We start from the raw sequence: 57,463 nt of genomic DNA, 5'->3' as shown, positions 1-57,463 counted from the left end.
AGCGCTACTTCTCTGACGTTTACGGTGCCGATCAACTGACACCCGCACACCGTATTACCCACCAGCTGGCGCGCGATCCGCTGTTTTTCAACATCTATCAGGACACCGCCTATGAAGCGGGCGCGCACTGGGCGCTGCTCAGCGAATTTATGCGTTTTCGTTTTGATGAACTGATGTTCAGCTTTTCTGAGTCCGACTGCGGTAATCCGACACTGATGGCGCACCTGCGCGGACTGCGGGCAGAAACGCTGTTGCAGCGTAACTATGCTGAAGGGATCCGCGAATATGTGCGCTTTGCGCTGGGGCTGATGGTGAAGAAAGATTTTCCGCCACAGCTGATTGATGAGATGGCGGCACGTTATCAGGATGACGCCGCCATCCACCAGCAGCGGCAGCGTGCGGCGGACTTCGCCCTGCAGGCGTTTGACCTTAACGACGACCAGCTGATCTGCATGATCTACTCACCCTTCCTGGCACAGGGAGAACAGCTCGGACAGTGGCTGTCACAGCAGCAGATTGCGCTGGATGAAACAGCCATTCGCGACCTGCTTGAGCAGCGCAGTGAGGATCTCGCGCTGGCCCAGCAGTTAACGCAGCTCTCTGGCCTGACGCTGACGCAGATTCAGCACTGCTGGCAGAGTAAGACGGTCAGTTCGCTGCTGGACGGCAAAAGCCGCGATCCGCTGTCGCGCGTCCTGCGTTTTGATCCCCATAAAGCGGTGATTCAGGTCAATAACGGTGTGCTCAACGACATCGTGACAGAAATCATTTCCGGGCGTTAACCCGGTAAGGCAAGGCGATGAAAAAGATTTTCCTGCAAATTGGCGCCACCCGCGATGGCCAGAACCCCTACTGCGAGGTGGCAAAGCGCGAAGGCTATTTCACCGTACTGGCGGAAATGGGCGATTTTGTCGATTACCAGTCGTTAAGCCTGGCGCTGCCGTTTGATCTGATTATCCGCCTCGACCGTCCTGAGAATCCGTGGGAGGTCATGCAGGCCTATCTCCACGCCGGTTTACTGGCGCATCCGCTGGTGGTGTTGGCGGGCTTTGAAGCCTACAACGCCAGCGCCGGACGGCTGCGCGAGATGCTGGCCGGGCCTGACGCATCCGCCGCCTTTATTCCGCTGGATAAGTATGCGCAGCGCATGGCGCTGAAAAAAGCCTGGCCGCGCTTCCCGCAGCCGGAGTTCCGCTTTTTTGCCTCGCCGCTCAGCATTCTGGATGCGGAAAAGGCGCTGATCTATCCCTGTGTCGTGAAACCGGTGGATGGCGGCGGCGGGCTGGGCATCTGGCTGATTGAGCGCGCCGATCAGCTGCATAGCGTAGTAATGCGGCTGGTACAGACCATGAACTATGGCGGGCGCGGCTTCAGCGGCTTTATTGTGGAAAGCGCGCTGACAGGCACGGAGTTTTCGTTGCAGGGCGTGGTGCATCAGGGGCATCCCCTGGCGCTGACCTGCTGCCAGAAGGTCATTGAGCAGCACCGGGATAGCGAAGGCTGCGTCAGCTTTTATGAGTCGGGGCATGTGGCGATGGCGGCAGCAGCCCTGCCAGCGTCGTTCAGCGGTCTGATGACGTTCTGCTGCGAAACCTTTGGCTATCGTCAGGGTGCGTTTCACATCGATTTCATCGTGGTGAATGGCGTGCCACATTTTCTGGAGATGGGATTCCGGCTCTCCGGCATGGGGGTGGCGACGCTGGTGCAGGCGACGACGGGCATCAACTGGGCGGAAGTCACCTTCCGGCTGGAAGCGGGCGGCGCACTGCCTGCCTTTACCTTCACCCCACCCGGTGCGGTCGGCCAGCTGCGATTACGGCAACCGGCGCAGCTTCAGGCAGCCGAACGCTGGATCGATCAGCATCAGCAGGGTGCGCTGTTGCCACCACTCAGATTGCCGGCATTACAGGTTTCACCCCGATCTTCGCTCTATGCCGATCTGACCCGCCACGCGGGCATTCTGGCAACGTTCAGCCTGACGGCCTCCACGCGCGAACCCATTATGACTGCGTTTCAGCAGATCATTGCCGCGCAATCCGTCACCGCCGGGAGAGACAAAGTATGTGCAGGATGATTCTGGCGCATGGCCAGTTCGACAGCGAACAGATTTTAGAGGCGGCGCGTGCCATGAGTTGCGGTGAAGGCGCCGAACATGATGGCCCGATTAAATCACATCCCAACGGCTGGGGCTGTCTGTGGCTGGAAGAGGGCGAGATTCGGACCCTGCACGGCACCGGCCCGTTCGCCGACGCTCTGCCGGGCATTGATGTGGATCGCCTGCGCAGCCGCTTTCTGGCGGTGCATGTGCGTCACGCCACGCTGAGTAAAAATCAGGGAATCGAATTTTCGCATCCGCTTTGGCGCAACAGCGCCGGACATCACTGGTACATGATGCATAACGGCTTTCTGCCGACCATTTACCGTCAGCTGGGTCTGGCGGAATCCCGCTTCGATTCCGAAGAGTATCTGCATTACCTTGTGGATCAGACCACGCCCGCCGATTTCACCCGCGACTATCTGCGCGCAAAGATGGCGCAGATAGAACCCGGCGGCAGCGCAGGCAATGCCATTTTCGTCACCCGCGACAAAGCCTGGGCGTGGCAGTGGCATCCGCACGATACGCCTTTCCCTGACTACTTTACGATGCATTTTCGGCAACAGGACGGTTGCACGCTGATCGCCTCTGAACCCGTAACAATACCAGGCAGCGCCGGCAGCTGGCGGCGAATGAACAATCATGAACTCTATGAAATACCGTTTAGGGAGTGATAAACATGGCTATTTTCAATCAGTTCCGCGTGATTAATCCCAACATGTTTGTGGAATCGACCTGGCTGGATGACATCGTCACTGCACGGGTGCCGCTGCTGGTGCTGCGTAATTTCCTGACGCCAGAGATGCGGGAAACGGTGGTGGCTGATCTGCAGGGCTGCCGGGAAAAGATCCGTGTCTCTCACTATCCGAATGGCGCACTGACCACGCTGGGTCCTTATCTGGCGCGCCATACGGCGGCTCCCGAAAACTATTTTACCGAGCAGCGCGATATCCAGCCGGCGCTTCCGCCCTCGCTGAACCCGCTGCGCGAACAGATTTACGGCTGGGTGCAGCATGCACTGCGGCTGGAAAGTTTAAACATCGCTCACGAACCGGGTCGTGGCGACTACGCCGGTTCTATCGTGCGCTTTCATGCCAATGGCGTCGCGAACCCGCTGCATAACGACAATATCGTGCGCGACGCCGCAAAGACCTCGCTGGTGGTGACGCAGATCCTGCATCAGCTCAGCTGCGTGGTCTGCCTGCAGGAGTGCAACGCGGGTGGCGCGCTGCGTATCTACAACAAAAAGTGGACGCCGGAGGATGAGCAGTTCAAAACCGCCGGTGAGCTGGGCTACCGCCGTGGCGTGATTGAAAACAGCGAGATCTGCGAATTTTCACCACGCAGCGGTGATATCTATCTGTTTAATCCTGCTTTTTATCACGAGATCGACCGGGTTGAAGGTGATACCCGCATCACCATGGGGTTCTTTTTCGGGCTGACCGATAAAAAGATGAAACACGCTATCGCCTGGAGCTAAGCCAGGTTGTGCCAGAAGAGGAGAAGGGAATGACGACGTTTGAAAAAATTACAGCGCTGCTGGATCAGCATCAGGCCAGCTACCGCGTGGTGGAGCATGAAGCGGTCGGGCAGACCGATCAGATCAGCCAGATCCGCGGCAACGCGCTGGGTCAGGCGGCCAAAGCGATGGTACTGGAGGTCACTATGCCGGACGGTGCGCCATCGCGTCAGCTGCTGGCGATTGTGCCGGGTGACTGTCGGATCAATTTCAAAAGCGCGGCGCGCGCCATCGGCGGCAAAAAGTCCTCGTTCGCCGCGCCAGAGCTGGCGCAGGCACTGACCGGCTGTGTGATGGGTGCGGTGCCGCCGTTTAGTTTTGATGACCGGCTGGCGCTGCGGGTCGATACCCGGCTGCAGCAGGTCGGCACATTATGGTTTAACGCGGGCGAGCTGGAGAAGTCGATCGCGCTGGCTGCAGATGACTATTTTCGCATCGTGGGTGAAGGTTGTTGTGCTGATATCGCCTCCCCGATTGCGATCACCGCCTGACGGCAGCTCAAGGAGTTTCAGATGTCGGTAAAAGATATGCTGTTAGCGCTGTGCGTGGTGGTAGCGTGGGGCGTGAATTTTGTGGTGATTAAGCTCGGGTTGCAGGGCATGCCGCCTTTTTTGCTGGCCGGACTGCGTTTCGCGCTGGTCGCCTTTCCCGCTATTTTCTTTGTGCGTCGCCCGCCGATCCCGCTGCGCTGGCTGGTGGTTTACGGCATGACAATCAGTTTTGGTCAGTTTGCGTTTCTGTTTCTGGCGATCAAGCTCGGCATGCCCGCCGGTCTGGCGTCGCTGGTGCTGCAGGCGCAGGCGTTCTTTACCCTGTTGCTGGGTGCGTTGCTGCTGGCGGAGAAGCTGCGCTGGAATCATATCGTCGGGATTATCATCGCCACGCTGGGGATGTTCATGCTGGCGACGGCGGGGATGGAGGGGCAGACCAGCGCCGGGATTACGCTGACTACTATGATGCTGACCCTGTCGGCGGCGGTGTCATGGGGGCTGGGGAATATTACCAACAAGATTATTATGCGGAACCACAGTGTGCCGATTATGTCGCTGGTGGTCTGGAGTGCGCTGGTGCCGGTCATTCCCTTCTTTGCCTGTTCGCTGCTGTTTGAGGGGCAGGCCGCCATCGTCAACAGCCTGCTGCATATCGGCCTGCAGACCGTGCTGGCGCTGTTTTACCTTGCGTTTGTCGCCACCATTATCGGTTACGCTATCTGGGGGAATTTACTCAGCCGCTATGAAACCTGGCGCGTCGCGCCGCTGTCGCTGCTGGTACCGGTGGTCGGGATCATTACCGCCGCGCTGGTGCTGGATGAGCACCTCTCTGGTCAGCAGATGCTGGGTGCGGTGGTGATTATTCTGGGGCTGCTGGTGAATGTATTTGGTGGCGTGCTGGGTCAGCGTTTAGCGATGCGAACGCAGCCGTAATTTAAAAATCTTCGCTGACGCGGCCTTTGTAAGCGTTATAGCTCAGAGCGCAAAACAACGCTGGTGCTGCTCTCTTTTTCAGGCAGCTCATAAATTCAAAGCGATGAGCATACGCCTGTAGCAAAGTATCGCGCCGCCCGCACAAAAACACCGGGAGCGTTTTTGAACAACGCAAAGCGTTGGCCCGTTTACGGGCGCACCTCAGGGATGAGGTGCGTAATCGACCGCGCTGAGCCGCCATGGATGGCGCTTTTGCGAAAGGCGTATACTCCCTGAGCCTGTGTACCCACTGACATCAAAAACAAAAAACGCCGCTAACGCGGCGTTTGAGATTGTTGACAACGTCCAGCTCGGTAGCGGTAAGACCGAGCCTGCGAAGGGAACACGGTCAGATCGGAAAGACGCAAAATCGCCATCCATGGCATGCTCGGCCCGCGCCGTCCCTGCCGCGGGACGCTTTCCTCCTCTGACCGTATTCCCTGCGCCTTAAGCTTATTCATTGCTGCCAGACTCACCCTGATTTGGGTTTTTCAGCAGCCTGAAATGCCGCGTTAATGGCGTCTGTCAGGATTACTTCAGAATCTCAATACGGCGTGGTTTCGCCTCTTCCGGCACCAGTCGTTCAAGATCGATGCTCAGCAGACCATTTTCAAGACGGGCATCGCGCACCACAATGTGGTCGGCGAGCTGGAATTTACGCTCGAAGTTACGCTCGGCGATTCCCTGATACAGGTACTTACGCTCGGCCTGCTCTTCAGGATGGGCACCCCGCACGATCAGCACGTTATCGTGCGCCGTGATATCCAGTTCGCTCTGAGAAAAACCGGCCACTGCAATGGTAATGCGATAGTGATTTTCATCGACCAGTTCAACATTATAGGGAGGATAGCCGCCATTGCTCTGATTCTGATTAGATTCGAGCAGGTTAAACAGGCGATCAAAACCGATAGCAGAGCGATAAAGTGGGGTGAGATCAAAGTTACGCATATTAAGACTCCTGAAATTCAGCAAGTTTTGGCAACCTTCCACAACTGGACAGGCTGGATACGGCACCTCACTGTCCCTTGCGGCGACGGTAAGTGCGTCCGTAAACTAAAAATGGGTGTCACAAAACGATTTTCAAGAGGGCGAAGTGCAATTTTTTTCGCCAAATTGCGGAAATGACATACACTCAGGACTACTTTTGCCAGACGCAAACGGACTTCGCCCCAGAGTGTTGACGTTGTCTGGCAAGCCAACTCAGCCAGGCTAATGCCATGGCTGAAGGGATGATGATGATGAAATTGATGAAGACCTTACCTCTGGCAGGAATGGTGTGCTGCGCTATGGCAACAACAGGCTGTTCCAGCGTGATGTCTCATACCGGTGCGAGTCAGGGCTACTATCCAGGAACCCGTGCCAGCGCTGACATGCTGACGGATGGTGATACCAGTTGGGCGCTAAAGCCGCTGGCGTTAATCGATCTTCCTTTCTCTGCCGTTCTGGATACGCTGCTGCTGCCGTGGGACTACTACCGTAGCGACAAAGACAAATCGCTCGACTCCCCACGTGAACGTATTCTGCAGAGCGAAAAGCTGGCGCATACTAATGAAAGCCTGGCACAGGCGCAGCCTATGCCACCTATGCGATCACAGCCGCAACCGTAAAGAGCTGCCGCCAGCCATTCACCTCACGCATAAAAGCAATCTGTGACCCGTCCGGTGACCAGACTACCGCGTCACCTGACGGTGCTTCTTCCGTTCTGTGCGTCAGACGCTGACACGCGCCGCTCTCAACCTCACATCGCATCACGCTGTTATTGCAGATAAAGGCAATTGACTGGCCGTCAGGATGCCAGCTAAAGGCGGACTGAATGCTGTGGCTGAGTTCGGTGATCTGACGCGGTTCGCCGCCGTTGGGAGAGACCGTCCAGAGCTGGATCACCGCACCGGCATCCGCCATCAGAAACGCGATCTGGCTGCCATCAGGCGCAGTACGCAGCCAGTGGCGCGGTTGCAGCGCCACGCCACGACTGTGCGTCAGGCGACGCTGCTGCACACCAGCCGGTGGCGCAGGTAACTGCGCGCGGGTGCCCTCCAGCGGACTCTCTCCGGCGCGCGCGTAATCTTCCAGTTTGTCTGGCAGATCAACAATAAAGACTTCGGGACGCTTCTCACCCTGCGCCGTCAGCGTGTCGCCGATAAAAGCGATGGCCCAGCGCTGCCAGCGGCCGTCTGGTTTCTGATAGCCACGCTCACCGACCCAGCACTCCTCATAAGCACGATTGATCTGGTCACTGCCCGGCTGCGGTTCCGCATGCGTCCTGCTCACCAGCAGGCAAAAATACGTGCCGTCATACTCGCGCGGATGCTGTTTAACCGGCGTCACCGCGCGCAGCGGCACCGCGATACCGACGTTGCGCTGATCCAGACGGCTATCCCGCTCATGCATGACATGGTCATTGTAGGTAAAGCTGAGACGTGAACCGTCAGGGCTGAAGACATGCACATGCGAGCCGCCGCGCAGCGCGCCAGGGGTAAAGGGCGGTGTGATATCGCAGGCATCCAGATTTACCGCCGCGCCGTTCTCAACAATCACACCGCGCCGGTGATGGAAGTCATACTGCCAGCTGGCATCGGGATGTTCCGGGCCATGAATGCAGACGTAGCGCGGGGGCAGATCGGGGCTGACCGTCACGACGCCGACATGTGCCCCATCCCGGGCCTGATAGAGCACCTCAACGTCACCGGTCAGCACATTGACCCGCTCAATGGTCTGGCTGGTAAAGGAGGCACCTGATGGACGGACGTCAAACGCGAGCCACTGGCTGTCGGCCGTCCAGACATTAATATTGGTTAGCTGATGCTGACGGGCAGCAAAGGTGATCTGTTTTTCTGACATGATGAAACCCACGGAAAAAGCGTTGCCCGACAAATTACGCGATTCCGTTTTGCGGTGCAGCTTTTTTGGCGGGGTAAGGGAGCCGGGCCGCAGCGGCCCGGCAGAGAACAGGGCCGTTACAGCACTAACTCTTCAATGGCATGGGCGACGCCATCTTCCATATTGGTTCGGGTAATGAACTGCGCGATTTTCTTAACAGAATCAATGGCGTTACCCATCGCAACGCCGGTTCCGGCATAGTCAATCATCGCCAGGTCATTCTCCTGGTCGCCAATCGCCATCACTTCTTCCTGCTTCAGGCCGAGCTTCTCCGCCAGCATTCTGACGCCCTGGCCTTTGTTCACCCGACGATCGAGGATTTCGAGGTAATACGGCGCACTCTTCAGGATGGTGTAAGTCTGCTGAGCATGCTCGGGCAGGCGGGCAATTGCCGCGTCGAGCAGGGCGGGCCGATCAATCATCATCAGTTTCGGGAAGCGCATAGTGCGATCCATCTCTTCCACAGCGCGATAGCGCACCGGAATGCCGGTCAGGCTCGCTTCATGGATGGTGTATTCGCTGATGTCTTTGTTCGGCGTGTAGAGATGAGATTTGTCGAACGCCTGGAAGTGGACGCCAAGCTCACGCGCCAGATTCTCAATGTAAAGGTAATCATCAAAGGTCAGCGTCACTTCTGCCACACACTCACCATCTGCCGCCTGATGAACCAGCGCACCGTTGTTGCTGATCGCGTACTGGCCGGGCGCCTGCATATCCAGTTCCATCAGATAGCGCTGGATACCTACAAACGGCCGGCCCGTGGTCAGCACAATCGACACGCCCTGCTTACGGGCACGATCCAGGGCGGATTTTACTCCCGGTGTGATCTCATGTTGCGGATTGAGCAGGGTGCCATCCATGTCGATAGCGATCAATTTAATAGCCATAGAGTCCTCGTAGCGTCTGGGTTTTGTTCAATGCTAGCGCGATTCAGCGCACATTGACCAGTTTCCTGGCAGGCGGGAATGGCCAGCGAACCGCCAGAATCAGGCGGTGAAGAGATCGCGGTGGATTTTAATCACGGCTTTTCGGATTGTTGCGGGTTCGCCAGGCGCGCAGCAGGGACGATGGATATCGTGCGGGAAAAAGAGCGCGAACATGCCGGGCAGCAGCGTAATCACCGACTCGTTCGAAATCGTCTGATAAAACACTACATCGCGCTGTTCGGCGAAATCTTCGGTAATTTTCTGGTCGGCATGGGCGCGGGCCACACCAATATTCTCGGTGCCTGCCAGCAGATACTGAATATCGATGTAGTTAAAGTGGGACTCTGCACGACGCGCGCTGGCGGGTTCGGTCATCATCTCCTGCACCAGACAGAACATTTTGTTGTCAGGCAAAATCTCATATTTGCCGGTGTCCAGCTGGCTGAAATCGGTTCCCGCAATCCAGCTTATTGCCTGATCGATGACCGGATGAAAGGCGTGACGTTCTCTGTCCCAGTCGTGACGATCGCAAACAATCATGGTGTAACTCCCTGTAAAAATGCGTGCGCCGGAATAGCGCAAAGAGAGGCAAGAGTAAGGGAGCTGACCGGGTTAAAACGTGATCGGGGTCGCAGCATGCGGGCAGCAGAACCCGCCTCGCCGTTTTTTCGCCCATATGGCACAAAAAAAAGGCCATCACCGTAGTGATGGCCTGTTCTGTCCGCTATCTGTTAAATATCGATATTGGCCGCTTTCAGCGCATTCTCTTCGATGAAGGCGCGACGCGGTTCGACCGCATCGCCCATCAGGGTCGTGAACAGCTGGTCAGCACCAATCGCATCTTTAATCGTGACGCGCAGCATGCGACGGCTGTCTGGATCCATAGTGGTTTCCCACAGCTGATCCGGGTTCATTTCGCCCAGACCTTTATAGCGCTGGACCGACAGGCCACGACGCGACTCTTTCACCAGCCACTCAATCGCCTGCTCGAAGCTTGCCACCGGCTGACGACGCTCACCACGTTCAATGTAAGCATCTTCTTCCAGCAGACCACGCAGTTTGCCGCCCAGAGCACAGATTTTGCGGTACTCAGGTCCCTGAACAAACTCAGCTTCCAGCGGATAGTCGGTATCCACACCGTGGGTACGGACGCGCAGCACCGGCTCGAACAGGTTCAGTTCGCGGTTTTCACGTACCTGTGCCAGATAAGTACTGCCGTGCGCTTCACGCTCCGTCAGATAGCTCACCAGGCCGTTCAGCCAGGTAGTGACTTCTGCTTCGTTGCTCAGGTCGCCGAGCGTGTCGTGATAAATCATCGCACGCAGCATGGCCATCGGATAACGGCGTTCCATACGCTTGATCATCTTCTGGGTGCTGTTGAAGTCAGAGACCAGCGTCTCCAGCGGCTCACCGCCCAGCGCAGGCGCGCTGGCATTGGTGTGCAGCGTTGCACCATCAAGGGCGATAGCGATCTGGTATTGGTCCATCGCCTCGTCATCTTTGATGTACTGTTCCTGCTTGCCTTTCTTCACTTTATAGAGCGGCGGCTGGGCGATATAGACGTGGCCGCGCTCAATAATTTCAGGCATCTGACGATAGAAGAAGGTCAGCAGCAGGGTACGGATGTGTGAACCATCGACGTCGGCATCGGTCATGATGATGATGCTGTGATAGCGAAGCTTATCCGGGTTGTACTCATCGCGACCAATACCGCAACCCAGTGCGGTGATCAGTGTGGCCACTTCCTGCGAGGCGAGCATCTTGTCGAAACGCGCTTTTTCAACGTTAAGGATCTTACCTTTCAGCGGCAGAATCGCCTGGTTTTTACGGTTACGGCCCTGTTTGGCCGAGCCGCCTGCGGAGTCACCCTCCACCAGGTAAATTTCAGAGAGCGCCGGGTCACGTTCCTGGCAATCCGCCAGCTTACCTGGCAGACCGGCCAGATCCAGCGCGCCTTTACGGCGGGTCATTTCACGGGCGCGGCGTGCTGCTTCACGGGCACGCGCGGCATCGATAATTTTGCCCACGACGATTTTGGCATCTGACGGGTTTTCCAGCAGGTATTCAGCCAGCAGTTCGTTCATCTGCTGCTCAACAGCTGATTTCACCTCTGACGAGACCAGTTTGTCTTTGGTCTGTGAGGAGAATTTTGGATCCGGCACTTTCACTGAAACCACGGCGATCAGGCCTTCACGTGCATCATCACCGGTGGCACTGACTTTGGCTTTCTTGCTGTAACCCTCTTTATCCATGTAGGCATTCAGGGTACGCGTCATCGCCGCACGGAAACCGGCAAGGTGCGTACCACCATCGCGCTGCGGGATGTTGTTGGTAAAGCAGTAGATATTTTCCTGGAAGCCGTCGTTCCACTGCAGCGCCACTTCCACGCCAATGCCATCTTTCTCGGTAGAGAAATAGAACACGGTAGGGTGAATCGGGGTTTTGTTTTTGTTGAGGTACTCAACAAACGCCTTGATGCCGCCTTCGTAATGGAAGTGGTCGGTTTTGCCATCACGCTTGTCTTCCAGGCGAATCGACACGCCCGAGTTCAGGAACGACAGTTCGCGCAGGCGTTTTGCCAGAATGTCATACTCGAAATCGCGCACGTTGGTAAAGGTTTCATAGCTTGGCCAGAAACGCACGCGGGTACCGGTGATGTCGGTATCACCGGTGACCGCCAGCGGTGCCTCAGGTACGCCGTGGACGTAAATCTGCTGATGCACTTTGCCTTCACGACGAATGGTCAGCTCCAGCTTCTGCGACAGGGCGTTAACCACAGAGACGCCCACGCCGTGCAGGCCGCCGGAGACTTTATAGGAGTTATCGTCGAACTTACCGCCCGCATGCAGCACGGTCATGATCACTTCAGCGGCGGAAACGCCCTCTTCTTCGTGAATACCGGTAGGAATGCCGCGTCCATCATCCTGCACCGAGACGGAGTTATCCGCATGGATAGTGACTACGATGTCACTACAGTGACCAGCGAGCGCTTCGTCGATTGCGTTATCCACGACCTCGAATACCATGTGATGCAGACCGGTACCGTCATCGGTATCGCCGATATACATGCCCGGGCGTTTGCGTACCGCATCAAGTCCTTTCAGGACTTTAATACTTGAGGAGTCATAAGAATTCGACATCAACGTTTCTCGCTCATTTTAATCTTCAGGTTGAACCGCTATTTTACCCTGTTCCACGCGGAACATCTTGCCCTTTTCGTCGGTCATGTCGATTACATGTCCGGCAGAAATGGCGCTGACAAACACCTGAGCCTGAGTGGCTTTTAACCGGTCCGCCAGCAGGCGTCGGCGGCTCTCATCCAGCTCAGAAGCAAAGTCATCAATGAGGTAAATACAGCGGCGTCCGCTCTGGCTTGTCAGGAACTCGCCCTGTGCCAGACGCAATGCACACATCAGCAGTTTTAACTGCCCGCGTGAGAGTAAATCTTCGACCGGCGTCCCTTCAGCGCGAATACGAAAATCGGCTTTATGGGGACCGCTGGCGGTATAGGTCAGTGCGCGATCGCGCTCAAAATTACGTTCCAGCAGTTCGGCGTAGTCGCTCTCTTTGTCCCAGCCACGCTGGAAGGAGAAGCGCAACTCAAACTCCGGCAGAAACTGGGCACAGGTGGCAGTGATCTCCGCTGAAATCGCCGCACTGTATTCCGCCCGCCACTGGCTGATTTGTTCCGCCAGCGGAACCAACTCCTGATCCCAGGGACGAATCTGGCTGTAACGTGAAACCTGGCGCAGCGCCGCGTTCCGCTGCTTAAGCAGGCGGCGCATGTTGTTCCAGGCGTTAAAGAAGCCGGGCGTATTATGGAAACAGCCCCAGTCGACATAGGCTCTGCGGTATTTGGGGCCGCCATTCAATAAACTAAAGCCTTCCGGCGTAATTAACTGCATCGGCAGCAGTTGCGCCAGCTCCGCGACCTTGTGACCATCGCTGCCGTCAATACGCACTTTGCTGTCACCGGCTCGGTTTTTGGTCAGCCCGACGGCGATTTCCCGCTCTTTGCTTTCCAGACGTCCGTGCAGCACAAACGCCGCCTCATCATGACGGATCACGCGGCCTGCCTGCAGACTGCGAAACGATCGGCCATGCCCCAGCGTATGGATCGCCTCTAACACGCTGGTTTTCCCACTGCCGTTGACGCCGACCAGGAAATTAAAGCCGGGTGCCAGCTGCAGGTCAGCCTGCTCAATATTACGAAAATCTTTGATAAGAAGGCGGGTTAAAGCCATGAATCAGTCCAGCGTGAAGGGCAATAGTCGGGATGAAATGGGTTTGCCTTTTAGCGATCCAGTGCGTTGACGGCGAAGCAGGTTTGCCCGATATCGCCGTCACCAGGCCGTCGGCGTCGACGCCAGTCTGGTTCAGGCCAGCGCGCAGACCCTGGGAGCATACTGAAGTATGTGACCAGGGGCGAGCACTGCCCGGAATCAGAATGGCAAGTAAGCCAGGCCGATATATCCTATAAGCGCATGGGCATGACTACGTAGGCCGCTGCGGGACTCGCCACATCTTCAATCTGCACGCTTGACACCGAATCCGTCAGCAGCAGGCGGACGTTTTCGCACTTCAGCGCATTCAACACATCCAGCACGTAACTGACGTTGAAGCCAATCTCCAGCTCGGTGCCGTTGTAGCTGACGTCCAGCATCTCTTCCGCTTCTTCCTGCTCAGGGTTATTAGCGGTGATTTTCAGCTGATTTTCAGTGATATAGAGGCGAACACCGCGGAACTTCTCATTTGAGAGGATCGCCGCACGGGCGAACGCCTGTTTGAGCAGATCGCAGCCCGCTTCCAGTGCTTTGTCGGGATTCTTCGGCAATACGCGGCGATAATCAGGGAAACGACCATCAACCAGCTTAGAGGTGAAGATATAGTCACCGACGTGCGCCCGGATATTGCTGCCGCCAATCTGAACCTGCAGCGGATTCTCGCCGCCATCCAGCAGACGCAGCAGTTCAATCACGCCTTTACGCGGCACGATCACTGAGTGACTCGGCAGCGCCTGACCAATCGGCATCGAGCAAACGGCCAGACGGTGACCGTCAGTGGCCACGGTGCGCAGCTCTTCCCCTTCGGTCTCAAACATCATGCCGTTGAGGTAGTAACGCACATCCTGATGCGCCATCGAGAACTGAGTCGCTTCGATCAGCCGTTTCAGGGTCGCCTGCGGCAGGGTGAATTCAACTTCACTCTGCCAGTCGTCCAGGTTCGGGAAGTCACTGGCGGGCAGGGTCGACAGCGAAAAACGACTGCGGCCAGAGCGAACCAGCATGCGATCGCCCTCCAGCGCCAGCGTGATCTCTGCGCCGTCGGGCAATCCGCGACAGATATCCAGGAATTTGCGCGCCGGAACGGTGGTGGAGCCAGGCTCATGCGCCTGCGTCAGCGCCACGCGTGCAACCATCTCCATTTCCAGATCGGTACCGGTCAGCAACAGCGACCCTTCCGTTACCTGCAACAGCAGGTTTCCAAGGATCGGTAGTGTCGGACGACCGCCCAGCGGGCCACTTACTTGCTGCAGCGGCTTCAGCAGCTGCTCACGTTCAACAATAAATTTCATAGCGTCAGGAAGATAATGTTCTGATGAGATTAGAGAAATCTTCTTTGATATCGTGGCTCTCTTCACGCAGCTGCTCAATCTTGCGGCAGGCATGAAGCACCGTTGTGTGGTCGCGACCCCCAAAAGCATCGCCAATTTCTGGCAAGCTGTGGTTCGTCAACTCTTTTGCCATCGCCATCGCCATCTGGCGCGGACGCGCTACCGAGCGTGAACGGCGCTTGGAAAGCAGATCCGCCACCTTAATCTTGTAGTACTCAGCCACGGTCTTCTGAATATTATCGATGGTGACCAGCTTTTCCTGCAGCGCCAGCAGATCGCGCAGCGCTTCGCGCACGAAGTCGATGGTGATCGCCCGGCCGGTAAAGTTGGCATTGGCGATCACGCGATTCAGCGCGCCTTCCAGTTCACGCACGTTAGAGCGTAAACGCTTGGCAATAAAGAAGGCGACTTCGCCCGGCAGACGGATATCGTTCTCATCTGCTTTTTTCATCAGGATTGCCACACGCGTTTCCAGCTCAGGCGGCTCGATCGCCACCGTTAAACCCCAGCCGAAACGTGACTTAAGACGATCCTCCACCCCATTGATCTCTTTTGGATAGCGATCCGAGGTGAGGATGATCTGCTGATTGCCTTCTAATAAGGCATTAAAGGTGTGAAAAAACTCTTCCTGTGACCGCTCTTTATTCGCAAAGAACTGAATGTCATCGATCAGCAGCGCATCGACAGAACGGTAATAGCGTTTGAACTCTTCAATCGCATTGTTCTGCAGTGCTTTAACCATATCCTGCACAAAGCGCTCGGAGTGCATGTAAACCACTTTTGCATTGGGTTTACGGGCAATAATGCCGTTGCCTACCGCATGCAGCAGGTGCGTTTTACCGAGACCGGTGCCGCCATACAGAAACAGCGGGTTGTAAGCGCCGCCTGGATTATCCGCCACCTGACGTGCCGCCGCGCGCGCCAGCTGGTTGGATTTACCCTCAACAAAGTTATCGAAGTTATGACGGTTATTCACATTCGAGCGATAGGTGACGTCGGCCGGTGCCGGAACATTATCCCAGCTGGGACGCAGGATCTGCGTCGGGGCGGGACGGATGTGACTCTGCACGGGCATGACGGGCGCGCTGACGCTGGCCATCACCGGCTGGCTGACCGCTGCCGCTGGCTGCTGAACCGGGCGTGTTCCCACTTCAAAACGCAGCGCAGGCACGTTCGGACCACAGAATTCATTCAGCAGTGCATTGATACTATTAAGGTATTTGTCCCGGACCCAGTCGAGTACGAAGCGATTTGGAGCATACAAGGCAAGCGTATTGTCGTTTAACTCAGCCTGCAGTGGACGGATCCACATGCTGAATTCGGTGGCAGGAAGCTCATCCTGCAAACGGGCAAGACACTGTTGCCAAAGTGTAAGTGACACGGCGGACTCCACTCGTACAAATTCGAAAAGAATAGTAGGCGTTACTCTAAGAAACGTTAATTTTTGACACAGACACTAAGAAAGCGCCTGCGACCGCTATCAGCGGTTTCCCGTCCTGCAATCACCGGAGGATCGTCAGCGGAAGGGCGGATCATAGCGCAAAGCGAGGCAGAGATCTTCCCTTTCTACACAGTTTTGATCCTTTTTATCCACAGGCCAGTGACGCGCAAAGAAGTTTACGCCAGTTGCGGGAAAAACCAGCAGGGATCTGGCGCAATGCGCTAAATTTTCGGGCTACATCTCATTTTATCCCCAGGATCCGCCAGGCCGATCGCAATAAGATCCCGTACGATCCTTGCGCTTTGGAACGGAGCCCGTATAATCCTTCACCCGACATTATGCTGTAAGGCGCAACGTCGGGTCTCAGCGGGCTGTATGCGGGTTTTCAGGCACGACAACACGCGAAGTAAATTGACTCGGGACTGTACAATTATTACAATCCCGCCTCTTTATTAAAGACACATTGAGGCGTAGGTCGATTTACTGGCCCGAAACGCGTCACCCAGTGAAAATTTTCAAGTTTAGGTAGAAACCGCCATGAAACGCACTTTTCAACCGTCCGTACTGAAGCGCAACCGTTCACACGGTTTCCGTGCTCGTATGGCAACAAAAAATGGTCGTCAGGTTCTGGCACGTCGTCGTGCTAAAGGCCGTTCTCGTCTGACCGTTTCTAAGTAATAAAGCAAGCCCTGATGGGTAAGCTCGCATTTCCCAGGGAGTTACGTTTGTTAACTCCCACTCATTTCACTTTCGTCTTCCAGCAGCCACAACGGGCTGGCACGCCGCAAATCACTATTCTCGGCCGCCTTAACGCGCTGGGGCATCCCCGCATCGGTCTCACCGTCGCTAAAAAACATGTGAAACGCGCTCATGAACGCAACCGGATCAAGCGATTGACCCGCGAAAGCTTTCGTCTGCGTCAACATGAACTGCCGTCGATGGACTTCGTGGTGGTCGCGAAGAAGGGGGTTGCCGATCTGGATAACCGTATGCTGGCGGAAGCGTTGGAGAAATTATGGCGTCGTCACTGTCGCCTGGCGCGCGGCTCCTGATCGTCCTGATACGCGTCTATCAACGCGGTATCAGTCCATTACTGGGACCACACTGTCGGTTTCACCCGACCTGCTCTCATTACGGAATTGAGGCGTTACGCAGGTTCGGCCTGATAAAAGGCAGTTGGTTGACATTAAAACGCGTATTAAAATGCCACCCTTTGAACCCGGGTGGTGACGATCCTGTGCCGCCAAAAACCTTTGATACCAGAGAACATTAACGATGGATTCGCAACGCAATCTCTTTCTCATCGCTTTTCTGTTCGTGACCTTTATGATCTGGCAAGCCTGGCAGACGGACCACGCTCCGCAGCCACAGCAGACGCAGACCACACAGGGCACTAACAGCGTAGCGGGTGATACCGCCAGTCAGGGTGTACCGGCCAGCGGTCAGGGCCAGACGATCACCGTTAAAACTGATGTCCTGTCATTGAATATCAACACCCGCGGCGGTGATGTTGAACAGGCACAGCTGCTGACTTTCCCGGACAAACTGGGTTCAGACCAGCCGTTCCAGCTGCTTGAAACAACGCCAGCGTTCCTTTATCAGGCTCAGAGTGGTTTAACCGGCCGTAATGGCCCGGATAACCCGAACAACGGCGCGCGTCCGCTGTTCACCACTGCGCAGGATCACTTCGAGATGGCTGATGGCCAGTCCGAACTGCGTGTGCCGATGACCTATACCGCTGAAAATGGCGTGGTTTACACCAAAACCTTCGTCTTCAAGCGTGGCGAATATGCCGTTAATGTCGATTATCATGTCAACAACACCACTCAGCAGCCGCTGGAAGTGTCACTGTTTGGCCAGCTGAAGCAGACGATTGATCTGCCTAAGCATCGTGATACCGGCAGCAACAATTTTGCTCTGCACACCTTCCGTGGCGCGGCCTACTCCACCAGCGAGTCGAAATATGAGAAGTACAAATTCGACACCATCGCGGACAACGAGAACCTGAACGCCACCACCAGCAATGGCTGGGTTGCGATGCTGCAGCAGTACTTTGCGACTGCGTGGGTTCCGCGTACTGAAGGCACCAACACCCTTTACACCAGCAATCTGGGTAACGGCGTGGCAGCGATTGGCTATAAATCTGCACCGGTCACCATCGCCGCAGGTGCTCAGCAGAATCTGGGTGCAACGCTGTGGGTCGGCCCGGAAATTCAGGACAAGATGGCCGCAATTGCGCCGCACCTTGATCTGACCGTGGATTACGGCTGGTTGTGGTTTATTTCTCAGCCGCTGTTCAAGCTGCTGAAATTTATCCACAGCTTCATCGGTAACTGGGGCTTCTCCATTATCGTGATCACCTTCATCGTGCGCGGCATCATGTACCCGCTGACCAAAGCGCAGTACACCTCGATGGCGAAGATGCGCATGCTGCAGCCGAAAATTCAGGCGATGCGTGAGCGTCTGGGTGATGACAAGCAGAAGCAGAGCCAGGAAATGATGGCGCTGTATAAAGCAGAGAAAGTGAATCCGCTGGGTGGCTGTCTGCCGCTGGTGATTCAGATGCCAATCTTCCTGGCGCTCTACTACATGCTGTCAGGCTCGGTTGAACTGCGTCATGCGCCATTTATTCTGTGGATCCATGACCTGTCAGCGCAGGACCCGTACTACATCCTGCCGATTCTGATGGGCATCACCATGTTCTTCATTCAGAAGATGTCACCGACCACCGTGACCGATCCGATGCAGCAGAAGATCATGACGTACATGCCGGTCATCTTCACTGTCTTCTTCCTGTGGTTCCCGTCAGGTCTGGTGCTGTACTACATCGTCAGCAACCTGGTAACCATTCTCCAGCAGCAGCTGATTTATCGCGGCCTGGAAAAACGTGGTCTGCATAGCCGCGACAAGAAGAAAGCGTAAGCGATGCAAAGCGGGAGCCATCCCGCCTTGAAATAGTCTATCCTCAGGCGGTCAAAGCGACCGCCTGTGTTTTTTTGTAGCGAGATAAAATTTATGAGCCACAGCGATACCATTGTTGCCCAGGCAACACCGCCCGGACGCGGCGGCGTCGGCATTCTGCGCGTCTCAGGTGCCCAGGCGGCTGAGGTTGCCCGCCAGCTGCTGGGCAAACTGCCTAAGCCACGATACGCCGATTACCTGCCGTTTACCGACAGCGACGGCAGCGTGCTGGATCAGGGCATTGCGCTGTGGTTTCCTGGCCCACATTCCTTTACCGGCGAAGATGTGCTGGAGCTGCAGGGCCACGGCGGCCCGGTAATCCTCGATCTGCTGCTGCAGCGCATCGTGGCGCTGCCGGGCGTGCGTATCGCTCAGCCGGGTGAGTTCTCTGAGCGTGCGTTTCTGAACGACAAGCTCGATCTGGCGCAGGCCGAAGCGATTGCCGACCTGATTGATGCCAGCTCTGAGCAGGCGGCGCGTTCGGCGGTGAACTCGCTGCAGGGCGCGTTTTCCACCCGGGTCAATCATCTTGTGGAAGCACTCACTCACCTGCGCATCTATGTCGAAGCGGCTATCGATTTTCCGGATGAAGAGATCGATTTCCTCTCTGACGGCCGAATTGAAGCACAGCTGAATACGGTGATCGGGGACCTGGATGCGGTCCGTGCTGAAGCGCGTCAGGGCAGCCTGCTGCGTGAAGGGATGAAAGTGGTGATTGCAGGGCGGCCTAATGCGGGTAAATCGAGCCTGCTGAATGCGCTGGCAGGCCGTGACGCCGCTATCGTTACGGACATTGCGGGCACCACCCGTGACGTACTGCGTGAGCATATTCATATAGATGGCATGCCGCTGCATATCATCGACACCGCCGGTCTGCGTGAGGCCAGCGACGAAGTCGAACGCATCGGGATTGAGCGCGCCTGGCAGGAGATTGAACAGGCTGACCGCGTGCTGTTTATGGTGGACGGCACCACCACCGATGCCACCGAAGCGGCGGCTATCTGGCCCGATTTTGTCTCCCGTCTGCCGCCGGAACTGCCGATTACCGTGGTGCGCAACAAGGCGGATGTCACCGGTGAAGCGCTGGGCCTGACAGACGTAAACGGTCACTCACTGATTCGCCTGTCGGCACGCACCAGCGAGGGCGTCGATGCACTGCGGGATCACCTGAAGCAGAGCATGGGCTTCGCAGGTAACATGGAAGGCGGCTTCCTGGCGCGTCGTCGTCATCTGCAGGCACTGGAGCTGGCGGCAACGCACTTACAGCAGGGTAAAGCGCAGCTGCTCGGTGCCCGGGCCGGTGAGTTACTGGCGGAGGAACTGCGTGTCGCTCAGCAGGCGTTAAGCGAGATTACCGGTGAATTCACCTCTGACGATCTGCTGGGCCGTATCTTCTCCAGCTTCTGTATTGGTAAATAGCTTTCCAGGCCTGGCGGCATTGCGCTCTCAGGCCAGATTTCCCGCTTCGCTGCCTCCCCTGTTATTCCCGCCTCTGCGTTGATTCTTGCTGATATGTTATTTTGCGGCGGCTCCGCGTTGTCGTATAACGGTAGATGCGCCGATCTGACGTGCGGCTATGATTGCGGTGAGTGAACCCCGCCTCATCCCGCTGTGTCGGGCCGGACGCAAATCCACTACGTGAACACCTTCAGGCGAACTTTTTGCCTGAGAAAGGAGAGTTGCATGAGTACACCGCTCGACACTGCCGCACTGGATACGCTGTTTAATGACGCCCGCACCCACAGTTACTGGCAGGATAAGCCGGTTGATAACGCCCTGCTGGAACAGCTTTATACCTTAACGGCGCTGGGTCCGACCTCGGCGAACTGTTCGCCTGCGCGTTTTGTTTTCGTCACCTCGGCGGAAGGTAAAGAGAAGCTGAAACCGGCCCTCTCGTCCGGCAATCTGGACAAAACCATGAGCGCGCCGGTTACGGTGATCGTAGCCTGGGACCGTGAGTTCTATGAGCAGCTGCCTGCGCTGTTCCCGCATGCGGATGCGCGCAGCTGGTTTACCGGCAGCCCGGAAGCGGCGAAAGAGACCGCTTTCCGTAACAGCAGCCTGCAGGCGGGTTACCTGATCCTGGCAGCCCGTTCGCTGGGTCTGGATGCCGGTCCGATGTCCGGTTTTGATCCGGCCAAAGTCAATGACGCCTTTTTCCCCGACGGTCAGTATCAGGTTAACCTGCTGATTAACCTCGGTTACGGTGATGCGTCAAAACTGCATCCGCGCCTGCCGCGTCTGAGCTTTGAGCAGGCAAGCCGCTTTGCCTGATGCTGCCCGCGTCGCGATTCGGATCGCGGCGCGTAACGCTGCTCCATTCCCGCCAGCCTGCGCTGTCTGATCATCCTATTCTGAATTTAACCGAATCTGAGCTGTTGCCGGATGCATTAAGGTAAGAAAATTCCTACAATGCTTCTGATGATTATCTGACCATTTTCACGGAGCGACAGATGGCTGGTCATTTTGTACGCTGGACGGGCGATCCCGGCTTCCCGGCTAAAGCGATGTGCATTCCCCAGGCGATTACCGACACGGCACAGCAGTTTGCTGACAAACGCCGTGGACGTTTCCTTGCCGCGCGAACCCTGCTGGCACAGCTGATGCTGCGCGTTTATGGCATTCAGGAGCTGCCACGCCTGATTATCCAGAGCAACGGACGTCCCGTATTTGCTGACAGCGATCTGCCCGATTTCAGCATTGCCTATGCGGGCAATACGGTGGGTGTACTGCTGGCTGAAGAGGGGGGGCGTGCCGGTCTGGATATGGAGATTGTGCATGCGCGGAGTCGTCAGACGCAGGCGCAGCTGATTCAGGGATTAACGTCGGGCGAAATCGCCTGGATTAATGCCCAGCAGGATGCCATGGAAGCGGTGACGCAGATCTGGACGTTACGCCAGAGCATTCTCAAGCTGACGGGAGAAGGCGAGCGGGGACTGGATTCGCTGCAGCTGCTGCCGGGTGCCGGTCGGCTGCGATCGTCACTCTATCCCGACATTCAGGTGGTGTGTGATGCGGAACCCATGCTGGTCTGGTCGTGTGCGCTGTCGTCTGCGACGCAGCGGCTGTACCTGTGGGAGATGGATAACGACTTTGAATGGCGTGCATTACGTGAAATTGAGATGGGTAAACCCAACATCGGGCCTCATGCCCTGCGGCTGACCAGTCTGCCCAGCGAGCGCAATCTGCATCCTGAAATGTAAAAAGCCGCAACCAGTGGGTTGCGGCTCTGACTGCGCTTAGTGCGCGTCGATAAAGACAATCTTCAGCACAAACAGCAGCGCAACAATCACCACGCAGGGGCTGATCTCACGCCAGCGGCCGCTGCCCAGCTTCATGACACAGTAAGCAATGAACCCCAGCGCAATCCCTTCGGTGATGGAAAAGCTGAAGGGCATCATGGCGGCGGTCACAAACGCCGGAACCGCTTCGGTCAGATCGTCCCAGCGCACGCGCGACAGGCTGGCGGTCATCAATACGCCCACGTAAATCAGCGCGCCCGCGGCAGCATAGGAGGGTACCATCGCGGCCAGCGGTGACAGGAAGGTCACCAGCAGGAACAGCATGCCGGTCACCACAGCCATCAGGCCGGTACGGCCACCAATCGCCACGCCTGAGGTGCTCTCAATATAGGCGGTCACCGATGAGGTGCCCGCCAGCGCGCCACTCACCGAACTGATGCTGTCGACATAAAGCGCCTGCTGCATCCGCGGGAAGGTGCCGGTTTCATTGGTCAGTCCCGCTTTATCGGTGACGCCGATCAGCGTGCCGGACGAGTCGAACAGATTGACCAGCATAAACGAGAAAATCACGCCTGCCATGCCAATGTTAAATGCGCCTTTGATATCAACCTGACCCACTACCGAAGTCATCGACGGTGGCGCTGAAAACAGGCCGACAAACTTCACGTCGCCCAGCATCCAGCCAATAGCGGTGGTGATCACCATTGAGATCAGCACTGCCGCATGGATATTACGTGATGCCAGAATGGCGATAATGAAGAAGCCCAGCGCGCCCAGCAGCACGCTGTGCGAGGTCAGGTTGCCCACCGCCACCAGGGTATCGGGATTCGGCACGATAATACCGGCATTCTTCAGCCCCATCATGGCGATAAACAGGCCGATACCGGCGGTAATGCCGACGCGCAGGCTCAGCGGGATATTGGCAATCATCCAGTAGCGAACCCGCAGCAGCGTCAGGATCAGCAGGCCGACCGCACCCCAGAAGATCGCGCCCATACCGACCTGCCACGAATAGCCCATCGCCCCGACCACCACAAAGGCGAAGAAGGCGTTCAGGCCCATTGCGGGGGCCAGCGCCACCGGCAGATTGGCAAACAGTCCCATCAGAATGCTGCCGAAGGCGGCAATCAGACAGGTGGTCACAAACACCGCCTGGGTATCCATGCCGGCGACGCCAAGGATCTGTGGGTTAACGAAGACGATATAGACCATCGTCAGAAAGGTGGTGAAACCCGCGATCACTTCGGTGCGCACCGTGGTGCCATGTTCCTGCAGCCTGAAGATGCGCTGCAAAACGCCTTGCTTGCTCATGCCATCCATCCAGAAGAAAAAATCATCGGCGCGTATCCTGGCGATTTTACCGGGGCAATACAATGATTTTTCGCAACCGATTGCCAGTCTCGCAATCTGCGCTGAGTGCGGTAGAGTGTGGAACATCTCCCCGAATCGAAGGATAGAGTCTGATGTCAGTTGAATGTGTCTTTTTTGATTGTGATGGCACGCTGGTGGACAGTGAGTTGCTCTGCACCCAGGCCTACGTCAACACTTTTGCCCGTTATGGTCTCAAGCTGTCGCTGCAGCAGATGTTTGAAAAGTATAAGGGCGTCAAACTCTACGACATCATTCGTGACGTGGGCGACGCGCATCAGGTTTCACTGCCGATGGAAGAGGTGGAAACCGCCTATCGCGCGGAAGTCGCGAGACTGTTTGATCTGCAACTGCAGCCTATCTCAGGCGCAAAAGCGCTGGTTGAGCAGATCAAAGTGCTGATGTGCGTGGTCTCAAACGGGACGGTAAAAAAGATGCAGCACTCGCTGGGCTTAACCGGCATGCTGCCGCTGTTTAAGGAGCACCTTTATAGCGGCTATGACATTCTGCACTGGAAGCCCGATCCGGAGCTGATGTATCACGCAGCGGAACAGATGCAGGTGCCGATCGAGCGCTGCATTCTGGTGGATGACTCCGAAGCGGGCGCCCGCGCCGGTATCGCAGCCGGCATTCCGGTCTACTACTACTGCGCTGACCTGCACAACCCTGAACTGGATCATCCGCTGGTGACGCGCTTCGACGACATGGCGCAGCTGCCTGCGTTGTGGCGCGCCCGCGGCTGGGATCTGGTGTAGAGCGAGCCAGCATGACGCATACCGTCTGGTTTTTAACCCTGCCTGGCGTGATGGCACTGGATCTGACCGGCCCGGCCGAGACGCTGAAGCTGGCGGGCGATCGCTTTACGCTGCGCTACATCGGCCCGCAGCCGGAGGTGGTCTGCTCCACCGGCATGACCATTGGCGGCATCGAACCCTTACCGGAACAGTTGCCCGCCGGGAGCCTGCTGGTGGTGCCTGGCGTCTTTGACTCGCAGATCTGTTACGCCACACAGGAAGCCAGAGAGGCACGCGACTGGCTCAGGCGGCAGCACGTCGCGCTGCGCGCGCAGACCTTTATGCTGGTCTGCGTCTGCTCGGGGGCACTGCTGGCAGCGCAGGCGGGCATGCTTGATGACGTGCTCTGCACTACCCATCATGATGTGATTGCCCGCCTGAAAGCCGCGGCCCCGCGCGCAAAGGTGCAGGAAAACCGGGTATTTGTCGGGCATGAGAATATCTGGACCAGCGCGGGCATCACGGCGGGGATCGACCTGGCGCTGCATCTGGTGAATCAGCTCTGCGATACGCCTACAGCGCTGGCGGTGGCGCGGGAAATGGTGGTCTGGTTCCGGCGCGCCGGGGACGATCCGCAGCTTTCACCCTGGCTGCGTTACCGCAATCATATGCATCCGGCCATTCATCGGGCGCAGGATCTGATGATTGCCCATCCTGAACACGGCTGGACGCTGACCGAGCTGGCCGGGCGCACCCACGTCAGCAGCCGCCATCTGGCGCGGCTGTTTCGTCAGCATCTGGGGATCAGCGTGCGGGAATACCATGAGCAGTTGCGGGTTGGCGTGGCGCGCCAGCGTCAGCAGCAGGGGGAATCAGCCGAAAAAGCGGCGCTGGCGGCGGGGTTTTCATCGGCGCGTCAGCTGCGACGCGCCCGCCAGCGCGAAGCCGATCAACTGACTAAGTGACGGGTATCGACCCTTTTCAGCGCCATTCCCAGCAGCAGGCTGCCGCCCAGCGTCAGCCCGAACACCCAGGGCAGATCGAGCCACGGCCGCGACATGTCATCGTAGTGATGCGTGCGCAGATAGTGAATGAACAGCGCATGAAAACCGTAGATCGGCAGTGAATAGCGTGCAATCACCGTAAAACCGGGCAGCGTGCGCTGATTCAGGCTGTTTTTAAACACGATCAGCAGGCTAATCGCCGCGATAAACACTAGCGGTCCGCAGTAGAGATACCAGGTATCGTTAAACGCGCCATTGACGATCAGCGCCTTTTTCGTCCCTAACGTAATGCCAATCACGCAGGCGATAAACAGCCCGGTTGCCAGCGGCGTCAGGCCGCGCCGGGTCGTCTCCATCGTGCCAATCGCCCGTCCCAGCAGCGCATAGAGCAGGTAGTAAATGCTGTCCCCGCTGACATAGAGATTCACCGGCAGAAAATGGAACGGGCCCAGCGACTGGCTGACCGTATTCGGGTTGGCGAGTACCGCCAGCACCAGCACCAGCAGCGCCACATAGCGTGCCTGCACGGTTTTCACCTGGATCAGTGGCGACATCAGATAGATACCAATCAACGCAAAGAAGAACCACAGGTGATAGAACACCGGCTTCTGCAGCATTTTCAGGATCGACCGTCCTTCGCTGATCGGCGTCAGCCAGGTGATATAGGCCAGCGAGACCGCGCTGTAAAACAGCAGACAAAGCACCAGCCGGAGCATATGGCGCGGCTGGGCGCTACGTTCGCCGAAGAACAGATAGCCGGAGATCATAAAGAACAGTGGAACACAGACGCGTGATGCGGAGTTCAGCAGATTCGCCATATCCCAGGTCGTACCCGTTACCGCCATTGGTCCGGTGATATACCAGGTAGTGGTGTGAATGACAATCACCATCAGGCAGGCAACCGCACGTAAATTATCGATCCAGTAAATCTTTTGCGGCATGGCGTCCTCTTGCGCATCGCGTCCGTGCGCAAAAGGGTAGCCAAATGCGCACGGAGCAACAACTGCTGCCAGCAGGATTCGGAGCCATCTGTATGCCGGCCCCCGAAATTACCGTGAAAACGCGCCGGAACCGTCCGGGATTTACGGCTGCACATCGCGCGGTCAAAGGGTATACTGTCGGCCTCTTTTTTTAATCTAACCGAAGCGCGTGCACACTCAACATGCAAAAGTTTGATACCAAAACCTTTCAGGGGCTGATCCTGACCTTGCAGGATTACTGGGCGCGTCAGGGCTGCACCATTGTCCAACCGCTGGACATGGAAGTGGGCGCTGGCACTTCACACCCGATGACCTGCCTGCGTGCACTCGGCCCGGAGCCTATCGCTGCTGCCTACGTGCAGCCATCACGCCGTCCTACCGATGGCCGCTACGGTGAAAACCCTAACCGTCTGCAGCACTATTACCAGTTTCAGGTGATCATTAAGCCGTCACCGGACAACATTCAGGAGCTCTATCTCGGCTCGCTGAAAGAGCTGGGTATGGATCCGACGGTGCATGACATTCGCTTTGTGGAAGATAACTGGGAAAACCCGACGCTGGGTGCCTGGGGACTCGGCTGGGAAGTGTGGCTCAACGGCATGGAAGTGACGCAGTTCACCTACTTCCAGCAGGTTGGCGGCCTGGAGTGTAAGCCAGTGACCGGTGAGATCACCTACGGCCTGGAGCGTCTGGCGATGTACATCCAGGGCGTCGACAGCGTTTACGATCTGGTCTGGAGCGACGGTCCGCTGGGCAAAACCACCTACGGCGACGTGTTCCATCAGAACGAAGTGGAGCAATCCACCTATAACTTCGAATACGCCGACGTCGACTTCCTCTTTACCTGCTTTGAGCAGTACGAGAAAGAGGCGCAGCATCTGCTGGCGCTGGAAAAACCGCTGCCACTGCCCGCCTACGAACGCATTCTGAAAGCGGCGCACAGTTTTAACCTGCTGGATGCCCGTAAAGCGATCTCGGTAACGGAGCGTCAGCGCTATATTCTGCGCATTCGCACCCTGACCAAAGCCGTGGCTGAAGCTTACTACGCCTCCCGCGAGGCAATGGGCTTCCCGATGTGCAATAACAAAAAGTAAGAGGCAGCCATGACTGAACAAACCTTCCTGGTGGAGATCGGCACCGAAGAGCTGCCACCAAAAGCCCTGCGCAGCCTGGCAGAAGCCTTTGCCGCGCAGGTCACCGCTGAACTGGATGCGGCCAACCTGAGCCACGGCGAGGTCAGCTGGTTTGCTGCACCGCGTCGTCTGGCGCTGAAAGTTGCCAGTCTGAGTGCCTCACAACCCGATCGGGAAGTTGAGAAGCGCGGTCCGGCGGTCGCTGCGGCGTTTGACGCAGACGGCAACGCCACCAAAGCCGCTGAAGGCTGGGCACGGGGTAACGGCATTACGGTCGATCAGGCGGAACGCCTCTCCACCGATAAAGGCGAATGGCTGGTTTATCGCGCCCAGGTGAAAGGCGAAGCGGCTCAGGCGCTGCTGCCAGCGATGATCGCGACCGCACTCAGCAAGCTGCCGGTGCCAAAACTGATGCGCTGGGGCGACAGCGATGTGCAGTTCGTCCGTCCGGTGCATACCGTGACGATGCTGCTGGGCGATAAGCTGATCCCGGGCACCATTCTGGGCATCGCGTCAGACCGGATTATTCGTGGTCACCGCTTTATGGGTGAAAGTGAAATCACGCTCGAAAGCGCCGATCACTATCCTGATGTGCTGGAAAAACGCGGCCAGGTTATTGCCGACTATCAGGTCCGCAAAGCGATGATCAAAGCCGATGCGGAAGCCGCCGCACGCCGTTTAGGCGGCAACGCTGATATCAGCGACAGCCTGCTGGAAGAGGTAACGTCGCTGGTGGAGTGGCCGGTCGTCCTGACCGCGACCTTTGAAGAGAAATTCCTCAAGGTGCCTGCGGAAGCGCTGGTCTACACCATGAAAGGCGATCAGAAATATTTCCCGGTGTATGACAATGACGGCAACCTGATGCCGAACTTCATTTTCGTCACCAACATCGAATCCAGCGATCCGCGCCAGATTATCTCCGGCAACGAGAAAGTGGTACGTCCACGCCTGGCCGATGCGGAGTTCTTCTTTAATACCGACCGCAAAAAACGTCTGGAAGATAATCTGCCGCGTCTGGAGACGGTGCTGTTCCAGAAAGAGCTGGGCACGCTGCGCGATAAAACCGATCGCATTCAGACCCTGGCGGGCTGGATTGCCGGTGAAATTGGCGCCGATGTGAATCACGCCACCCGCGCGGGCCTGCTGTCGAAATGTGACCTGATGACCAACATGGTCTTCGAGTTCACCGACACCCAGGGCGTGATGGGCATGCATTACGCGCGTCACGACGGCGAAGCCGAAGATGTGGCGGTTGCGCTGAACGAGCAGTATCAGCCGCGCTTTGCCGGTGACGATCTGCCATCCAGCCCGGTCGCCTGTGCGCTGGCGATTGCCGATAAGATGGATACGCTGGCCGGTATTTTCGGCATTGGTCAGCATCCGAAAGGCGACAAAGATCCGTTCGCACTGCGTCGTGCGGCGCTGGGCGTGCTGCGTATCATCGTTGAGAAGAACCTGCCGCTTGACCTGCAGACGCTGACTGAAGAAGCGGTGCGCCTGTACGGCAGCAAGCTGAGCAACGCCCGCGTGGTGGATGATGTGATCGACTTTATGCTGGGTCGCTTCCGCACCTGGTATCAGGAAGAAGGTCACAGCATCGATACGCTGCAGGCAGTCCTGGCGCGTCGTCCGACCCGTCCGGCTGACTTTGATGCACGTATGAAAGCGGTGTCGCACTTCCGTACGCTGGAGGCCGCTGCAGCACTGGCGGCGGCGAACAAGCGCGTCTCTAACATTCTGGCGAAATCGACCGAAACGCTGAACGATAGCGTGCAGGCATCGCTGCTGAAAGAGAACGAAGAGATCCAGCTGGCGACCTTTGTCACCGCGCTGAGCAGCAAGCTGCAGCCTTACTTTGCTGAAGGCCGCTATCAGGATGCCCTGGTCGAACTGGCTCAACTGCGTACCGCGGTAGACAACTTCTTTGACAAAGTGATGGTGAACGCCGACGATCAGGCGGTACGGGTCAATCGTCTGACGCTGCTGTCAAAACTGCGTGAGCTGTTCCTGCAGGTTGCGGATATCTCGCTGCTGCAGTAATCCTCTTAGCGAAGTGCGAAAAAGGGACGAGCAATCGTCCCTTTTTTATGGAATTTTCAGCCAGGCATGGCCCCCCGATAGCGTGTTTACTCAACGCACCTGTCTTAATGCTCAGCTCTGGCTGACGACTGCAACTGAAGTGGGTTGTCTCCGCTTCAGTTGTGCTGAAAATCCCTGAATTCCTCTCTCATCTGTATGGTTTTTATTCGTCCGGTAATGACCGTGACCGAACCGCCGGTAAAATGCGGTGACGCGTTGTTGAAAACCGGATATTCGCAACGACATCTGTAAATATCCAATTCCTGAGAGCGTGACTCCGCAGGGTATGAAACTGACTGCTGCCAGCCGCCGCACCCATCACGCCGCAGGCGGTGTCGTCCGCGCAAAGCTCTCACGCTCAAACAGCGTTTCCGCCAGCTTTACCAGCGCCGGACGCTCGACACACCAGTTTGGCACCACGCGGCGGAAATTGAGGTAGCCGATCATGCAGCCAGTGGCGATATCAGCCAGATTAAGCTGGCCGTTGTTAAGCCATTTTCCCTCTGCGGCCTTCGCTTCCAGCATATCGAGACTGCGCTGAATCTTTTCCCGATTGCGTAACAGCACCTCTTCCGACTGCAAATCCCCCGGACGCATCTGCTCGCGCACGATCACCAGCGCGGCATCACTGACCCCATCTGCCAGTTTCTCCAGCTGACGAATGTTAAGTGATTCAAGCGGATCGGCAGAGAGTAAAGCAGGCTCCGCGCCGCGCAGTTCCAGAAACTCCGCGATGATGCTGGAGTCGAACCAGATTTGTTTATCGTCAGCGACCAGCGCCGGAACTTTGCCCAGCGGATTGTAGTGTGGTACGTGGCTGTCATCGCTGTAAGGCGATGCGTTAACAAATTCAAACGTAATGCCTTTTTCCAGCATGATAATCGAAATCTTACGCACAAACGGGCTGGTATAGCTGCCAATCAGTTTCATCGGGTTCTCCGGATTCAGTGACTATTCGCCAGGAAACATAAAAGGATTGAGACTGCTGCGCGCGAAGCCTTCCTGCTCCATTCTGGCATCCAGTATCAGTGACGCCAGGTCATCGGCCACCGGTTCAATCGCCGGATCTTTCTCCTGATAGAGCATCTTCAGGTAGGTGCCGCAGTCGCCACAGCTTTCCGCCTTGACCGCCGCCTTTTCGCTGTCAAGCGACCAGTAGTGCAGATCGCGGGACTGTTCGCACTGGGTACATTTGCTGCGCACCACATGCCATTCACTTTCGCACAGATTGCAGTGCAGATAGCGCGCGCCTTCATGGCTGCCCATATGCACCACGCTGGCGACCGGCATGCTGGCGCAGACCGGACAGAACTGGCGCTGATCGCCCATCTCCGCGCGTGCTTTGCCCGGGATCAGGGCTGCCATCTGCGCCCAGTAGAGCGAAAGCGCCGCCCAGATAAAGGGGGCTTTATCGCTGCTGACCTGCGCATATTCGCCGGTAAACAACGCGCTGGCCAGGGTTTCCAGCTCGGTGGCGGACGCCTTCTCCAGATTCTCCAGCACCGCCAGCGCCTGACCGCTCATCTCCGGCTTCAGTTCGGCAATCAGTGAATGCAGCAGCCGTTGCCAGTGCGCATCGCGCGGCAGGGTGTGTATGTTCAGCGGCGGCTTGCCCTCGCTGGCGCTTTGCGTCAGTCGGGCATGCAGGTCGATGTGCAGCGGATGGTCATACAGCACAATCTCCTGCGCTTCAGCGATCACCGCCGCAAAGCGCAGATAGTCGCCGAGTGGATTTTTCGCCGCCAGGTCGCGCAGTCGCGCGGCACGACGGCTGTATAAATTTTTCAGCCGTGGAAAAAGTAACGGCGGAATCATCTCCGCCGTTGTCTTTTCGCCTTTCTCCAGCTGGTCCTGCGGGATTATGCGAATACTCATCAGGGGCGTTTTTCCTGTTTTATTGGCGGATTGCGCTGCTCACGATACCAGCGAGGATGATGCTGTCTGGCCCATTCCGGGCTGACCCAGCCTTCCACCATCGCAGTCAGTGTGCCTTTGACCCACAATGCAGCATAAATATGCACCATAATGACGATGATCAGGGTAACCGCTGACACCGAATGCACAACCAGCGCCAGACGAATCAGCGGAATGGCAAAGGCATCAGCAAAGTATGGTCGCCAGATCACAATGCCGCTGGCAAGCAACAATATTAAGCTGATGATAGCAGCCCAGAACACACACTTCTGACCAAAGTTATATTTACCGGTATCACCCACCTCTTCATTCAGCGCAATCCGGTGAATATTTCTGGCCCAGTAAAGGTCATCGCGATTAATCAGGTTGTGTTTCCAGTAACGTAAAAACATCAGCATAAAAGCGGCAAACATCACCACGCCAACAAAAGGATGCAGAATACGCGCCAGCTGTGGCGTGCCAAAGATCAGCATCAGCCAGTTAAACGACGGAAAGAAAAACCCCAATCCGCTTAACGCGGCTATGACAAAGCAAATCGCGACGATCCAGTGATTGATGCGTTCAGGTGCGCGATAGCGCACCAGATGATCGGGCTTCTTCATTATTGATGCTCCTCAGGCTGATCGTCGTTGTCGTTGTGCTCTTCAGTGACGCGATTCGGGCCAACGCCAACATAATGGAAAATTGAGGCGGCAAACGTAGCGGCAAAACCGACCGCTGCCAGCGGTTTCCAGATCCCCTTCCAGAAGGTCACGATCGGGCTGATGCCCGGATTAGCAGGCAGTCCGTGATAGAGCTGAGGCTTGTCGGCATGATGCAGCACATACATCACGTGGGTGCCGCCCACGCCTTCCGGGTTGTAGAGGCCCGCCTGCGCAAACCCGCGTGACTTCAGTGCTGCCACGCGCTCCTCCGCCAGCGTCAGCATGTCGCTTTTACTGCCGAAATGAATGGCACCGGTCGGACAGGTCTTCACGCAGGCGGGTTCCTGACCGACGCTGACGCGATCCACGCACAGCGTACATTTGTAGGCGCGGTTATCTTCTTTATTCAGCCGTGGCACGTTAAACGGGCAGCCGGCGATGCAGTAGCCGCAGCCAATGCACTGCTCAGACTGAAAATCGACGATGCCGTTGGCATACTGAACGATGGCACCAGCCGAAGGACAGGCTTTCAGGCAGCCGGGATCGGCGCAGTGCATGCAGCCATCTTTACGAATCAGCCAGGCCAGCTTGCCGTTCTCTTCGACTTCGGAAAAGCGCATCACCGTCCAGGATTTGGCGGTCAGATCGGTAGGATTGTCATAAACCCCGATGTTTTGGCCGACTTCATCGCGGATGTCGTTCCACTCGGCGCAGGCGACCTGGCAGCCTTTGCAACCGATACAGGTGGTGACATCGATGAGTTTCGCCACTTCGCGCTGGTGATCGCGCGCCTGCGGCGGCGGGGTAAAGCCATTGGTCGCAGAGCGACGAATAATATCCTGTGATTGATAAGCCATAGTCATCTGCCGTTACGCTTTTTCCACTTTTACTAAAAATCCCTTGTACTCCGGGGTCTGTGAGTTGGCATCGCCAACCGAAGGCGTCAGCGTATTGGCGAGGAAGCCTTTACGCGTGGTGCCTTCAAAGCCCCAGTGGCAGGGAATGCCCACGGTATCAACCGGCTTGCCGTCAATCATCAGACGCTGCAGACGGCGTGTGACCACCGCTTTGGCTTTGATATAGCCACGACGTGATGAGACTTTGACGCTGTCTCCGGCCTGAATGCCTTTCTCCTCTGCCAGCTCCGTGCCGATCTCGACAAATTGCTCCGGCTGCGCGATTGCATTCAGCAGGGCATGTTTGGTCCAGTGGCGGAACAGCTCGGTGATGGAGTAGGTGGTGGCGACGCAGGGATAGTCAGCGGCCTCACCCAGCTGCGCGGCATCGCTGCTGAACAGACGGACCACCGGACTGTGACGCTGCTGCGGATGCAGGGGATTGTCGGCGAGCGGGCTTTCCATCGGTTCGTAGTGTTCCGGGAACGGCCCGTCGGCCATTTTATCGAGTGCAAACAGGTGGCCGAGGCCATCGGGCTGCATGATAAACGGACCGGCCTGCTTCTGCGGCGACAGCGTTACCGGATAATCCGGTACGTCGATGCCGTGCCAGCGTGTGCCATCCCACTCAATCAGGCGGCGCTGCGGATCCCAGGCTTTACCCTGTGCATCCGCGGAGGCGCGGTTATAGAGAATGCGGCGGTTAGCGGGCCAGGCCCAGGCCCAGCCTGAGACGGCCCCCAGTCCCGATGGATCGGCGTTGTCGCGTCGTGCCATCTGGTTGCCTTCCGGCGTCCAGCTGCCGCTGTAGATCCAGCAGGAACTGGCGGTGGTGCCGTCGTTACGCAGCTCAGAGAAGCCGTTGAGCTGCTGGCCTTTTGTCAGCAGCAGTTTGCCGCTGGCGTCATAAATGTCGGCCAGCGCCTGCCCGTTGTTCTCCTGCGCCACCTCTTCCGGCTCAGGATTGAACGGGTCGTGATAGTCCCAGCGCATCGCCATCAGCGGCTCAGGGGCTGCACCGCCTTCCAGGCGGTAGAGCGCGCGCAGACGCATAAACAGATTGCCGAGGATTTTGCCGTCGTGCAGCGCTTCCGCTGGCGGCTCGGCGGCCGCCCAGTGCCACTGCAGCCAGCGCGACGAGTTCGCCACCGAACCCGACTCTTCGGCGAAGCAGGAAGAGGGCAGGCGGAACACTTCGGTCTGGATAGTCGACGGATCGACGTCGTTGAATTCATCATGATGCTGCCAGAAGCTGGCGGTTTCCGTGCGCAGCGGATCGATCACCACCATATATTTGAGGCGGGAAAGGGCCCGAACGGCTTTGTTTTTGTCCGGGAAGGCGGCCAGCAGGTTGAAGCCCTGAATCAGACAGCCGTTCAGCGCGCCCTGCTCCATCATCTCCGCCTGCGCCATGCAGTCGTAAGCCTTGTCCCACTTTGGCAGCCAGTCGTAGCCCCACTGGTTCTCCGCCGTGGCGTTATCGCCGTAGAAACTTTTCATCAGGCTGACAAAAAACCTGTCGGTGTTCTGCCAGTAGTTGACCTGGTCCGGCAGCGCTGCAACCGGCGTGGCCTGTTGCAGGTAAGTCGCCAGCGTAGTCATCTTCTCGGACGGCAGCGGCAGATAGCCCGGCAGGCTCTGCGCCAGCAGGCCGAGGTCGGTGTAACCCTGCACGTTGGAGTGACCGCGCAGCGCGTTAATACCGCCACCCGGCATACCGATGTTGCCCAGCAGTAACTGGATCATCGCCGCCGTGCGGATAATCTGCGAACCATTGGTGTGGTGGGTCCAGCCCAGCGCATAGAGGATGGTTGCGGTGCGATTGGGCACGCAGGTGGAGGCGAGCTGCTCGCACACCGTAAGAAAGGCATCCTGCGAAGTGCCGCACATCCGCGTCACCATTTTCGGGGTGTAACGGCTGGCATGAGTTTTCAGCAGGTTCAGTACACAGCGTGGATGGCTGAAGCTCTCATCGCGTCGCGCATGGCCGTTTTCATCCAGCTCATAGTGCCAGCTCTGGCGATCGTACTGACGGGTTTCTGCATAGTAGCCGCTGAATAACCCGTCACTGAAGCTGAAGCCTTCGCTGACAATCAGGGCCGCGTTGGTGAAGGCGCGAACATACTCCTGCTGAATCTGATTGTGCTGAAGCAGATAGTTGATCACCCCCATCAGGAACACCACGTCGCTGCCTGCACGCAGGGGTGCATAGAAGTCAGCGACCGCTGCAGATCGATTAAAGCGCGGATCGACCACGATAACCTGCGCATTGTTATGAGTTTTGGCTTCAATCACCCATTTAAAGCCAACCGGATGTGCCTCGGCGGGGTTGCCGCCCATGATCATCACCACGTTGGCGTTTTTGATGTCGTTCCAGTTGTTGGTCATCGATCCGCGACCAAAGCTCGGCGCCAGCGCCGCCACGGTCGGGCCGTGACACAAGCGCGCCTGGTTTTCCAGCGCCAGAATACCCAGCGCGCGGGCAAATTTCTGATCGAGCAGGCCGGTTTCATTACTGGCCGCGGAGGAGCAGAGCATCGACGTGGTCGGCCAGCGGTTTACCGTCACGCCAGCGGCGTTGATCGTCTGGAAATGAGCATCGCGATCCTGCTTCATCAGGTGGGCAATGCGGTCAAATGCCTCATCCCAGCTGATGCGCTGCCATTTATCGGAACCCGGAGCGCGGTATTCCGGGTATTTCAGGCGCTGTTCGCTGTGAATAAAGTCGAGCACGCCTGCACCTTTCGGGCAGAGCGATCCGCGACTGACCGGATGATCAGGATCGCCTTCGATATGATAAATCGAGGCACGGGCATTTTTTGCGCCATCGCCCAGGCTGTAAATCAGCATGCCGCAACCGACTGAACAGTAGGTGCAGTTATTGCGTGTTTCTCTGGCACGAATGAGTTTGAATTCTCTGACGCTGGCTAACGCTGTAGTGGGGGCAAAACCGAGTAACGCCGCGCTGGTGCCCGCCAGCCCGCCAGCACAGATTTTGAAAAAACGCCGTCTGTTAATCTGCATTTTATCGTTCTTCTTTATAAGCTCCATTGCGAAGCCTTGCAAAATAGCAGTCCGGGTTGACGGTAAGTTGACCAGGGTCAACACGTTAGTCATTAGTAATTCTTTTTCTCAATTTTGTTAAAAATCTTCGGTGGTGTATTTGTGCTGCAGGCAGATTTTCAGACGGAGCAGATAATTACTGTTTTTTTATGCTTACCGATGTTAACGCGTAAAAGAGAACTATTCGCATTGTGCCCGCCAGCAGGCGCGGCCAGACCTTTTGGCGGAGAAAACCGCATGAATTGGCCCGCTGTTTATTTGCGCTGAATGGGGCTAAAAGGCAGAATCAGAGCGCGTCAGTGCTCTGTCGTATCGGGCACTGAATTACATAATTTATTAACAACAGGTCATACTTTTTGAAAGCTATCCAGCCTGACTCAGGCGAAGATTTAACAATTCAGGCCGGCGTCAGCAGGACGCAGGTGTGGCAGCGTAAAGACCTGACCGATGCGCAGGATGACTGGCTGGCGGATGAAGTGCCGGTGGCGCTGGTCTATAACGGCATTTCGCACGTAGTGATGATGACTACGCCCAAAGATCTGGCGGCGTTTGCGCTGGGCTTCTCGCTGTCAGAGGGCATTATCGACGCGCCGGGCGACATTTTCGGCATGGACATCGTGCCGGGCTGTGACGGCATTGAGGTTCAGATTGAGCTTTCCAGCCGCCGTTTTATGGCGCTGAAAGCGCAGCGTCGCGCGCTGGCAGGCCGGACAGGCTGCGGCGTGTGTGGCGTTGAACAGCTGGATCAGATTGGCAAGCCGCTCTCTCCGCTGCCGTTTACCCAGACCTTCGCGCTGGAGCAACTGGATCGGGCGCTGGGCCAGCTGAAAGATTATCAACCGGTCGGACAGAAAACCGGCTGCACCCATGCGGCCGCGTGGATCCAGCCCGACGGTCAGCTGGCCGGGGGCTGTGAAGATGTGGGTCGCCATGTGGCGCTGGATAAGCTGCTGGGCTATCGCAGTCAGGCAGAGTGGGGACCGGGCGCGGTGCTGGTTTCCAGCCGCGCCAGCTATGAAATGGTGCAGAAGTCCGCCATGTGCGGCGTCGAGATTCTGTTCGCGGTTTCCGCCGCGACCCGCCTGGCAGTTGAGGTGGCTGAGCGCTGCAATCTGACGCTGGTCGGCTTCAGTAAACCTGGCCGCGCCACGGTCTACAGCCATCCTCAGCGACTGCGTTAGACCACCATCACCTCTGGCAGCGTCTGCTGCAACGCTTCAAGGGCGGCCCCGTTGTCGCCGCCGCTGTCAGTAATCAGCATGGTGATCGTCTGCGGCGGCGCGTAAACCGTGCGGCTGACCACGCCCAGTTTGGTGTGATCGGCCAGCAGATAGCAGGCTGCAGATTGCTGCACCATCGCTCTGGCAATGGCCGCTTCGTGCGGATGAAAACTGCTGGCACCGCGATTCGCCTCAATGCCGACCGGCGACAGCAGCGCGACGTCGGCGCGATAGCGGAAGATTTCGCCCACGGTGATTTCGCCGCGCGTCTGGTGCGCACCCGCTGTCATCATCCCGCCCAACAAAATAATCTGGTTATTCAGCGGCTTATCTTCTTCTCCGGCGCTCAGCGCCAGCGCGGCCTGCAGGCTATTAGTCACTATCGTCAGGCCGGAAAGGGCGTGTAGCGCCTCTGCCAGCAGGGTGGTGGTGCTGCCCGCATCAAGAAACAGCGTCTGTCCCGGCTGCAGCAACTGCGCAGCGGCGCGGGCGATGGCGCGCTTCTCGCGGGTCTGCGTGCTGCGGCGTTGTGTCAGCGGCGGTTCAGCCGCCGTTTCAATCGCGACCAGGCCACCATGAACGCGGCGCGCCAGACCCTGCGCTTCCAGCTCAATGATATCGCGGCGCGCGGTTTCGCGAGACACCCCCAGCTCCCTGATGATGCGATCAGTACTGACCTGATTAAGCCGGGTCAGTAAGGCACGGATGCGATGAAGGCGCGTTTCCTGCAGCATAGCGGTTTCCTTATAAAGCGCGAAGAGCACGGATGATACGCCACTGAGGCGAAAGATGCCGTCTGAATCAGAGGGCAGCTTAACGCGGGAAACGACCAGCGTCATGTGTATTTTATTGTATTTGTGTATTTGGTTGCATTTTAGATTCAGGCAGGCATGATACAGGGGTCAGCTCTTCCTCCTTCATCCTTGTCACGGGAGTCATTATGGCCACGCGTTCCACCATTATGGATACCAACAGTTTCCGCGCCGAACATGCCGATGCGCTCGACAGCGAAACGCGCAAACTGACCGATAAACGCAGCAAAGTGCTTGGCGAATCCTATCGCCTGTTCTATCGCAAACCGGTTCATCTGGTACGGGGTGAAGGGCAATATCTGTGGGACGCGGCGGGCGATAAATATCTCGACGTCTACAACAATGTGGCGAGCATCGGCCACTGTCATCCGGCCGTGATTGAGGCGGTGACGCAGCAGATGAAAATGCTGAACACCCACACCCGTTACCTGCATGAAAATATCCTCGACTATAGTGAAGCGCTGCTGGCGACCACGCCTGCAGCGATTGATCGTGCGATGTATATGTGCACCGGGTCGGAAGCCAATGACCTGGCGATCCGCGTGGCGCGCGCTTTCAGCGGCGGTACCGGAATTATCGTCAGTAAAGAGGCCTATCACGGTACCAGTGAGCTGACCTCCGGCGCTTCTCCGGCGCTGGGCAGTGGACAGCCGCTGGCACCTACCACGCGGCTGGTGATGCCACCGGATGCGTATCGTGTGGATGCACCGGACCTGGGCGACTGGTTCGCTGACCAGATTCAGCAGCAGATTGATGATATGGCGGCGAATGGTATTAAATTTGCCGGTTTCCTGGCGGACTCGATCTTTTCCTCCGACGGGGTTCTGCCCAATCCGCGCGGCTTCCTGAAAAAAGCGGTCGAGGTGGTACACGCCAACGGCGGCATCTTTATTGCCGATGAAGTGCAGCCTGGCTTTGGCCGCACCGGCGATGCGTTCTGGGGCTTTGGCCGCCACGATGTGGTGCCTGATGTGATTACCACCGGCAAGCCGATGGGCAATGGCATTCCGGTGTCCGGGCTGCTGGCAAAAAGCGAGGTGCTGGCCGCCTTCAGTGACTCGATTCCCTACTTTAATACCTTTGGTGGCAATCCGGTGGCGATGGCGGCGGCGCAGGCGGTGCTGAACGTGATCACCGAAGAGGGGTTACAGGAACACAGCCGTGTGGTCGGCGCGAAGCTGCTGGCGGAGTTACAGACCCTGATGGATCGCTATGAGTGCGTGGGGGATGTACGCGGTGCCGGGCTGTTTATCGGCTTCGAACTGGTCACTGATCGTCACAGCAAAATGCCGGACAAAACCCTGGCGCTGAATCTGATTGAGAAGCTGCGTGAACATCGTGTGCTGACCTCGGTCGCCGGCCCGTATGGGAATGTACTGAAATTGCGTCCGCCTTTGGCTTTCCAGGAAAGTGACATCGACTGGCTGGTTGGTGCACTCGACAACTCACTGCGCGAGCTGGGTCAGTAAGGCGCAGGGCAGGGCAGATGCGGCGTCCGGGCGAAATGCATGCCTGCTGGCAGTCTGGCTCCGGCCTGCCGCGCTCCCTGTCGATGAGGCAGAAAAGGCAGAGTCTGCAGCAGCACACTGAAAAAACAACGGGTTGCTAATGCCGGGTTTCGCAAATCCTTATGGTTAATAGGGCATTGATTACCCTTTTACGCTACATGAATTTAACTATAATGATTCGACTGCTTACGCGGCACGTCCCGAATTCGTCGTGCTGCTCACACTAAATGGAGAGGAAGAACATGAGTTATTCACTGCCATCCCTGCCTTACGCATACGACGCACTGGAACCGCATTTCGACAAGCAGACGATGGAGATCCATCACACTAAACACCACCAGACCTACGTGAACAACGCGAACGCGGCGCTGGAAGGTACGGAATTTGCTAATCTGCCGGTAGACGAGCTGATCACCAAACTGGATCAGCTGCCAGCAGACAAAAAAGGCCCACTGCGTAACAATGCAGGTGGTCACGCTAACCACAGCCTGTTCTGGAAAGGCCTGAAAACCGGCACTACACTGCAGGGCGACCTGAAAGCGGCTATCGAGAAAGATTTCGGTAGCGTGGAAAAATTCCAGGAAGAGTTTGAGAAAGCTGCTGCCACCCGTTTCGGTTCTGGCTGGGCATGGCTGGTTAAGAAAGGCGACAAACTGGCTGTGGTTTCAACCGCAAACCAGGATAACCCACTGATGGGCGAAGCGGTTGCCGGCGTTTCTGGCTTCCCGATCATCGGTCTGGATGTGTGGGAACACGCTTACTATCTGAAATATCAGAACAAGCGCCCTGACTACATCAAAGCGTTCTGGAACGTGGTTAACTGGGACGAAGCGGCAGCCCGCTTCGCGTCTGCTAAATAAGTTAACCAAACGTAAACGTAATGAAGATAAACCGGTGAAATCTATTTCGCCGGTTTTTTTTTGTCCTTATTTTGTGTATTGCCAAAATGAAATGAAAATCGTCAATTATCGGTTTTAATGTTATTCCACATTAACTTTCTGTTGATATTGGCTATGTTATGTTCGGTGACATTCCTGCTTAACTCACTGTGTGTCGCTGACTATGTCAATTATAACTACTCACGAAAATACGACCGAATCCTCTGCTTCACTTTTTTTCCAGTTAATCAGTGGCAAATACATTCCGGATAAACTCTGGATCAGTAAACGTTTTCGTCTGAAATTTGTGTTAAGAACCTTAATATCGCCGCTGACCACGCTGCATTATCTGGATGCACTGTCGCATCTACCGCAACTTCCCTTGCTGATGAGCACCCAGGGATTGCTGCCAGCCAAGCTGCACCGGCCCTATCTGCGTTCAGGCATGAGCATTGCTGCGCGTGCGCAGGCGATTCTCGACCACTACACGCTGATGAACAATCTTGAAAATCCTCAGCTGCGTCAGCTACTGCAGAGCGCTTCAGAAAATCCGCTGGCCGCGCTGACCGGAAAAAATGGCGAAGCCTTTTTACTCTCCTGCAGTTCCGGTTATTTTGATCGTGAAGGGGAAGTGACGCTGGTATTACGTTATAACGACGAAATTATTACTTCACTTTCTTTTTCGATTCTTGACGAGAATAACCAGCGCACCTTATTAATTGGCGGATTACAGGGGCCACGGAAACATATTAATAATGAGATAATCCGCGAGGCGACCAAAGCGGCTCACGGTCTCTTCCCGAAACGCCTGTTAATGGAGGCGGTATTTATTGTGGCGAAGCAGTGCGGCGTGGAAAGTATTCAGGCGGTAGGTGATGAGACCCATGTATTCCGCAGTCTGCGTTATCGCCACAGCAAAGGGGATAAGTTCTTTGCCAGCTACAGTGAATTCTGGCTGTCGCTGAGTGGTGAAGCGCGCAGGGATGGGATGTTTACGCTGCCGCTGAGCCTGCCGCGTAAAACGCTGGAGGAGATTGCCAGTAAGAAGCGGGCAGAGTATCGCCGACGTTATGAACTGCTGGATGCGCTGGCGGAGCAGGTTTATGCCGCCGCCGGCGAACGCAAAGCCGATGTCGATCAGGCCGCTGCCTGATCGACCCGTCAGAATGCGGTTTTAGCGAAGCCCGTCATCGCTTTAAGTCCCATCTCACGTCCCAGCGCGGTCATTGGATGCACCACCACCAGGCCGCGTACGCTTTTCTTTAGCGCACCCAGATTTGCCTGCTCTTTTTTGGTAATTTCGCGGCTGAAGCCCATTTTCTGCAGCTTCTGCGCTTCGGCACTCAGTTTTTCAACCCGCAGACCGCGCAGACGCTCAATCTCAATGACCAGCGCTTCTTTATCTTTCAACAACGCGCCCAGTTTCTCGGTATCACCCGACTCCAGTAACTGCGGCTCTTTACGGTTCAGTGCGTCCAGCTTATCGCTGAGAAGTTTAATTTCGTTCTTTTCTTGCTCTTTCATGACAACAACTCGTTGAGGAAAACAGGCCAAGGATACACCAAATCTGACGTATATTCCCGGCAAGGTTAAGATGAAAAAGGCGTCGTGATGACGCCTGACAGGATTAGCTACCGGACTTTTTAAACGCCTGCTTCATACTGATGCGGGCGATCAGCTCGGTCAGCGACAGGACCATGGTGGATCGCACCATCTGCAGATAGCGCTGCTGCTGCATGCTGCGCAGCTCAGCATCGTCGGTGTGAAACACCGGCGCAGGTGGCCAGGCAGTCACACAGTGCAGTTCACCAAACGGGCCGAGGATCTCATCGTCGGTGAAACGATAATCGCCGCTGTCGTGATTCAGTTCTTCACGCAGCGCCAGCAGTAGTTCACCATCTTCATATTCGTGCCGGCTGATGACGCCAAGTCCGTAAATCAGCTTCAGGCGAACCGAGAGTTCGCCCAGAGGGCCATCGCCCAGCAGCAGCGGTTCTACCGCATATTTCACCGCATAGTCATCTTTACGAAACACCTGCAGCACCAGCAGATTGACGGCTTCAGCCAATAGCTCCACGGCGGCGATCAGAAAGCTTCTCACCGAACGACCGGCGTTCAGGCGCTCAAGCACCCGGTTCTCAAAAGCCCGCTTCTCTTCCATTATTGCCTGCATGGGTTCAATACCGCCGTCGGGCGCAGGCGAACTGCGCCCGGCTTGCATCGCTAACACGCGCGCATTATGCCATAGCGTGCCAGGCGCTCACCACAGAAGCCACGACTTCGCTGTCGGCATCCAGTCCTGAAATCTCAGCCAGCGTCGCCTGTGGGCCTTTTTCGGCCAGCAGCGCGGCCAGCTCCTGCGCCTGTGGGTCCTGATCGCTGCGATAGTGCATCGCGGCGGCAATGCCCTGCACCAGGCTGGCGTGCGGCAAACCATACTCCAGCGTGCCCAGCGTCGGCTTGATCAGGCGGTCGCCCGCGCTAAGTTTACGCAGCGGCTGACGGCCCACGCGCTCTACATCATCTTTCAGATACGGATTTTCAAAACGACCCAGAATCTTCCGGATGTAGGCCGCATGCTTCTCCGCGTCAAAACCGTAACGCTTGATCAGCACCGCGCCGCTCTCTTCCATTGCGCCTTTCACCACGGCCCGGATTTTCTCATCGAGGATGGCGTCACGAATGGTCTGGTGACCGGCCAGCTGGCCGAGGTAGGCGGTAATGGCGTGACCGGTGTTCAGGGTGAAGAGTTTACGCTCAACAAAGGCCATCAGATTATCAGTCAGCTCCATGCCTGGAATGGTCGGCAGGTCGCCTTTAAACTGAGTTTTATCGACGATCCATTCGCTGAAGGTTTCAACGGTCACTTCCAGCGGATCGGTGCTGCCTGCTTCAGATGGGGGCACGATGCGATCGACAGCGGAATCCACAAAGCCGACATGCTGCTCCAGCCAGGCGTGATACTGCTCTGGCAAGGCTTTCAGCACGTGCTGTTTCAGCTGGCTGGTGCCGCGCACCATGTTTTCACAGGCGATGATATTTAACGGACGGGTGTTGCCGTTATCGCTGCGTTTTGCCAGCCCTTTAGCCACACTGCCGGCAATACGCTCCAGAATCTGCGGACCCACGGCGGTGGTGACCAGATCGACCTCTGAAATCAGGGTGATGATCTCATCGCTGGTGCTGTTGACCGCACTGACGCCTTTAACGGTTTCTATTTTGGCCTGCTCGCCAACCACATGAACGGGATACTCATGACGCGCGTTCAGTGCATCCAGCACCGTCTGATTCACATCAGCAAAAACCAGTTCGATACCTGCATCAGCCAGTAGTTTGCCGATAAAGCCGCGACCAATGTTTCCTGCTCCGAAATGTAACGCTTTCATAATTTTTGACCCATATCAAATGACGATGGGGCGGGCAAACCCGCCCCAGGAAATCGGGACGGGCATGACCGCCCCAGGGAAAATAATTGCTATAAATTACGCGATTACAGGCTTACCAGACAGCAAATCCAGTACTTCCTGAACGCTGGTGGTATTTGCCAGCTTCTCAATCACGCTGTCATCATCCAGCGCGTTGGTCAGGCTGGTGATCACCTGGATGTGCTCGTTGTTGCGGGCCGCAATACCAATCACCAGGCGCGCCACATCGTCCGGCTCTTCGCCGAACAGAACGCCTGCCGGATACTGACAGAACACCACGCCGGTTTTCAGCACGCGATCTTTCGCTTCAACCGTGCCGTGTGGCACTGCGATCGACTCACCGAGGTAGGTCGGCGTCAGTTTTTCACGCGCCAGCATCGCATCAATATATTCAGGTTCAACGTAACCGCCTTTCACCAGCTGTTCACCGGCAAAGCGAATCGCCTGCTCTTTGTTGCTGGCGGTCAGACCGAGGAAGACATTATCTGCGCCCAGTTTAAACAGGTGCGCATTGCCTTCATCGTAGCTGTCTGAGAGCGTGGTATTCACCGTCTCACGGTGTACGTCGCTGCGGTTAGCTGCCACCAGACGTTCGGTCAGGGTGCTGTAGAGCGCGCTGTCGAGGAAGTTATTTAGCGAAATATGCTGGGCATGCGGCGCCTGGCGAATTGCGCGTTCGGTCAGGTCACGATGGGTAATCACCAGATCGACATCACCCGGCAGGGCATTGATCGCGGTGTTGGTTACCGACACATTACTCAGACCGGCATCCTGCACTTTCTTACGCAGCACGCCCGCACCCATGGCGCTGGAACCCATACCGGCGTCACAGGCCACGATGATTTTACGCACGTGATGCAGCTCGACGCTCATGGCATCGCTGGCGACGGCGCCGCCCGCTGTGCTCTGGCCTTTAGACTGCGCTTTCATCTCATGCATGCGCTGGGTCGCGGCTTCAATATCGTCATCTTCTTTGACTTTGCTGGTTTTCAGCAGGATAGCGGAAACCACGAACGAGACGGCGAAGGCTGCAGCGATAGCGGCGATGTTGGCGAAGTAGGCACCTTTGGGCGTCATTGCCAGCACGGCCAGGATAGAACCTGGCGAGGCAGGAGAGACCAGGCCACCGTTCAGCACGGTCAGCGTGAATACGCCAGTCATACCGCCCAGGATAACCGCCAGCAGCAGGCGAGGGGCCATCAGCACATACGGGAAGTAGATCTCATGGATGCCGCCGAGGAAGTGGATAATCGCCGCACCGCCCGCAGACTGTTTAGCACTGCCGCGGCCAAAGAACATGTAGGCCATCAGCACGCCCATACCCGGACCCGGGTTGGCTTCGATCAGGAAGAAGATCGACTTACCCGCTTCGCTCGCCTGCTGGATGCCCAGCGGTGAGAAAATACCGTGGTTAATGGCGTTGTTCAGGAACAGGATTTTCGCCGGTTCCACGAAGATGGAAGTCAGTGGCAGCAGGTTATTCTGCACCATCAGATTCACGCCCGCGGCGAGAATGTGTGACAGACCTTCAACCAGCGGACCGATTGCCAGGAACGCCAGCAGTGCCAGGATCATCCCGATAATACCGGCCGAGAAGTTGTTAACCAGCATCTCGAAGCCGCTTTTGATTTTGCCGTCAATCGCCCGGTCAAACGACTTAATCGCCCAGCCGCCCAGCGGACCGGCAATCATCGCACCGAGGAACATCGGCATATCTGCACCGACAATCACACCCATGGTCGTAATCGCGCCAACCACGCCACCGCGATCGCCGCCCACCAGACGCCCACCGGTAAAACCGATCAGCAGAGGCAGCAGGTAGGTGATCATCGGGCCAACCAGTTTGGCCAGCGTTTCGTTAGGGATCCAGCCAGTTGGAATAAACAGTGCGGTGATGATACCCCAGGCGATAAACGCCCCGATGTTCGGCATCACCATATTACTCAGAAAGCGACCAAAGCTCTGTACTTTGACCTTCACTGATGAGGACATAAACCCACCCCTTATTGAGACGCGCTGCAATAGGAGAGCGCGCTTGTTTTTGTTTAGCCACCCCGACGTGAAGCCGGTGGTATTACTGTATGCACGCGGACTCTATCACGCGAATTTGACGCTGCGTAGCGCATGAAATAAGTGTGATCTGTGTCACTGATTCAGGGTGGTGGCAGGGGTGATTTGCGTGACTTAGATCACAATTTTATCGGCGTCAAGGCTTGTTCTGCCTGGATTTTAGCCCGACTGGCAGGTTGTCTGTGAGTTGGATCACATTTATCGGCAGAGTATTTGTTATATAAATGTGACTTAGATCACAAACTATTTTTGGTCGAAAATGCGCCAGATCACACTTCATTATTCAGGCGACAGGAAGAGAGATGAAAAGGGGAATGAGCCGGGCAGACGAATAACGCCTGCCCGCTAAACGGTTTTACTACAGACCACCCTGGACGGCAGCCTGTGCCTGAGGGAGCGCCTGGGCATTGGCTGATAAGGTGCTCATCAGCGCATTATATTGTGAAGCCTGATCCTGCGTCGGGAACTGCACGCCACCCTCATTGAAGCTGACACGATTTCCCTGCGTTTGCAGTAAATCGCCGGCCTGTACGGCCCCCTGGCTCAGCGCCTGGAGTTTTGGCAGCAGCGGAATCAGCTGATTGGCAGGCACTGTGACCACTTTGTTGTAGGCTGTGTCATAGATTTTTTTCAGATCATCCGGCTGCTTCAGGGCCGCTTTGCTGCTGTCCGCCTGCATTTTTGCACTTTCAATCTGCTGGGTAACGATCACCAGTGCGCTGTTCGCCTGACGCAGGGAATCACGACGGCTCTGATAATCCTGCGGAACGCGAATGGCTGAAAGCTCATCCACCACCGGACGCATACCCTGCTCAACGGCCTTGTTCGCCTGCTGCGAAAAGCCATACATGATGGCGTAATCGCTGGCGAAGTTGCCAAAGCTCTGCTTCTGATTCTCGCTGAGGCTGGGCAGATGCTCGCCGCTGCGCATCACGGTGTTCTGGAGAAAATCGATAAATGCTTTGCGCTGCTCGCCTTCTTTATCACCGCACGCGGTGAGTTGCAGCACAATCAGCGCGCCAGCGAGCATCATGCCGCCGCGTGCCATAAGGCGTGTAAGTCCTGAAGCCATGGGTTCAACTCCTGTCGGTGATACTGTCGGATGTCCAGGTAAGAATGGCCTAAAGAATAGAACAAACCCGCATCACGGCACAATGTGAAACCACCTGCGAAACAGACGCTTTCTGAAACGCCGGTTAAAGAACGGGATCGTCTGCGCGTCAGAAAGGGCCAGGGTCCCTGCCATCGCTGGCTTCCGCGCGTCGATTAAAAAGGCATGTAGCAGCCTGGTGCGGCCTTAAAACACTACCGCCTGTCCATCTTTGCGACTCTCGCTGGCTGCGATATAGAAGCCCTGCGGATCGCGTACGATTGCCTGTGCACCACCAAAGTTGTAGTTACTCAAAGGATCTTCCAGCACCACATTGTGCCCCATACGGCGCAGCGTGCTCAGGGTATTACGATCAAGGGTGGATTCAAACACCACCTCACGTTCCTGTACCACGCGCCAGCGCGGCGCATCAATCGCGGCCTGCGGATTCTGCCGGTGCAGCATAATCCGCAACGCCAGCTGAACGTGTCCCTGCGCCTGCATCGGGCCGCCCATCACGCCAAACGCCATCAGTGGCTGGCCAAGATGATCCAGTGCAAAGGCCGGAATGATGGTATGGAAGGGCCGCTTACCGCCCGCCACGACGTTGGGATGCTCCGGGTCGAGTGAAAAGCCCGCGCCACGGTTCTGCAGGCTGATGCCGGTATCAGGCACGACCACGCCAGAGCCAAAGCCCATGTAATTGGACTGGATGAAAGAGACCATCATGCCGCTGGCATCCGCTGCCGCGACATACACCGTGCCGCTTTGCTGCGGTGATCCAAAGCGGAAATCTCCAGATTTATCAGGGTCGATTAATGCTGCCCGCTGGCGGATGTACTCTTTGCTCAGGAGTAATTCAGCGGGAAATTCAAGGTGATCCTCGTCAGTGACATAACGGTCCAGATCAACCAGCGCCAGTTTCATCGCCTCAATAGAAAGATGCAGCCACTGCGGTGAATCGGGTGCATAGCGATTGATCTCCCATGCTTCCAGAATGCCGAGCGCAATCAAGGTCGCTATCCCCTGACCATTCGGCGGCAGCTCCTGCACTGATCCGCCGGCAAACGGATGCGACAGCAGGGTAACCCAGTCAGCACGATGGTTTTTTAAATCCTCCAGCGTCAGCGCCGCGGCATGTTCGCGGGCGAAGGCCGCCATTTTCTGCGCCAGTGCGCCGCGATAAAAACTTTCACCTCCAGTCTCAGCGATCTCCTGCAGGGTGCGGGCCTGCGCCGGGTTGCGGAACAGCTCGCCCGTACGCGGTGGACGGCCCTGCGGCGCAAAGCAGTCGCTGAAGCCAGGCTGATCCTGCAGCTTGTCATAGCCGCGCTGCCAGAGCTGACCAATCAGTGGCGATACCGGAAAGCCGTCGCGCGCATAGTTAATTGCCGGCTGCGCCAGGGTAGTCAGCGGTAAGGTGCCGAAGCGCTGCGCCAGCGTCACCCACGCCGAGACGGCGCCCGGCACAGTGACAGACTCCCAGCCGGTTTCAGGCATCGCGCTCAGAGCAGCAAAGCGTTCGGGATGCCAGGTGGCGGGCGCACGGCCTGAAGCATTTAAGCCATGCAGATCGCTGCCGTCCCAGACAATCGCAAACGCATCACTGCCGATGCCGTTTCCGGTCGGCTCCAGCACGGTTAAGGCGATGGCGGTGGCGATAGCCGCATCCACGGCGTTCCCGCCCTGTTGCAGCATCCGTAAACCCGCCTGTGCTGCCAGCGGTTGCGAGGTTGCGACGGCATTGCGGCCCATCATCGGCACGCGATGAGAGGGATATCCGACGTTAAAATCTGTTTCACGCATCGCTTTTCCTTAAAGAGGTCAGGAGTGAATTTTCCCGTCATCGGCACGCGATTCCACAGCTGCACGTTTAGCGCGCAAAGGGCTCGTTTTTAGCCGCCAGCTGCACCGATATGAGGCGTCAGCCGTTTCGTTAGGATGACTATTGATTCATCTGACAATACAGGGGCATTAAGAGTAAAAGATTTCTTTGCACTGCACTGTGAGCCGCCGCGCGCCAGTGTTCAGGCGCTAACCAGGACTATTCTTAAATTAATCAGAACCGTGAATATAAGTGTTCAGGAAGTAAACCATTGGCGTATATTTTGCACTCACAAGGTGAAGAGGTGTAGTGCTTCACAGAAATGAGAATATGCCAGAGAAAAGCTTGATGGCATCCACATAAATCGCAAACACCATTTGATTTTTTTGCGCGCTATGCAGGCACAAAAATCAACTGCCTCAGCAGGTTAGAGGTGCTGGAACATTTCCGGCAATCCATAGTGAAAAAAATAATTATAAATCGCGCGGCAAATAGTCAGGTCTCTATCCATACTTAGTCTCCCGGCATTTGTTGCATTGAACTGACATCATTAAAGCAGTGCACCGCAGGCTGTGTCCCGTAATGGTTTTTCTCATAACAAAAAACAAACCCTTGCGGGATCCAGCCTGAAACAGGCCCGGTTTCAGAGTCCTGACTTCAGGCTCGTACCTCTCTACTTTCACGTGCTTCATAGTGAGTTTTTAAGGAGTTCTCTATGGAATTAAAAGACCCGATGTTTGAATTGCTCAGCAGCCTTGAGCAGATTGTTTTGACACGTGATGATCGCGCCGCCGAGTTACTTATTCAGCGTCAGCAATCCGCCCAGCCAGAGCCGCAGCGTCTGCGTGAAATGACCGGCATGCAGGTCGATGAATTTGCAAAAGTGATGGGCGTGAGCGTCTCTTCCGTGAAAAGCTGGGAAGCACGGCGTACGCGTCCTTCCGCGACGGCGCAGAAATTAATGAAGTTATTGCATGCCAATCCCTATCTGGGACGGCAGTTGCTTGAATAATCAGGCATCACGAAAAGAACCCGCCGCTGGCGGGTTTTTTTATGCGCGCATTTCGCTGTATTTAGCAGCCTGTTTCACAAACCAGCTCTCTGGCACGTTGTAGGGAGGCTCCCGCAGCCGGGCAAGGCCGCTTTCAATGATCGCTGACGCCTGTTGCCATAACTGCGCATCGCCCTCCTTCAGCAGCGCAATCTGTATCTGTTTTTCCACCAGATAGACCCGTGCAAAGTCAGGATCAAAACGCACAATCGCACGGGTATTGTCGATGATGTCAGCCAGTTTGATTGTCTGCGCCTCAGGACTGGCGCTGGCCGTATGGCGGAAGTGCGCCAGTTTACGGGCCGCCCGGTTTTTTGCCGCTGTGGGTGTGCTGTCGGTCAGCATCTCCACCAGGCTGGCCACGCGCGCACCAAACCGGGCTTCGATATCCCCTTGCGTGGCAGAGGTATCTTCCACGGTGTCGTGCAGCCAGGCGGCTGCTAACATGGCATCGTCATGAGTGACACTGCGTACCAGCTCCACTACCGCAGCCGGATGAACAATGTAAGGCTCATCGGTATATTTGCGGCGCTGACCGGCACCAGCATGTGCCTCAGTGGCGAAACGACGCGCCTGTTCTTCCAGTGAATCCTGCATGCTTTTTCTCCTGACAAAAAAGTTTGCTTGCAATTATCTAGCGCGCTATCTATACTAATCACCATGAACTGTGATCAAGATGACAAAAAAGTGAAAACGATGCCACTGTTGGTCGATCAGCAACTCTGTTTTGCGCTTTATTCTGCCACTCTGGCGATGAATAAAGTCTATCGACAGTTGCTGAGCCAGCTCGACATTACCTATCCGCAGTATCTGGTAATGCTGGTGTTGTGGCAGAAAGATGATGTCACGGTGTCAGAGATTGGCGAGCAGCTTTTTTTAGACTCGGCAACATTAACGCCACTGCTGAAGCGGCTGGAAGGCGCAGGTCTGATTAACCGTCAGCGCACTCGTCAGGATGAACGCCAGGTTGCGGTAACGCTGACGGACGCGGGACGGACGCTGCAGCATAAAGCGGAATCCATTCCTGAAGCGGTTAAATGTGCCACAGCCTGTGACGATGACGCCCTGCTGGCGCTGAAATTACAGCTCGATGGGTTACGTGATAACCTGAATCAATCACGATAATTATTGCCGACGGGTGCGCAGCACCCGTTGAACCTCACCGCCTGATTACGGTTAAATAAGTAGTGGGCGATTAAATAGTGTAACGGAGAAATGTCATGTCTTTAGAACAAGTGGTTTACCGCGCCAAAGCCAAAGCAACCGGTGGTCGCGATGGTCGTGCAACCTCTTCTGACGGTGTACTGGACGTTAAACTGGGCGTGCCAAAAGAGATGGGCGGTGCAGGCGGCGAAGTGACTAACCCTGAGCAGCTGTTTGCTGCCGGCTACTCTGCCTGCTTCCTGGGCGCGATGAAGTTTGTTGCTGGCCGCGACAAAATTGCGATGCCAAAAGATGCATGGATTGAAGGTGAAGTTGGTATCGGTCCTATCCCTGATGGCTTTGGTATCGAAGCGACCCTGAATATTCATCTGCCAGAGATGGATGAAGCAGAAGCGCAGAAGCTGGTTGATGCAGCGCATATCGTTTGTCCTTACTCAAACGCTACACGTAACAACATCGACGTCACGCTGAACATCATTCGCTAAGCGTGCTGCGGGCCTGAAACCATCAGGCCCGCATTTTTCATTCATCACATCCTCTCTCCTGCTGTTTTCTGCGTCAGTCAGCCAACAGCGACTCTCAGCTATGTACAAAAAATGTGCTAATCCGGTCGGCGAAGATTATTTTCTGGTCTATCAAACGCGACCATGTTTTACTGAGCCACCTCGCGTTATAGCCAGTAAATCCGTTCAGAAATTTCCTTCATCTTGTCCGGTCCGCTTATTCAGCGAACTCTGTCGCGTTTCGGCAGTCACATAAAAAATTTAGTCAAGTGTTTCACACCGGAGAAACCCCTTTTTTCATGAATTATATTAAAACCCTGACTCAGCAGAAGTTATCGCTATTCCTGGCGCTCTACCTCGGTATTTTGCTGAACTTACCGATTTTCTACCGTCGTTTTGACGGTTTTCTCAGGCAATCCACGGTAACGAACTGGCTCACTGCCGTCACCGAGGTGGTTGCCATTGTGCTGCTTACGTTCTTCCTGATGCGTCTGTTGTCGCTGGGCGGAAAGTGGTTCTATCGCGTGCTGGCCACGATGATTGTGCTGATATCTGTTGCCGCCGCCTATTACATGGCGTTTTTTAACGTCGTAATTGGCTACGGCATTGTGGCGTCGGTGATGACGACCGATACCGATCTTTCTAAAGAAGTGGTTGGCTACCATTTTATCCTGTGGATGGTGCTGGTCAGCGCGCTGCCGCTGCTGATGATCTGGCGCAACAGGCTGAGCATGACGCTGAATGAGCAGCTGCGAACGCCAGGACAGCGCCTGAAACCGACCCTGATTATGCTGCTCTGCATAGCCCTGGTCTGGCTGCCGATCCGTTATTTCGACAAGCAGCAGAAGCACAATGAAGAGATCACTAACATCGATCTGCCGAGCTACGGTGGTGTGGTCGCCCACTCTTATCTGCCTTCCAACTGGCTGGCGGCTGTAGGTCTGTTTGCCTGGACCCGCGTGGATGAGTCGCTAAATAATGAGGAACTGCTGGATCCGGCGAAGAAGTTTACCTACGTTGCGCCTGCCGGCCTGGATGACACCTATGTGGTGTTTGTGATTGGCGAAACCACCCGCTGGGATCACATGGGAATGCTGGGTTATGAGCGCGATACGACGCCGAAGCTGTCGAAAGAGAAGAACCTGGTCGCGTTCCGCGGCGAGTCCTGTGATACCGCGACGAAGCTGTCGCTGCGCTGCATGTTTGTGCGCGAAGGCGGCACCATGGATAACCCTGGCCGCACGCTGAAAGAGCAGAATGTGTTTGCGGTGATGAAAGAGCTGGGCTTCACTTCTGAGCTGTTTGCGATGCAGAGCGAAGTCTGGTTCTACGACAACATCAATGCCAACAACTTTGCTTTCCGTGAGCAGATTGGTTCAGAGAAGCGTAACCAGGGCAAAGCGGTCGATGACATGCTACTGGTGCCGGAGATGAAAGCGTCACTGGATCGTTTCCCCAAAGGTAAGCATCTGGTGGTGCTGCACACTAAAGGTTCGCACTATCTTTATTCACAGCGTTATCCGCGTAGCTTCGCGAAGTATCAGCCGGAGTGTATGGGCGTCGACGAGACCTGCAGTAAAGCGCAGCTGATCAACGCTTATGACAACTCTGTGCTCTATGTCGATAGCATGCTGGACAGCGTGCTGGATCAGCTACGTGATAAGAAGGCGATCGTTTTCTATGCTGCCGACCACGGTGAGTCGATCAGCGAGAATATGCATCTGCACGGCACGCCGCGTGAGATGGCACCGCCAGAGCAGTTCCGCGTACCGATGATGGTCTGGGCGTCAGATAAGTATCTGGAAGACAGCCAGAACCGCAGTAACTTCGAACGCCTGCAGGCGCAGCAGCGTGTGGGCCGGACTCATCGTCACGTTGAGTTATTCGATACCATTCTGGGCTGTCTGGGTTATACCTCGCCAGATGGCGGCATTAACCCGGCTAACAACTGGTGTCAGGCACCGGCTAAAAGTCAGGCTAAAGCGCTGTAATAGTCGTCTGAAAGGGACATGCAGGCGGTTGATTTTCGGTAACCGCGTGCTTTCCAGGCGATTGACGGCAAAAGCATAAAAAGCGGTTGACGCTGTTCGGGGGTAGCAGTAACATGCGCCCCCATCGGCGAGTAGCGCAGCTTGGTAGCGCAACTGGTTTGGGACCAGTGGGTCGGAGGTTCGAATCCTCTCTCGCCGACCATATTGAAGAAACCTGTCTGAAAAGACAGGTTTTTTTTCGTCTGTAGAAAAGAGGATGAGGACCTCCGAAGGAGGTTTGAGCCGAGCGTAGCGAGGCAACGTTGCTTTAGCAACGGCCCGAAGGGCTCTGCTCGCAGAGCAGAGTAATCCTCTCTCGCCGACCATATTGAAGAAACCTGTCTGAAAAGACAGGTTTTTTTTCGTCTGTAGAAAAGGGAAAAACTTACCGCTGAGCAGGCTTCAGGGAGTATACGCCTTCCGCAAAGACGCAAAAGACGCCATCCCTGGCATGCTCAGCGCGGCCCATCCCTGGCCCGCGATGCTTTGCTACAGGCGTATGCTCCCTTCGCTTCACGTCTGGCATACGCATCGGGTACTTACAAAAGCACTACAGACGGCTGGCAGATCCAAACCCCGGGAATCTGACTGCAACGCTTAAACATAAGGCGGAGGGGACACGGGCAGAGGAGGAAAGCGTCCCACGCCAGGGACAAAAACGCCGGGAGCGTTTTTGAACAACGCAACGCGTTGGCCTGGCAACGGGCGCACCTCAGGGATGAGGTGCGTAATCGCATGGGCCGAGCGTCCATGGATGGTTTAAGCGACTTTCCGATCTGCCTGTGTCCCTGAAGTAGATCTCAATCTGACCGCTAAGCAGGCACTTTCTTACGGCCGAGCGTCCAGGGATGGTTTAAGCGACTTTCCGATCTGCCCGTGTCCCTGAAGCAGATCTCCATCTGACCGCCACTCCCGCTTACCCTCTCTTGTTGTTCGCTTCATTACCTTCCAGAAACTTCCAGTAAACCCCATCCACCGCGTATTTCGCTTACCCACCGTTATTATCCCCCTCTTCAGGCTGGCAGGCCTTGCCCTGCAAGAGATGCGATCATAATTCGCGACACATTCTTCTTATGACCGAAAGCGGCAACATGCTGATTTCTTATGCTTCTTTCCCAGCATATTCCGCTAGTTGAACGTCATAACGCACGGTGAATCGTTCAGTTATTCAACATTTGCCGGTAAAAGTTTTAAGTTTTTTAGCGGTGAGAATCACTAGCGATAGAGCCGCTATCCAGCACAATGCACGGAATTCAGGCCTGCTACGCTGTGCATTGTATGGCTTTCAGACAGAAACGGTTTTTATTACCGTTGCATGCTATTCCTCACACTCTGTGTAAATAAGTAACCGTTGTATTGACGTTCTTTGCAACTGTTGACAAATTGATGCGTCAATAAACGCGCAGTTACGGAATTTTCTGAATGCACAATCTGTGTCAGAAAAAACATAAAAAACGCAGCGCGCGTTAACCACCTGTTCGGTGGTACGCCTGAACCGCATAAAAAAATCAGAGGTCGGGCAATACACACAACATCACATCACAATGGAGCAAAAGCATGATCAACTCCCTGGCTAAATCCGGGATGCTGAAGGTCGGTCTGAGCCTGATTGCTATGACTGTCGCCGCCAGTGTTCAGGCAAAAACCCTCGTTTACTGTTCTGAAGGTTCTCCGGAAGGCTTTAACCCGCAGTTGTTCACTTCGGGCACCACCTACGATGCCAGCTCACGTCAGATCTACAACCGACTGGTTGAGTTCACTATCGGCACCACCGAACTGCACGCAGCGCTGGCTGAGAAATGGGATGTCAGTGAAGACGGTAAAACCTACACCTTCCACCTGCGTAAAGGTGTGAAGTGGCAGACCACCAAAGATTTCAAACCGACGCGCGACTTCAACGCGGATGATGTGGTGTTCACCTTTGAGCGCCAGCTGGATAAAAACAACGCCTATCATGGCGTCTCCGGCGGCAGCTACGAATACTTCGAAGGCATGGATATGCCGAAGCTGATCAGCAAAATCGAAAAAGTAGACGAGAATACCGTGCGCTTTGTGCTGACGCGTCCTGAATCGCCATTCCTCGCCGACCTCGGCATGGACTTCGCCTCGATTCTGTCGAAAGAGTACGCAGACAACATGCTGAAAGCGGGCACCCCGCAAAACGTCGACCTGAACCCGGTCGGTACCGGTCCGTTCCAGCTGCTGCAGTACCAGAAAGATTCGCGCATCCTTTACAAAGCTAACCCGGATTACTGGGGCACCAGGCCAAAAATCGATCGCTTAGTCTTCTCCATTACCCCGGATGCGTCGGTGCGCTACGCTAAGCTTCAGAAGGGCGAATGTCAGGTCATGCCGTATCCAAACCCGGCTGACATCGCGCGTATGAAGCAGGACAAAAACATCAACCTGTATGAGCAGGCTGGCCTGAACGTCGGCTATCTGTCGTACAACGTTGAGAAAAAACCGCTGGATAACCTGAAAGTGCGTCAGGCACTGACCATGGCGGTTAACAAAAAAGCGATTATCGACGCCGTTTATCAGGGCGCAGGCCAGCCTGCTAAAAACCTGATCCCACCAACGATGTGGGGCTATAACGACGACGTAAAAGACTACGCCTACGATCCTGAAAAAGCCAAAGCGCTGCTGAAAGAAGCGGGCATGGCAGACGGTTTCTCCATCGACCTGTGGGCGATGCCGGTTCAGCGTCCGTATAACCCGAACGCACGCCGCATGGCTGAGATGATTCAGAGCGACTGGGCGAAGATTGGCGTCAAAGCCAAAATCGTGACCTACGAGTGGGGCGAATACCTGAAGCGTGCCAAAGCGGGTGAGCACCAGACCGTCATGATGGGCTGGACCGGCGACAATGGGGATCCGGATAACTTCCTGGCCACCCTGTTCAGCTGCTCAGCGGCCAAAGATGGCTCTAACTACTCGCGCTGGTGTGATAAATCCTTCGAGGATCAAATTCAGCCAGCTCGCGCCACCGCCGATCAGGCGAAGCGTATCGAGTACTACAAGCAGGCTCAGGTTGTGATGCATGACCAGGCACCGGCGCTGATGATCGCGCACTCAACGGTATACGAACCGGTCAGCAAAAAAGTCTCCGGTTACAAAGTCGATCCGCTGGGCGGACACTACTTTGCTCAGGTAGACATTAAAGAATAATTGTCGCCTTTTCCGGGGCGGCTGTTCGTCGTCCCGGCTTTATCTCCCTGTTTTACTGGAAACGGTAGAGGCGCAGCCTGTCTGCGTCGCGGTCGGGCCTACCCGATCGTCAGATGTAAGCAATAACAACCCTCGCGGCGACGGTCGCGCGGACAAGAGAGAACCCGGATTATGCTGCAGTTCATACTCCGACGTCTGGGCCTTGTCATCCCAACGTTTATCGGTATTACATTACTCACCTTCGCGTTTGTTCACATGATCCCCGGCGATCCGGTGCTGATCATGGCTGGCGAGCGCGGTATTTCTCCTGAACGTCATGCACAGTTAATGGCGCTGTTAGGTCTGGACCAGCCGCTGTGGAAACAGTACCTGAACTACATTAACGGCGTATTACATGGCGACCTGGGCATTTCACTGAAGAGCCGCATCCCTGTCTGGGATGAGTTTGTTCCGCGCTTCAAAGCGACGCTGGAACTTGGCATCTGCGCCATGATATTTGCCGTGGCCATTGGTATCCCGGTTGGGGTGCTGGCGGCGGTAAAACGCGGTTCAATTTTCGATCACACCGCCGTGGGCATCTCACTGACCGGCTACTCCATGCCAATTTTCTGGTGGGGCATCATGCTGATCATGCTGGTCTCGGTGCAGCTCAACCTGACACCGGTTTCCGGGCGCGTCGGCGACACCGTCTTCCTGGATGACAGCATGCCGCTGACCGGGTTTATGCTGATCGACACCTTCTTCTGGGGTGAGCCGGGCGACT

The 57,463-nt window shown here is 56.2% G+C and carries 51 protein-coding genes, 1 tRNA gene and 1 other RNA gene (2 of these 53 cut by a window edge); 30 read left to right on the top strand and 23 right to left on the bottom strand.

Translation table 11 applies throughout. The annotated features are described in order from the left end of the window. The 6 genes in view from QSK07_RS19920 to QSK07_RS19895 are tightly spaced (at most 29 nt apart) and all read left to right on the top strand, a layout consistent with a single transcriptional unit that may run on beyond the window. Positions 1-782: the 3' portion of a hypothetical protein gene (locus tag QSK07_RS19920; RefSeq protein ID WP_285722566.1), read on the top strand. Its footprint begins 685 nt before the window's first position; 782 of the gene's 1,467 nt are visible here — the last part of the coding sequence; its start codon lies beyond the left edge, outside the window; its stop codon occupies positions 780-782. A gap of 17 nt (positions 783-799) precedes the next feature. Next, entirely contained in the window at positions 800-2,074 is a 1,275-nt protein-coding gene (locus QSK07_RS19915; protein WP_285722564.1) for an ATP-grasp domain-containing protein, read from the top strand. After that, entirely contained in the window at positions 2,062-2,769 is a 708-nt protein-coding gene (locus tag QSK07_RS19910; protein WP_098051930.1) for a class II glutamine amidotransferase, read from the top strand. The genes QSK07_RS19915 and QSK07_RS19910 overlap by 13 nt, the downstream gene beginning before the upstream one ends. 5 nt (positions 2,770-2,774) lie before the next feature. Beyond that, positions 2,775-3,575, top strand: a complete 801-nt coding sequence (locus QSK07_RS19905) for a 2OG-Fe(II)-dependent halogenase WelO5 family protein (protein WP_285722561.1) — start codon at positions 2,775-2,777, stop codon at positions 3,573-3,575. 29 nt (positions 3,576-3,604) lie between these two features. Next, a complete protein-coding gene (locus QSK07_RS19900; protein ID WP_098051928.1) occupies positions 3,605-4,105 on the top strand; it encodes a YbaK/EbsC family protein in 501 nt (166 codons plus the stop codon). Positions 4,106-4,126: 21 nt separating this feature from the next. Next, on the top strand, positions 4,127-5,038 hold the full coding sequence (locus tag QSK07_RS19895) for an EamA family transporter (RefSeq protein ID WP_285722559.1): 912 nt from the start codon (positions 4,127-4,129) through the stop codon (positions 5,036-5,038). Positions 5,039-5,608: 570 nt separating this feature from the next. On the opposite strand, the gene ibpA is transcribed toward QSK07_RS19895, so the two are convergent. Beyond that, positions 5,609-6,025, bottom strand: coding sequence for a small heat shock chaperone IbpA (gene ibpA / locus QSK07_RS19890; RefSeq protein ID WP_003849623.1), 417 nt, complete (start codon positions 6,023-6,025; stop codon positions 5,609-5,611). Between the two features lie 290 nt (positions 6,026-6,315). Here ibpA and QSK07_RS19885 point away from each other — a divergent pair, with 290 nt between their 5' ends. Continuing rightward, positions 6,316-6,684 carry a YceK/YidQ family lipoprotein gene (locus QSK07_RS19885; protein ID WP_275222220.1) on the top strand — a complete coding sequence of 123 codons (369 nt, stop codon included), beginning with the start codon at positions 6,316-6,318 and terminating at the stop codon, positions 6,682-6,684. Here QSK07_RS19885 and QSK07_RS19880 read toward each other — a convergent pair. The 7 genes from QSK07_RS19880 to dnaA all read right to left on the bottom strand — a co-directional run bounded on the left by QSK07_RS19880 (position 6,659) and on the right by dnaA (position 15,878). Beyond that, positions 6,659-7,918 carry a YidR family protein gene (locus QSK07_RS19880; protein ID WP_098053112.1) on the bottom strand — a complete coding sequence of 420 codons (1,260 nt, stop codon included), beginning with the start codon at positions 7,916-7,918 and terminating at the stop codon, positions 6,659-6,661. The two genes, QSK07_RS19885 and QSK07_RS19880, sit on opposite strands and share 26 nt — an antisense overlap. A gap of 116 nt (positions 7,919-8,034) precedes the next feature. After that, positions 8,035-8,844, bottom strand: coding sequence for a sugar-phosphatase (yidA, locus tag QSK07_RS19875; RefSeq protein ID WP_098051925.1), 810 nt, complete (start codon positions 8,842-8,844; stop codon positions 8,035-8,037). Between the two features lie 99 nt (positions 8,845-8,943). Next, positions 8,944-9,423: a NanQ anomerase/TabA/YiaL family protein gene (locus tag QSK07_RS19870; protein WP_098051924.1), complete on the bottom strand. Its 480-nt coding sequence runs from the start codon at positions 9,421-9,423 to the stop codon at positions 8,944-8,946. 191 nt (positions 9,424-9,614) lie between these two features. Continuing rightward, positions 9,615-12,023 carry a DNA topoisomerase (ATP-hydrolyzing) subunit B gene (gene gyrB, locus QSK07_RS19865; protein ID WP_098051923.1) on the bottom strand — a complete coding sequence of 803 codons (2,409 nt, stop codon included), beginning with the start codon at positions 12,021-12,023 and terminating at the stop codon, positions 9,615-9,617. Positions 12,024-12,041: 18 nt separating this feature from the next. Further along, entirely contained in the window at positions 12,042-13,127 is a 1,086-nt protein-coding gene (recF, locus tag QSK07_RS19860; RefSeq protein WP_098051922.1) for a DNA replication/repair protein RecF, read from the bottom strand. 230 nt (positions 13,128-13,357) lie between these two features. Continuing rightward, entirely contained in the window at positions 13,358-14,458 is a 1,101-nt protein-coding gene (gene dnaN, locus QSK07_RS19855) for a DNA polymerase III subunit beta (protein WP_033734661.1), read from the bottom strand. 4 nt (positions 14,459-14,462) lie between these two features. Beyond that, the gene (dnaA, locus tag QSK07_RS19850; RefSeq protein ID WP_013359605.1) at positions 14,463-15,878 is read right to left on the bottom strand and encodes a chromosomal replication initiator protein DnaA; all 1,416 of its coding nucleotides are present in this window, start codon (positions 15,876-15,878) and stop codon (positions 14,463-14,465) included. A 597-nt stretch (positions 15,879-16,475) separates the two neighbouring features. Between dnaA and rpmH the strand changes: the two genes are divergently transcribed. From rpmH to QSK07_RS19815, 7 genes are all read left to right on the top strand, one after another. Beyond that, complete coding sequence (gene rpmH, locus QSK07_RS19845; RefSeq protein WP_003849659.1) at positions 16,476-16,616, top strand: 50S ribosomal protein L34; 141 nt, start codon at positions 16,476-16,478, stop codon at positions 16,614-16,616. Positions 16,617-16,630: 14 nt separating this feature from the next. Beyond that, the gene (rnpA, locus tag QSK07_RS19840; protein WP_008926396.1) at positions 16,631-16,990 is read left to right on the top strand and encodes a ribonuclease P protein component; all 360 of its coding nucleotides are present in this window, start codon (positions 16,631-16,633) and stop codon (positions 16,988-16,990) included. Beyond that, entirely contained in the window at positions 16,954-17,211 is a 258-nt protein-coding gene (gene yidD / locus QSK07_RS19835; RefSeq protein ID WP_008926397.1) for a membrane protein insertion efficiency factor YidD, read from the top strand. Before rnpA ends, yidD begins: the two co-directional genes overlap by 37 nt. 2 nt (positions 17,212-17,213) lie before the next feature. After that, positions 17,214-18,860 (top strand): membrane protein insertase YidC, encoded by a 1,647-nt coding sequence (gene yidC / locus QSK07_RS19830; protein ID WP_275222192.1) that lies wholly within the window; start codon positions 17,214-17,216, stop codon positions 18,858-18,860. Between the two features lie 93 nt (positions 18,861-18,953). Then, the gene (mnmE, locus tag QSK07_RS19825) at positions 18,954-20,318 is read left to right on the top strand and encodes a tRNA uridine-5-carboxymethylaminomethyl(34) synthesis GTPase MnmE (RefSeq protein WP_275222191.1); all 1,365 of its coding nucleotides are present in this window, start codon (positions 18,954-18,956) and stop codon (positions 20,316-20,318) included. A gap of 264 nt (positions 20,319-20,582) precedes the next feature. Continuing rightward, the gene (locus QSK07_RS19820) at positions 20,583-21,173 is read left to right on the top strand and encodes a malonic semialdehyde reductase (protein ID WP_285722527.1); all 591 of its coding nucleotides are present in this window, start codon (positions 20,583-20,585) and stop codon (positions 21,171-21,173) included. A gap of 179 nt (positions 21,174-21,352) precedes the next feature. After that, positions 21,353-22,102, top strand: a complete 750-nt coding sequence (locus QSK07_RS19815; RefSeq protein ID WP_285722524.1) for a 4'-phosphopantetheinyl transferase family protein — start codon at positions 21,353-21,355, stop codon at positions 22,100-22,102. Between the two features lie 36 nt (positions 22,103-22,138). On the opposite strand, the gene QSK07_RS19810 is transcribed toward QSK07_RS19815, so the two are convergent. Then, positions 22,139-23,452, bottom strand: coding sequence for an NCS2 family permease (locus QSK07_RS19810; RefSeq protein ID WP_098051917.1), 1,314 nt, complete (start codon positions 23,450-23,452; stop codon positions 22,139-22,141). Positions 23,453-23,604: 152 nt separating this feature from the next. Between QSK07_RS19810 and yieH the strand changes: the two genes are divergently transcribed. Both yieH and QSK07_RS19800 read left to right on the top strand, forming a co-directional pair. Beyond that, positions 23,605-24,264, top strand: a complete 660-nt coding sequence (gene yieH, locus QSK07_RS19805) for a 6-phosphogluconate phosphatase (RefSeq protein ID WP_285722521.1) — start codon at positions 23,605-23,607, stop codon at positions 24,262-24,264. An 11-nt stretch (positions 24,265-24,275) separates the two neighbouring features. Then, positions 24,276-25,208 carry a GlxA family transcriptional regulator gene (locus QSK07_RS19800; RefSeq protein WP_275222189.1) on the top strand — a complete coding sequence of 311 codons (933 nt, stop codon included), beginning with the start codon at positions 24,276-24,278 and terminating at the stop codon, positions 25,206-25,208. On the opposite strand, the gene QSK07_RS19795 is transcribed toward QSK07_RS19800, so the two are convergent. Continuing rightward, the gene (locus QSK07_RS19795) at positions 25,193-26,188 is read right to left on the bottom strand and encodes an acyltransferase (protein WP_098051914.1); all 996 of its coding nucleotides are present in this window, start codon (positions 26,186-26,188) and stop codon (positions 25,193-25,195) included. The two genes, QSK07_RS19800 and QSK07_RS19795, sit on opposite strands and share 16 nt — an antisense overlap. A gap of 221 nt (positions 26,189-26,409) precedes the next feature. On the opposite strand from QSK07_RS19795, the gene glyQ reads away from it, so the two are divergent. Beyond that, a complete protein-coding gene (gene glyQ / locus QSK07_RS19790; RefSeq protein ID WP_003849680.1) occupies positions 26,410-27,321 on the top strand; it encodes a glycine--tRNA ligase subunit alpha in 912 nt (303 codons plus the stop codon). A 9-nt stretch (positions 27,322-27,330) separates the two neighbouring features. Continuing rightward, positions 27,331-29,400: a glycine--tRNA ligase subunit beta gene (glyS, locus tag QSK07_RS19785; RefSeq protein WP_285722517.1), complete on the top strand. Its 2,070-nt coding sequence runs from the start codon at positions 27,331-27,333 to the stop codon at positions 29,398-29,400. Positions 29,401-29,757: 357 nt separating this feature from the next. Here glyS and QSK07_RS19780 read toward each other — a convergent pair whose 3' ends face one another. From QSK07_RS19780 to fdnG, 5 genes are read right to left on the bottom strand one after another with little or no spacing between them, the layout of a single operon-like run. Then, positions 29,758-30,369 (bottom strand): glutathione S-transferase, encoded by a 612-nt coding sequence (locus QSK07_RS19780; RefSeq protein WP_285722515.1) that lies wholly within the window; start codon positions 30,367-30,369, stop codon positions 29,758-29,760. Positions 30,370-30,390: 21 nt separating this feature from the next. Next, positions 30,391-31,314 carry a formate dehydrogenase accessory protein FdhE gene (fdhE, locus tag QSK07_RS19775; RefSeq protein WP_098051911.1) on the bottom strand — a complete coding sequence of 308 codons (924 nt, stop codon included), beginning with the start codon at positions 31,312-31,314 and terminating at the stop codon, positions 30,391-30,393. Continuing rightward, complete coding sequence (gene fdoI, locus QSK07_RS19770) at positions 31,314-31,955, bottom strand: formate dehydrogenase cytochrome b556 subunit (protein WP_285722513.1); 642 nt, start codon at positions 31,953-31,955, stop codon at positions 31,314-31,316. Before fdoI ends, fdhE begins: the two co-directional genes overlap by 1 nt. Continuing rightward, positions 31,955-32,854, bottom strand: a complete 900-nt coding sequence (gene fdxH / locus QSK07_RS19765) for a formate dehydrogenase subunit beta (RefSeq protein WP_285722511.1) — start codon at positions 32,852-32,854, stop codon at positions 31,955-31,957. Before fdxH ends, fdoI begins: the two co-directional genes overlap by 1 nt. A gap of 12 nt (positions 32,855-32,866) precedes the next feature. Further along, positions 32,867-35,917 (bottom strand): formate dehydrogenase-N subunit alpha, encoded by a 3,051-nt coding sequence (fdnG, locus tag QSK07_RS19760; protein WP_285722509.1) that lies wholly within the window; start codon positions 35,915-35,917, stop codon positions 32,867-32,869. A 434-nt stretch (positions 35,918-36,351) separates the two neighbouring features. On the opposite strand from fdnG, the gene fdhD reads away from it, so the two are divergent. Next, the gene (gene fdhD / locus QSK07_RS19755) at positions 36,352-37,137 is read left to right on the top strand and encodes a formate dehydrogenase accessory sulfurtransferase FdhD (RefSeq protein WP_502921726.1); all 786 of its coding nucleotides are present in this window, start codon (positions 36,352-36,354) and stop codon (positions 37,135-37,137) included. Here the strand turns inward: fdhD and QSK07_RS19750 are convergent. Next, a complete protein-coding gene (locus QSK07_RS19750; RefSeq protein ID WP_285722506.1) occupies positions 37,134-37,910 on the bottom strand; it encodes a DeoR/GlpR family DNA-binding transcription regulator in 777 nt (258 codons plus the stop codon). The two genes, fdhD and QSK07_RS19750, sit on opposite strands and share 4 nt — an antisense overlap. Positions 37,911-38,116: 206 nt before the next feature. Here QSK07_RS19750 and QSK07_RS19745 point away from each other — a divergent pair, with 206 nt between their 5' ends. From QSK07_RS19745 to QSK07_RS19735, 3 genes are all read left to right on the top strand, one after another. Next, the gene (locus tag QSK07_RS19745; RefSeq protein WP_098051907.1) at positions 38,117-39,457 is read left to right on the top strand and encodes an aspartate aminotransferase family protein; all 1,341 of its coding nucleotides are present in this window, start codon (positions 38,117-38,119) and stop codon (positions 39,455-39,457) included. Positions 39,458-39,738: 281 nt separating this feature from the next. After that, positions 39,739-40,356, top strand: a complete 618-nt coding sequence (gene sodA / locus QSK07_RS19740; protein ID WP_013359624.1) for a superoxide dismutase [Mn] — start codon at positions 39,739-39,741, stop codon at positions 40,354-40,356. A 202-nt stretch (positions 40,357-40,558) separates the two neighbouring features. After that, entirely contained in the window at positions 40,559-41,527 is a 969-nt protein-coding gene (locus QSK07_RS19735; protein WP_285722504.1) for a VirK/YbjX family protein, read from the top strand. A gap of 8 nt (positions 41,528-41,535) precedes the next feature. Here the strand turns inward: QSK07_RS19735 and QSK07_RS19730 are convergent, their stop codons facing one another. The 6 genes from QSK07_RS19730 to QSK07_RS19705 form a co-directional block, all read right to left on the bottom strand. Further along, positions 41,536-41,898: a YibL family ribosome-associated protein gene (locus QSK07_RS19730; RefSeq protein ID WP_098051905.1), complete on the bottom strand. Its 363-nt coding sequence runs from the start codon at positions 41,896-41,898 to the stop codon at positions 41,536-41,538. A gap of 103 nt (positions 41,899-42,001) precedes the next feature. Beyond that, entirely contained in the window at positions 42,002-42,595 is a 594-nt protein-coding gene (locus QSK07_RS19725) for an MltR family transcriptional regulator (RefSeq protein WP_285722589.1), read from the bottom strand. Between the two features lie 16 nt (positions 42,596-42,611). After that, a complete protein-coding gene (gene mtlD / locus QSK07_RS19720; RefSeq protein WP_275222181.1) occupies positions 42,612-43,760 on the bottom strand; it encodes a mannitol-1-phosphate 5-dehydrogenase in 1,149 nt (382 codons plus the stop codon). Positions 43,761-43,856: 96 nt separating this feature from the next. After that, entirely contained in the window at positions 43,857-45,791 is a 1,935-nt protein-coding gene (locus QSK07_RS19715) for a PTS mannitol transporter subunit IICBA (protein WP_285722500.1), read from the bottom strand. Between the two features lie 436 nt (positions 45,792-46,227). Further along, complete coding sequence (locus QSK07_RS19710; protein WP_285722498.1) at positions 46,228-46,941, bottom strand: DUF3053 domain-containing protein; 714 nt, start codon at positions 46,939-46,941, stop codon at positions 46,228-46,230. A gap of 225 nt (positions 46,942-47,166) precedes the next feature. Then, entirely contained in the window at positions 47,167-48,765 is a 1,599-nt protein-coding gene (locus QSK07_RS19705) for a gamma-glutamyltransferase family protein (protein ID WP_285722495.1), read from the bottom strand. 734 nt (positions 48,766-49,499) lie between these two features. On the opposite strand from QSK07_RS19705, the gene QSK07_RS19700 reads away from it, so the two are divergent. Beyond that, the gene (locus QSK07_RS19700) at positions 49,500-49,796 is read left to right on the top strand and encodes an HTH-type transcriptional regulator (RefSeq protein ID WP_285722492.1); all 297 of its coding nucleotides are present in this window, start codon (positions 49,500-49,502) and stop codon (positions 49,794-49,796) included. Positions 49,797-49,835: 39 nt separating this feature from the next. On the opposite strand, the gene QSK07_RS19695 is transcribed toward QSK07_RS19700, so the two are convergent. Beyond that, a complete protein-coding gene (locus QSK07_RS19695; protein WP_285722490.1) occupies positions 49,836-50,432 on the bottom strand; it encodes an HD domain-containing protein in 597 nt (198 codons plus the stop codon). Between the two features lie 63 nt (positions 50,433-50,495). On the opposite strand from QSK07_RS19695, the gene QSK07_RS19690 reads away from it, so the two are divergent. The 7 genes from QSK07_RS19690 to dppB form a co-directional block, all read left to right on the top strand. After that, complete coding sequence (locus QSK07_RS19690) at positions 50,496-50,960, top strand: MarR family winged helix-turn-helix transcriptional regulator (RefSeq protein WP_098051899.1); 465 nt, start codon at positions 50,496-50,498, stop codon at positions 50,958-50,960. Between the two features lie 95 nt (positions 50,961-51,055). Further along, on the top strand, positions 51,056-51,484 hold the full coding sequence (locus QSK07_RS19685; protein WP_013359635.1) for an organic hydroperoxide resistance protein: 429 nt from the start codon (positions 51,056-51,058) through the stop codon (positions 51,482-51,484). Between the two features lie 317 nt (positions 51,485-51,801). Beyond that, positions 51,802-53,493: a kdo(2)-lipid A phosphoethanolamine 7''-transferase gene (gene eptB / locus QSK07_RS19680; protein ID WP_275222177.1), complete on the top strand. Its 1,692-nt coding sequence runs from the start codon at positions 51,802-51,804 to the stop codon at positions 53,491-53,493. Between the two features lie 125 nt (positions 53,494-53,618). Further along, a tRNA-Pro gene (locus QSK07_RS19675) sits at positions 53,619-53,695 on the top strand. 33 nt (positions 53,696-53,728) lie between these two features. Continuing rightward, positions 53,729-53,858, top strand: a non-coding RNA gene (locus QSK07_RS19670) — RtT sRNA. Positions 53,859-55,089: 1,231 nt separating this feature from the next. Continuing rightward, entirely contained in the window at positions 55,090-56,700 is a 1,611-nt protein-coding gene (dppA, locus tag QSK07_RS19665; RefSeq protein WP_285722486.1) for a dipeptide ABC transporter periplasmic-binding protein DppA, read from the top strand. 171 nt (positions 56,701-56,871) lie between these two features. Beyond that, on the top strand, positions 56,872-57,463 hold the 5' portion of the coding sequence (gene dppB / locus QSK07_RS19660; RefSeq protein WP_013359638.1) for a dipeptide ABC transporter permease DppB. 428 nt of this gene lie beyond the right edge of the window; only the first 592 of its 1,020 coding nucleotides appear in the window; it begins with the start codon at positions 56,872-56,874; the stop codon falls past the right edge of the window.

Source organism: Pantoea sp. QMID4 (genome assembly GCF_030270445.1).
GTDB classification, from domain to species: Bacteria; Pseudomonadota; Gammaproteobacteria; order Enterobacterales; family Enterobacteriaceae; genus Pantoea; species Pantoea vagans.
Note: the sequence above shows the minus strand (reverse complement) of the source record. Positions and strands in the feature narration are given on the sequence as shown.

What these genes read in the sequence shown, in the direction of transcription:
- QSK07_RS19915 (WP_285722564.1), top strand. Translation starts at nt 800, where the DNA reads ATGAAAAAGATTTTCCTGCAAATTGGCGCCACCCGCGATGGCCAGAAC.
- QSK07_RS19910 (WP_098051930.1), top strand. Translation starts at nt 2,062, where the DNA reads ATGTGCAGGATGATTCTGGCGCATGGCCAGTTCGACAGCGAACAGATT.
- QSK07_RS19905 (WP_285722561.1), top strand. Translation starts at nt 2,775, where the DNA reads ATGGCTATTTTCAATCAGTTCCGCGTGATTAATCCCAACATGTTTGTG.
- QSK07_RS19900 (WP_098051928.1), top strand. Translation starts at nt 3,605, where the DNA reads ATGACGACGTTTGAAAAAATTACAGCGCTGCTGGATCAGCATCAGGCC.
- QSK07_RS19895 (WP_285722559.1), top strand. Translation starts at nt 4,127, where the DNA reads ATGTCGGTAAAAGATATGCTGTTAGCGCTGTGCGTGGTGGTAGCGTGG.
- ibpA (WP_003849623.1), bottom strand. Translation starts at nt 6,025, where the DNA reads ATGCGTAACTTTGATCTCACCCCACTTTATCGCTCTGCTATCGGTTTT.
- QSK07_RS19885 (WP_275222220.1), top strand. Translation starts at nt 6,316, where the DNA reads ATGAAATTGATGAAGACCTTACCTCTGGCAGGAATGGTGTGCTGCGCT.
- QSK07_RS19880 (WP_098053112.1), bottom strand. Translation starts at nt 7,918, where the DNA reads ATGTCAGAAAAACAGATCACCTTTGCTGCCCGTCAGCATCAGCTAACC.
- yidA (WP_098051925.1), bottom strand. Translation starts at nt 8,844, where the DNA reads ATGGCTATTAAATTGATCGCTATCGACATGGATGGCACCCTGCTCAAT.
- QSK07_RS19870 (WP_098051924.1), bottom strand. Translation starts at nt 9,423, where the DNA reads ATGATTGTTTGCGATCGTCACGACTGGGACAGAGAACGTCACGCCTTT.
- gyrB (WP_098051923.1), bottom strand. Translation starts at nt 12,023, where the DNA reads ATGTCGAATTCTTATGACTCCTCAAGTATTAAAGTCCTGAAAGGACTT.
- recF (WP_098051922.1), bottom strand. Translation starts at nt 13,127, where the DNA reads ATGGCTTTAACCCGCCTTCTTATCAAAGATTTTCGTAATATTGAGCAG.
- dnaN (WP_033734661.1), bottom strand. Translation starts at nt 14,458, where the DNA reads ATGAAATTTATTGTTGAACGTGAGCAGCTGCTGAAGCCGCTGCAGCAA.
- rpmH (WP_003849659.1), top strand. Translation starts at nt 16,476, where the DNA reads ATGAAACGCACTTTTCAACCGTCCGTACTGAAGCGCAACCGTTCACAC.
- rnpA (WP_008926396.1), top strand. Translation starts at nt 16,631, where the DNA reads ATGGGTAAGCTCGCATTTCCCAGGGAGTTACGTTTGTTAACTCCCACT.
- yidD (WP_008926397.1), top strand. Translation starts at nt 16,954, where the DNA reads ATGGCGTCGTCACTGTCGCCTGGCGCGCGGCTCCTGATCGTCCTGATA.
- yidC (WP_275222192.1), top strand. Translation starts at nt 17,214, where the DNA reads ATGGATTCGCAACGCAATCTCTTTCTCATCGCTTTTCTGTTCGTGACC.
- mnmE (WP_275222191.1), top strand. Translation starts at nt 18,954, where the DNA reads ATGAGCCACAGCGATACCATTGTTGCCCAGGCAACACCGCCCGGACGC.
- QSK07_RS19820 (WP_285722527.1), top strand. Translation starts at nt 20,583, where the DNA reads ATGAGTACACCGCTCGACACTGCCGCACTGGATACGCTGTTTAATGAC.
- QSK07_RS19815 (WP_285722524.1), top strand. Translation starts at nt 21,353, where the DNA reads ATGGCTGGTCATTTTGTACGCTGGACGGGCGATCCCGGCTTCCCGGCT.
- QSK07_RS19810 (WP_098051917.1), bottom strand. Translation starts at nt 23,452, where the DNA reads ATGAGCAAGCAAGGCGTTTTGCAGCGCATCTTCAGGCTGCAGGAACAT.
- yieH (WP_285722521.1), top strand. Translation starts at nt 23,605, where the DNA reads ATGTCAGTTGAATGTGTCTTTTTTGATTGTGATGGCACGCTGGTGGAC.
- QSK07_RS19800 (WP_275222189.1), top strand. Translation starts at nt 24,276, where the DNA reads ATGACGCATACCGTCTGGTTTTTAACCCTGCCTGGCGTGATGGCACTG.
- QSK07_RS19795 (WP_098051914.1), bottom strand. Translation starts at nt 26,188, where the DNA reads ATGCCGCAAAAGATTTACTGGATCGATAATTTACGTGCGGTTGCCTGC.
- glyQ (WP_003849680.1), top strand. Translation starts at nt 26,410, where the DNA reads ATGCAAAAGTTTGATACCAAAACCTTTCAGGGGCTGATCCTGACCTTG.
- glyS (WP_285722517.1), top strand. Translation starts at nt 27,331, where the DNA reads ATGACTGAACAAACCTTCCTGGTGGAGATCGGCACCGAAGAGCTGCCA.
- QSK07_RS19780 (WP_285722515.1), bottom strand. Translation starts at nt 30,369, where the DNA reads ATGAAACTGATTGGCAGCTATACCAGCCCGTTTGTGCGTAAGATTTCG.
- fdhE (WP_098051911.1), bottom strand. Translation starts at nt 31,314, where the DNA reads ATGAGTATTCGCATAATCCCGCAGGACCAGCTGGAGAAAGGCGAAAAG.
- fdoI (WP_285722513.1), bottom strand. Translation starts at nt 31,955, where the DNA reads ATGAAGAAGCCCGATCATCTGGTGCGCTATCGCGCACCTGAACGCATC.
- fdxH (WP_285722511.1), bottom strand. Translation starts at nt 32,854, where the DNA reads ATGGCTTATCAATCACAGGATATTATTCGTCGCTCTGCGACCAATGGC.
- fdnG (WP_285722509.1), bottom strand. Translation starts at nt 35,917, where the DNA reads ATGCAGATTAACAGACGGCGTTTTTTCAAAATCTGTGCTGGCGGGCTG.
- QSK07_RS19750 (WP_285722506.1), bottom strand. Translation starts at nt 37,910, where the DNA reads ATGCTGCAGGAAACGCGCCTTCATCGCATCCGTGCCTTACTGACCCGG.
- QSK07_RS19745 (WP_098051907.1), top strand. Translation starts at nt 38,117, where the DNA reads ATGGCCACGCGTTCCACCATTATGGATACCAACAGTTTCCGCGCCGAA.
- sodA (WP_013359624.1), top strand. Translation starts at nt 39,739, where the DNA reads ATGAGTTATTCACTGCCATCCCTGCCTTACGCATACGACGCACTGGAA.
- QSK07_RS19735 (WP_285722504.1), top strand. Translation starts at nt 40,559, where the DNA reads ATGTCAATTATAACTACTCACGAAAATACGACCGAATCCTCTGCTTCA.
- QSK07_RS19730 (WP_098051905.1), bottom strand. Translation starts at nt 41,898, where the DNA reads ATGAAAGAGCAAGAAAAGAACGAAATTAAACTTCTCAGCGATAAGCTG.
- QSK07_RS19725 (WP_285722589.1), bottom strand. Translation starts at nt 42,595, where the DNA reads ATGCAAGCCGGGCGCAGTTCGCCTGCGCCCGACGGCGGTATTGAACCC.
- mtlD (WP_275222181.1), bottom strand. Translation starts at nt 43,760, where the DNA reads ATGAAAGCGTTACATTTCGGAGCAGGAAACATTGGTCGCGGCTTTATC.
- QSK07_RS19715 (WP_285722500.1), bottom strand. Translation starts at nt 45,791, where the DNA reads ATGTCCTCATCAGTGAAGGTCAAAGTACAGAGCTTTGGTCGCTTTCTG.
- QSK07_RS19710 (WP_285722498.1), bottom strand. Translation starts at nt 46,941, where the DNA reads ATGGCTTCAGGACTTACACGCCTTATGGCACGCGGCGGCATGATGCTC.
- QSK07_RS19705 (WP_285722495.1), bottom strand. Translation starts at nt 48,765, where the DNA reads ATGCGTGAAACAGATTTTAACGTCGGATATCCCTCTCATCGCGTGCCG.
- QSK07_RS19700 (WP_285722492.1), top strand. Translation starts at nt 49,500, where the DNA reads ATGGAATTAAAAGACCCGATGTTTGAATTGCTCAGCAGCCTTGAGCAG.
- QSK07_RS19695 (WP_285722490.1), bottom strand. Translation starts at nt 50,432, where the DNA reads ATGCAGGATTCACTGGAAGAACAGGCGCGTCGTTTCGCCACTGAGGCA.
- QSK07_RS19690 (WP_098051899.1), top strand. Translation starts at nt 50,496, where the DNA reads ATGAACTGTGATCAAGATGACAAAAAAGTGAAAACGATGCCACTGTTG.
- QSK07_RS19685 (WP_013359635.1), top strand. Translation starts at nt 51,056, where the DNA reads ATGTCTTTAGAACAAGTGGTTTACCGCGCCAAAGCCAAAGCAACCGGT.
- eptB (WP_275222177.1), top strand. Translation starts at nt 51,802, where the DNA reads ATGAATTATATTAAAACCCTGACTCAGCAGAAGTTATCGCTATTCCTG.
- dppA (WP_285722486.1), top strand. Translation starts at nt 55,090, where the DNA reads ATGATCAACTCCCTGGCTAAATCCGGGATGCTGAAGGTCGGTCTGAGC.